The sequence below is a fragment of the Pseudomonas sp. G3-39 genome, from assembly GCF_054790485.1.
In genome coordinates this window covers 2,985,031-3,042,168 of sequence record NZ_CP186497.1, presented here as the reverse complement: position 1 = coordinate 3,042,168, position 57,138 = coordinate 2,985,031, and the positions used below count along the sequence as shown (strand labels likewise).

Sequence of the window (57,138 nt, the reverse complement as noted above, 5' to 3'; positions counted from 1 at the left end):
GCCTCAACCAAGGTGATATTCCCGCCTTTATCACCCAGGTGATACGCCAGCGAAGCGCCCACGATGCCGGCACTAATGACAACGACTCGTTTGTCCAGAGCATTTCCCATATCAACCTTCATTCTGTCGACCTGAAGGCGGTGTCAGTGTCTGCCTCTGGTCGGTTTCTGCTTGTCGTAACGGGCAGCCGTTGTCGTCCAGAAAGCAGATGTAGATTTGTCTGAAGTGGCGAAATAGCTTCCAAAATCATCGTGTTAAAGCGCCGCCTGAAATGGCAGCAAGATAAGCGCGTAAGTGTTGTTGGCACTTGAGGGTACCGAAAATTCGTTCAGCGACTACGGCAAGCGTCATCAACGACTATAGTCATTGGTGAGCCAGAGCGAATCTGACCATTCCCCTGCCAACCTGGCCTAATCCAATTCCGCGATTACACGGCGGATCTTCTTGTGTTCCTTGATGCGGAACGTGAACGTTTCGCTGCCGAAATCACTCAGGCTCAGGCTGAGATCGAGGCAGCGTTGTCTTTTTTTGAACCCCTTGATGGTGGATGGAGTTATCCCGCCGGGCACGTCGCATCCCTCTGAGCACGTCCCAACAACCCATCTATCAAGGTTCAAGCAATGAATACTTTAGAGTTCGATGATGCACAAAAAACCAATGGCGACCTGGTTCAGGGTCCGCTGCCGGCCGGCACTGTCGCGCCCGACTTCACTCTTCACGCAACCCCTGATCAACAGTTGTCGCTGCGTGAGCTAAAGGGAAATCCCGTGATATTGGCGTTTTATCCCGCTGACTGGACTTCGGTGTGTGGTGACCAACTGACCTTGTACAACCAGTTGCTACCCACATTCAGAGAATACGGTGCGGCGCTACTGGGTATCTCGGTTGACAGCGCCTGGTGTCATCAGGCCTTTGCCAAAGATCGGAATTTTCACTTCAGCCTGCTGGCCGATTTCGAGCCCAAAGGGGCGGTGGCACGACAGTATGGAGCGTACGAATCCCAGCTCGGAGTTTGTAAGAGGGCACTGTTCGTGATTGACAAGGAGGGGGTGGTCGCCTGGAGCTGTGTCTCACCAATGGCAATCAACCCTGGGGCGGACGGCATTCTGGATGCGCTGGATGCTCTGGTGAATTCGCCACAAGGCACGCCAATCAAAAATTAACAGGTGATTACATGGCCACTCTCAAAGTCCCGGTAAGTGCCAACGACCATCGTCAGGGAAGTGCGCATGCCAAGGTCACCTTGGTGGAATTTGGCGACTATGAATGTCCCTATTGCGGTGAAGCGTATTGGATGGTCAAGAATCTGCAGCAGCATTTTCGCGATGATTTGCTGTTCGTGTTCCGTAACTTTCCTCTGACCACCGCTCATCCGCATGCGCTGGGTGCAGCGGTCACCGCGGAGTATGCCGGGAGTCGAGGGTTCTTCTGGGAGGCTCACGACGAATTGTATGAAAATCAGGATCGATTGGGTCTGCCGCTGTATCGCGCCATTGTTCTCAAACACGGCCTTTCCAGGGAGGAATTCGATCTTGCAATGCAAGAGGATACTTACATTCCCAAAATACAAGCCGATTTCAATGGCGGTGTACGCAGCGGCGTGAATGGCACCCCAGCGTTTTACATTGACGGGCTTCGCTATGACGGAGTTCCAGAGTTCATCGGGATGAGTCAGATGATTGAGCTTTTGTTAGTGCGTGGACGAAATCGCTAGAGAACCAAATCGGCTTGGCATCACCCACATCGGAGCCGAGGAAAAACCAACGTTAGCTTCCTTTTACATTAAAGAGGTGGACACGGAGCCGGCAACTAATGAAATCTTTGAAGTATTATGAAGAAAATCGACACGCCACATGGTTGGAGTTGTTTTTTGACCTGACTTTCGTTGTTACGATAGGCCAGGTTACGCACACTCTCGGACATGTTCATGAAGGCCACTTTGAACATAAGCAACTATGGACATTCTTACTGCTTTTTGTACCGTTGTGGTGGATCTGGTCCAGTCACACGATTTACTCCAACAGGTTTGATACAGACAGCAATCTTCACCGTTTGGCAACATTATTCATAATGCTCCTGCTCATTGTGCTGTCGGCACGGATCGGGGAAGACCTGGAAGTGAACTACCCGCTTATTATTGCTTGCTATTTTGGTATACGTGCGATCATCAGTGTTATGTATATTTCGTCCATTAGTAAACTCGATTCTCGCGGCGAACTTTCCTCAAGGCTCGGCTTCGCCCTATTAGTTAGCGCAGTTATTAGCCTTTCATCCGTTATTTTTGACCCGCCCTTGCGTTACCTTGTTGCTTATATTGGGATTGTTCTTGATATTCTGTTTCCTGTATTTTTCTGGACTAAATTAAAACCGTTGCCAGCACACACAGAGCACTTGGTTGAGCGCATAGGCCTACTCACCCTAATCTTATTGGGGGAGTCAATTATTAGCCTTTCCGGAGGCTTATCTAACATTCAATGGGGTTATTACAATGTGATGGCGGCCATCACCGGATTCATCATGATTTGCAGTATCTGGTGGATCTATTTTGATAGTTTTTACTTATTGAACAAACATCAAAGCGGTATGAGTGGGCACGCCTTGATCTACTCGCACCTTTTTCTTTTTATGGGGCTGGCACTCCTGGCAAATTTGATCAGGCATGCGATCCTGAATGACATTGCGATGCGCGATTTCCAGATTATGTCGATCACCGGCATGGTCTTGTTTTTCCTGGGGAAGCAATATGGCTATTTCATAGCTGTGAGTCGAATAAGGAAATACATACTGCAAAACACCTTGATCGTGTTTTCTTTAGGTGGGTTAGTTATATTTCTACCGCGTGTCGAGTACATATTGGTCGGCTTGACAGTCACCATGATCTGTTATGTTCTCCTGAATTTCAGATATCGTTGAGTCTTGATTATCAGGCCACAGCTCGGGAAAAGTGATCACGCGGCTGGTATGCGGTTTGCGCGCTGCCTACTACGTCATTCTCAGTGTCCAAGCGACATGCGACGCTACCCTTGGTCTCTTTGGGTTTGTAATCCTGGTGTCGTCGACCATAGTTAATTACCGGATGCCCCTTTTAGCTATTGCGACCAGATAGCACCAGCCGCATCGTAACAACAGGAGCCACGTCATGGTCAAAGTAGCGTTGTTCGTTCGTCTGGAAGCAAAACCTGGGAAAGAGAAAGAGGTGGAGCGCTTTCTCTTGAGCGGCCTTCCTTTAGTGGAGGAGGAGCCAGCCACTACAGCCTGGTTTGGAATCCGCTTGGGGCCGTCTACCTTTGGCATCTTTGACGCATTCCCGGATGAAGCGGGCCGGCAGGCTCATCTTTCGGGCAAGGTCGCGGCGGCGCTTATGGCAAACGCTGCCGAGCTGTTTGCCGAACCGCCATCAATCGAGAAGGTTGACGTCCTTGCGGCCAAGCTGCCCGGTTAAGCAAATCCAACAGGAAGTTCCATTCAGTTCGGGGAGGCTCACGATGGCTTCGTCAAGTGAGCATCCGTCGGCGTAGCAGTGACCGATCCTCAATGCGCTGCCGGACGCGGCTGCACTCCGAACTGCGCAACGATGTGCGTACCCAATTCCTCAATAACCTCCGCCGCAGGGCGCTTGCCATATTTGAGATTGAGAATGACGTGGTCCACGCCGATTTCCTCAAGCGACTCCAGCAAAAACCGTAGATGGTAACGTCCAAGTTTGAACCCCAAATGGATACGTGTGGGTGGCGTGGACGGATTCTCATCGAGATCGATGTACAGCGACTGAGTAAAGGGCTTGTACACAGAGCCACATTGCCTGGTGACCTCAAGCCGCCAATCTTCCACGACCAGCCGCTGCATATTCGGTATGCGTGGATAGTTGATCCATCCGTTGCTCTCACGCGCGATCCAATCCAGTGACTGGCGACTGTTGCCGGTCACCAGCATTGGAATGAATTGGGTGGTGGGTTTCGGAATCAGGTCTGCGCCGTGCATTTCGCCAGTGCTCCAGTGGATGGGCTCAAAGCTGGTGCTGTGGGCTTGCCGAATCACTTCGTAGTGTTCTCGAAAGATTTCTCCACGCCTTTCGGGATCGACACCAAAAGCCGAAAACTCCACCGGCCGATCTCCCGAAGCCACCCCCAGAATCAAGCGACCTGTGCTCAACTGATCGACGCTGGCTGACGCCTTGGCCGTGTGCAGGGGATGGTGCAAAGGGATGGCAATGGAAGCGGTGCCAAGCGCAATCTCCGAGGTATGAGCAGCCATATAGCCCAGGTACACCCAGGGGTCGAAGACTTGGCCGACATCGCCGAAGCCAGGGTCGCGAAGCGGCACGTCGCGAAACCAGAGCGCGCAGAAGCCCAGCGCCTCGGCTTGTTTAGCCAGTGTGACCTGGTTGAGCATGCTCGGAGTGTCCCCGTCGAACGCCTCCATGGGAAAGAATAATCCAAGGCTCAAATGCCCCTGAGTGAAGGTTCGGCTAAACCCTAGATGCTGCTGGTAAGGAATCGTGCTCGGCCGATACATACGGATTGACCTCATGGCAGAACGTGAACAGCGCCCCCGTTTCCAGAGGTGCTGCGGCATCGGTCGCTTTTGAACGACAGGTGGGGGACTGGGTCTGGCTTTTACCCGTTGCGCCGTACTGCTGGTCGTGTGGACCGGATTCAGGGGGCAGTTGCTGGCGATAGGCGCGGGTCGGTCCGGGTGGGTGTTAAGTGGACGGTCAAAGGAAGTCAGATCTCTCGGCTCTATACCACCAGATGGGCAAGGTGTTCGAGGAATCATTCTATAAGCGTAGGCGGTTTTGCAGCTCTCCGCCATATTCTTACAATCGAGCCGCTGGCGTGCGAAAGTCGCGTATCGAAGGCAGTTATCGGTTGTGGATTCAACCGGTCGACGCAACAGATTGGCTAAATCGTTCTGCCGGTGTTTCGTAGTCTAGCGTTTTCCGAGGGCGGCTATTTAGCTGCCTTGCCACTTCATTGAGCGTGGCTTGCGAGTGCTCCGCAAGGTCGGTTCCTTTCGGGAAGTACTGCCTTAACAACCCGTTGGTGTTCTCATTTGATCCTCGTTGCCAAGGACGATGAGGATCGCAGAAGTAGACTTTGATGTCGGTAGCCACCGTAAAGCGTTTATGGTCAGCCATCTCTTTACCGCGATCCCAGGTCAGCGATTTGTAGAGTTCTTGGGGCAAGTTACGGGCGTTTTCAATTAGGGCGCTGATGACCGTCTCGCTATCCTTACCGTCCAATTTCACTAGCATTACGTAGCGGGTATGTCGCTCAACAAGAGTGGCAATTTGGCTGTTCCTGCTACCGCACAGCAGGTCGCCTTCCCAGTGACCTGGCACCGCCCGATCCTTAGCCGCGGCCGGGCGTTCACGGATCGATACAGCATCAGTGATTCGTCCGTGATTTTCTTTTTTCTGAGTGTGATGACGCGAGCGACGCATGGCCCGCGTGCGCCGTAAATGCTCAAGCAACTCCTTCTTCAGAGCCCCGCGAGCCTGTATGAAGAGCGTGCGATAGATCGTCTCGTGTGACACCTGATAGCTCGTATCGTCCGGGTACGTGCGCTTCAACCAACCGGCAATTTGTTCCGGTGACCACTGCAATTGAAGCTTGTCTGCAACAATTTGCGCCACCGTTCGGTTCTCAACAAGTTTGCAGACCTTGGGTCGATGGGCGCGATCCCAGGCAGCCTGATCAGCTTGATTAGCCCGGTAGCATCCTTGGCCACCGTTGCGTCTGATCTCACGGCTGATCGTAGAGGCTGCTCGCCCTAGCAACGCAGCCATGGAACGGATCGAGTTACCTGCCACCACGGCACGCGAAATCTCTTCACGCTCAGCCAACGTCAGCGCCAATCTGGATCTGCGGCGTACAGCGGGTCTGATACCGCCTGTTTCCGCCAAGATGCGCTGTATCGATGAATGGTTTCGATCAAATAGTTGGGCGATGTGCTGGAGAGAGTCGCCTTTCTGCCAGTGATCCCACATCAGTTTTTTCTGGCTTTCGGTGTAATAGATCCGAGGTCTCTGCTTCATCTGCAACACTCCTTCTGCTTACACAGAATTTAGTCGTGTTGCGTCGACCGGTTGAATCCACAGCCAGAAGGGGTCATTCAAAGGATGTTTGTCAGTCTCTAACTATTATTTCTGCACACTTTTTTTGCTTTATGGAGGTGCACCAAATAATTCATATGCGCTCCTTTTTGATGCTGTTGCAGCCACATCTCCACAATTAAAGGCTCCGTTGGTCGTGATTTATTTGCCAAAATGGTGCATAAAAAATAGTTTGACAGCGCAGTTTGGTTGAACATTAATTATCAGGGCGCTCAACTGGAATGTGAAACACACTCTGCTACGGTTCGTGTTTAAGGGTTGCTACTTCGTATTGAGCAGTTGTCGTCTCACGCTCTTCCCCCAAAATTGTAGATTTGACAGGGTAGCTCTCGCGGACTACTGTGATTTCGTATTTGTTCTGCTTGCCATATCTCTAGTGATCTCTTCCGAGAGTTTCCATGTTGGACCAATCCGCTTCTCGGATTGGAAGCTTCTGAAAGTAAGCGTGTTAATCACCCATCAAATACGTAGAGGCTAGCAAGAATGGAATCTCAAACGTACGAAGTTGTCATCGGCAATGAACGAAACCTGGATAAGCCAATAGTTGCTCTGACCAACTGTGAGGTTGCTTTTTCAAGCAAGGAAGAACTGGATCTATGCATTGTCGCGGTAATGGAGTCTGATGAGCGATTGGGTGCTCGACCGGTTGAGGCCGTTTTCTACGATTGGCAGCTTGCGACTGTGGTAAGGGGGTTGACCATGTTTTTCGGCGTAAGATGGTATGATCGAGAGTATTTCGAAAAGAATCGAGATATATACAAGAATAGAATGCACGGCCACCTCTTTTCTAAGTTTGGTGTGAGCGCAGAAAGCTTTAAAGTCAATCATTTTGTAGCAGGCTGATTCGTGTGAAGGGGTCGCCATGGCAGGGAGCTATAGCGGCCACCATACGAAGAAGGAAATTATGAATTGAGTACATTCCGAACGTATCTATACCTGGAGTTATTGCTCTGGATCTACCTCGGATGTTGGAACACAACGCTGCCTCTGATTATTGTACAGCGGGGCAGCCTGTTTGAACTGGCTGTCTACGAAACAGCACTCGCATTCGCAGCGATAATTTCAATGTTGTGCTTTGCACCACGCGTTGAGTCGATGCGCCGTAGTACTGCTCTTAAGGCAGGTTGTATTGTAATCTTGTTTGCCAGTGCATTGCGGTACCTATTTGCCTCTAACTGGTATTCGCTTGACGCCCTGATTCTCATCGACGTTATTGCTGTAGCAGCATTTGGATTGGTCCAGCCTCTTTTTGGCATCTATCCTGCTGAAACTGTTGATAAACATCAAACGAGTGCTGCATTTCGCATTCGGCGTATCGTTGTTACCGTGGGTAGGGTTGCGGGGCCTTTGTTAGCGGGCATTGTAATTGCGGTGTATTCATTGGACATCTCGCTACTTTTTTCTTCAATACTGGGACTGGTAGCCGTAGTAATAGCAATGGCTCTACCGATAAGTGAAGCCCCCACAAAGCCGAGATCAACATCACATCGTATTAATGAAATATTTCTTGGGCTTAAACTTAAATGCATTCTTCCGCCAGAACAATTTTTGACCTGTTCTGGGCTGCTACTTGGTTTGACCGTCACGGCGATCGTGCCGATGCTGGTTCCAACACTTACACATACTCGCAATCTTGCGGAAGGCAGTGCAGGCCTGTTGAATGCTGTCTTCGCGAGTGGAGCTATTGCAGGCTTGTTAATTTTGAGCCCAATTATTGCTAAAAGACAAAATCAGCGCAAAAAGTATCTTGGATGTTGGTCGTTGCTGACTTTTTCACTTTGCGCGACGACGCAAAGCGACGAAGTTTGGCTATTGATTCCTTGGCTATTTTTCGCGGGGGCGGCCAGTGCTTGTATTACCTTGATCGGAATGGATAAAAGAGTTATGTCTATACCTTCGGGTGCACGCGTAAGATTGATGGCGTCCACGTTGGTTATTAGTCAGTTGGGAAGCTCGGTTTCATTCGTGATAACTGGCGCAATCATGTCTAAATTCGGCACGGCGAGTCTGGTATGGCTGTATCTGGGAGTGTTTGCAGTTATCGTTTTATACTCCATGCGTTCAAAAGAGGTATGGCAATTCCTGGAGAATGATGCTGAGGTGGAGCTGTATTATCAAAATAAACATCCCAAGCTCGCGGCAGTTATGGCTACATGATATAGGCTTCAGGTAAATGGAAGGGTTTATTGTAAAATATCAAGGGATTGTGGTTGCTCGTGTGCGTCATACAAACATGACCTTACCGTGATAGGCGCTCCATCGAGTAAAGGGCGTATTGCAGGTCTAGGACAGCTCTTGTAGGGATGGGGGTGTCGACTAGGCGTCGGGCACCTCATATAGGTTGGAAGAGAGGCAGATACTACACAGATGCCAATACGTCCGCTTCTGGCCCAGAGTGTGTAAAAACGCTTGATCCCCTCTCGGTCTTCAAGGCTGACCCTGCTCTCGCGAAACGCGGGGTCGAAGTTATCTGATTTGGAACAGGCGGGAGATCGCGGTTATGGCCTTGTCTCCGTCAGTTTCATAGAGACCGAACAGGCGCGTTTGGTCGCTCAGACGATGAAGCCGAAAATGGTTATAGAACGCTTGGCCTAAGCGCTGATTATCGAATACACCGCGTTCCCAAAGAGTTAAAAACTCTTGATACGCAGCGCGCTCAATTTCCAGTCTCGGCATGCTTTCCATGTACACATCCATTTATGTCAGCGATGACCGAATCCTACTGACGCAGGACAGATGCGGCAATGCGTGTTTGGGGGCGATTTTTAATCATCCGAGCTGGCTTTGGAGTTTTTACACACTCTGGACAGGTTCCTGCCCTTCGTGACAGGCAGCAAACGACACAAAGGAGACGGTTTCCATGTGGGCTGTGGGCATGGTTTCAGCTCCAATGTGAGCAATAAGGCTAGTACGCAGGCCCTGAAAATGTGGTGTCCATCGTGTGTCGGTCGTAATCCAGCAGGTATGTATGATGGAGACGATACAGCTGTAAAAGCAGATTTTTGTTGGGGCCGACCACATCCATACCTCTGTCGTCGTAGGGGAAAACCATGACATGTTTCTTCAAATTGAAGAGGTACAAAATGCAGTTGGGTTTAGGCTGAATTGCGGAAAAGTCCCTAGCCAAGGCACACCAAAGAAATGTTTGAAGCAGGGTGGCGGGTGCTTCAAAGGCGATGTTGATCCAATACTCCGGCTCTTTTTCGCAAAACCACTCCTCCGGATCTATTTCCTCACTCCAGACTGAGCATTCCGTGGGTATGTTAATGTCTGCAGATCGAAGAGCGCGAATCAGGGGCCGATGAGCAAATCGGTTGATGCCAGAATGAACGCGCAGACAAGCAACAAGCGTCGCGTCATCAAGGAAGATATCGCTGCAGATCTTTGCTGATTTTCGTAGTGCTGTTAGAAATTGCTCAATCACTCCGCCAGTTTCAGAGAGCTCAAAACGCAGACCTCCTGGATAGGTATAGAAAAGTGGCCTGGCAAATGCTTTACCCTCGAAGATCCTTTCAATTTCAACTTGTAGATTCACTTGATCCCTTCATGGCTAATAGCCCGACTCCATAGCTTGGGCGGTGCAGACGGATATTACTGTATACGTTAGATCTGAGCTAAACCGCGATCGTCCTTTATTGGCCGATTGCTGTCTGTGCCTACGGGCAGCTTCCGGTCGGAAGACGACACTCGCGAGTGACCGCTTTCCCATAGCGGCCCTGCGCGAACGGCGGATAAAGAGGAACGTCTGTCGCTCTCGTTTAGCCCAACCTCACACCAGCGCATCATCCTGATGTGACAGCGGTTGCACCGCCAGGTGTGGCGTTTCGCCGAAGAACTCGATCAGCAGTTCAGTGAGCACACGAATTTTGCGCGCAGGGTGCGGACCCGGCGGGCGGATGATGTAGGCGCCGGCCGGAGGGGGAGGATGGTTTGTCATGATCGGCACCAGTGCGCCGGATGCCACGTGTTCATGGGTGAGGCAGTCGGGCAGGTAGGCGACACCCAGGCCTGCGGTCGCGGCGGCGACCAGGGCGATGCCGTTGTCGGCTTTGAAGCGGCCTTGCGGACGAACCGTGATGACTTTGTCGCCATCCATGAATTGCCAGGCTTCGGTGCCCTGCATGAGGGCCTGATGGGCAATCAGTTCATCCGGCGTGTGGGGTTCGCCGTGCGCGTTGATGTATGCGGGACTCGCGACGAGCTTGGCGTAGACCGGGCCAATCCGTCTGGCGATCAGATTGGAGTCGTGCATATAGCCCACCCGGATGGCGCAATCGTAGCCCTCGGCAATGAGGTCAACGAAGCGATCGCTGTAACAGGTCTGGATGTGCAGTTGCGGATGCCGACGCGCCATTTCTGCCAGCATCGGGGCGAAGTGACTCTGGCCGAACGACAGCGGCACGGCCACGCGCAAGCGGCCGCGGAGGGCGCCGGCGGGCAGGATCGTTTCCTTGGCGATGTCGATCTCGGTGCAAACCCTGGCGGCGTAGTCCCGGAACGTCGCACCGGCCTCGGTGAGCGCCGCCCCGCGCGTGGAGCGTGCCAGCAATTGCACACCCAATTCGGTTTCAAGCCGAGCCAGGCGGCGGCTGACGATCGATTTTGACACGCCAAGCCGCAGGGCAGCCTGCGAAATGCCCCCGGCATCAGCCACTTCCACGAAGGTCTGCAGTTCTTCGATGTCCACGCTTGCGTTCCTCTTTTCGCGACACAGCACGTCGCGCAATGCTACTACTGCGGCAAACATGGGAACAGCACAATGGATTTGCCGGGCATGGCGTCATTCGCACGTGTCTCGGAACCCATCACCCGCACAGGCTCCGGCCTGATTCACAAACGTGCGTCACCCATGAAAAGGATTTACCAATGGCAAGCGAGACTCTCCGCAACCCCCATACCGATCAGCTACTGACCCCGGAAAACTCGGCGTTGATCATCATCGATTATCAGCCTGTTCAGGTTTCTTCGATCCGCTCGATGCCGCGTGATGAACTCGTCTTCAACATAACCAGCGTCGCGAAGGCGGCGGTCAACTACAACCTTCCGATCATCCACTCGACAGTCAATGTCGCGACCGGCCGCAACAAGCCGCCGATCCAGGCGCTGCAACAGGTGCTCGGACATCTGCCGACCTATGACCGCACATCGATCAACAGTTGGGAGGACTCGCAATTCAAGCAGGCAGTCAAGGCGCTCGGGCGCAAGAAGCTCATCATGACTGCACTCTGGACCGAAGCGTGCCTGACATTCCCGGTGCTCGACGCGATCCAGGAAGGTTATGAGGTTTATGTGCCGGTCGATGCGGTCGGCGGCACATCGCTCGCCGCGCACGAGGCGGCGTTGCGCAGAATGGAACAGGCGGGCGCGAAGCTCATCAGTCGGGTGCAAATGTACTGCGAACTGCAGCGCGACTGGGCGCGAGAAGTGACCGTACCGGGCTTTCTGGGCGTATTCGAGAACTTCGACGGGTTCAACGCTGAAAAAGCGCTGGAAGAAGCGGACAAGAAGGCCTGATTAGCGGGCAGGGGATGAAGGTGTCGCTCGCGAAAGCGGGCGCCACCTTATTTTTTTACTGCTCCAAACGACTGCTTTTGTGCAGACCCTGCCGCCGATTCAGTACCTTGGATGCGTCATGACCCTGTCAGATATCAACATGTGGATACTGAATAGTCGTGTTGCTTACTCATGAATCAGGAAGAGGCTTCACCAAAACCAATACGGCAGAAACTTTGGCGTGGGTTCGATCAGGAGCTCCGAGTGGTAGGTGATCGGGTTGAAGAAAAACATATCCAGTATCAGAAATGCCGCTACGCCAAACGACAGCGTCATGAACTCGCGATAGGGATGCTCGGCGAAGTACTGGTGTTTGCCATGGTAGAAGCTCAGCAGCGCAGACAATCCCAAGGCTACGCCCAAGTAGTTGGGCTGTAACGGAACATCGGCGAAGTTGTTGTAGACCAGCACCGCCACCAGCATCCCCAACCCAAGCATGGGCAACTTCAGGCAGAAGTTCAGCAGGCCGTTTTTGGCGCGGATCAAGGCGGCTTCCTTGCTGACGAAAAGGTAGGCGGCCAGCAGCGAAATGGCCGGCGTGATTGCCAGGATATAGCGCGCTTTCTTCGAGCTGGGGATTGTAAACAGCACCAGCAGCACCAACAGCCACCCGGTCAGATACAGCAGCAGGTCGATGTCTTTATCGCGGGTCGAGCGGAAGAACAGTTTGTACTTCTTGAGAATTACATTAATGGCGTAAAACACCGTGATGCCGTAGGTAAACAAGCCTGCGGAGAAGTAGAAGTAATAGCGTGGCGCGTGGTCGGAACCGAAGCGTGCGATGCCTTGCATGTTCAGCACTTCGTCCAGGAACGCTTGCCCACCTTGCAAGTAGGCGGCCCATGCCAGCAGCGCAACCCCAACAGTCAGAATCACGCCCGAGAGCAATGAAAACAGCAGCAACATGCGCCACTGCCGGCTCAGCAAGTAATAAGCACCAATGACAGTCGCGGGCCCGATCAAGCCAATAGGCCCCCGAAACGCGAAACCCAGTGCCAACCCGAGGTACAGCAATGCAAGGCGACGCGGGTCCTTTTTTATATCGGCCGCATAGGCAAAGTAGAAGCACATCACCGTTAACAGCGCCGGATAGATATCCAGTGCCAGTGAGTTGACGCCGTCAAGAAAAGCCCAGGTGAGCAGGCTGAAAAGAACGCCATACGCGCCCCATTTCTTGCTGTGCAACGCGCCCAGCCGATAAATGAATACCAGCATCAGCGACGCGGCCACGCAGGATGGAAAACCCATTGAAAGAATGGACACCCGGCCGAACGGCAAGGAAACCAGATAGACCAACAGAGTATTGAGAACCGTATAGTCGGGATAAGGCTTGAGGTCGTCGGCAATCGGGAACAGTGTGATGCCGTGCAGCAACATGTACTCGGCAAAGTCGACAAAACGTGTTGTGTAGTTGAGGACCGCGGGTTTGTACTGCAACGCCATGAACACGGCCAGTGTCATGAAAAAAATGCTCAGGCATGGATTTCTTGTAATCAGTCCTTTGAACAACACTGCCCGCCAAGTGCGCTCTACAACAAGCGGGGCCTCATATCGATCCATCGGTAACCCTTTAGTGAAGTTGTTCTTTTGACCGCAATCCTGACAGTCCGGTGACGCCTGCATTGAACTTGTGTGGGGTGCGAGATTGACGTTGAGCCTGGCCCGCGGTGAGGACTATTCAACCATGACGGCCCTAAACACACCCTGAACAAAACCAATTGAAGTCAACAGGAACACCGTATTAACGAAGAGTGTCGAGCCGGGCTTTGTGCATTGCTACGATGGATTATTGCCAGCGATGCAAGGCCAGCTAAATGACGCGACCTTTCTTCGACGGCGAATGATCGGCCGGCCCGGTTCTGGCGGTTTGTAGCAACCGGGCGAACGCCGTCTTGTCGATCGGCCGACTCATGAAATAACCCTGAACCTCATTGCATTGATCCTTGCCGAGAATCTCCAGTTGCTCCTCGGTTTCCACGCCTTCGGCGGTGACGGTCAGGCCCATGGCTTTGCCCAGGCCGATGATCGCCTGAACCACGGCGCGATCGTTGGCGCCGTTGCTGATCGAGGCGATGAAGCGCTTGTCGATCTTGATCCCGTCGAACGGGTAGGCGCGCAGGTAGCCGAGGGACGAATAGCCGGTGCCGAAGTCGTCCATGTTCAGGCGCACCCCGAGTTGCTTGAGCGCATTCATCGTGGCCAGCGCACCGTCGGTGTCGACGAGCATCACGTTTTCAGTGATTTCCAGTTCCAGGCGACTGGCCGGGAAACGGGTCTGGATCAGCGCTTCGCGCACGTCTTCAACGACATCGCTAAGGGCAAATTGCGCCGGCGACAGATTGACCGAGAGCAGAATGTCTGACGGCCAGCTCAGTGCGGTTTCACAGGCTTCACGCAATACCCAGCGGCCCAGCGCCACGATCAGGTCGGTCTGTTCAGCCAGGCCTATGAACACGTCCGGCCCCAGCAGGCCCTTGGTCGGATGCTGCCAGCGCACCAATGCCTCGACCGATACGATGTGCTTGCCGTCGACGGTGTAGCGCGGCTGGTAATGCAGGATGAATTCGTCGTTCTTCAACGCACCACGCAAATCGCTTTCCATTTGCCGGCGGGTCTGGATCTGGTCGTTCATGTGCGCTTCGAAATAGCACCAGGTGTTCTTGCCCTCGGACTTGGCCTGATACAGCGCGATGTCGGCGCAACGGATCAACTCGCTGGGCACGAAGCCCTGGCGGCGGCTCAGAGCGATACCGATGCTGGCCCCGACGTGCAGCGGATGGTGCTCGAAGACCATCGGTTGATGCAGGCTCTCGACCAGCCGGGTACAAAAGCGGTCGACCTCTTGCCGAGTGTCCATGCCATTGAGCACCACGACAAATTCGTCACCGCCCAGGCGCGCGACGATGTCGTGCTCACGGGTGCATTCGCGCAGGCGACTGGCGACTTCCTGCAACACCGCATCACCGGCCGGATGGCCGAGCGAGTCGTTGATCGGCTTGAAGTTGTCCAGATCGATCACCAGCAACGACAGTGGCGGGGCATGCTCTTTGAGCAGCAGCGCGTCATCCAGATAACGCGACAACTGATTGCGATTGGGCAGGCCGGTCAAGGCGTCGTGCATCGACAGGTGCTGGATCTGCGCATGGGCAGCGACTTCGTCGGTGATGTCACTGGCGGTGCCGCGATAGCCGATCACGCTTTGTTTCTCGATGATCGGCCGCGCTGATAGCCGACAGTGGCGTTGCTGCCCGGCGTGATCGCGGTAGGTGCAGCGCAGGTCGCTGGCATTGCTGTCTTCGGTGAGTTTTTTCAGCCACAGCTCCAGCGGCGTGGTATCGCAGGACACCAGTTGCCCGATGCCTTGCCCCAGCCACTCGGTTTGCGGGTAACCGGTCACCTCGCTGAAGCGCGCCGAGAGATAGGTCAGGCGCAGCTGATTGTCGACCTCCCAGATCCAGTCCGATGCAGCTTCGGCCACGGCGCGAAAGCGTTCTTCGCTGGCTTCCAGTGCATGGTTGGCCGCCTCCAGCGCCTGATTCGAGGTCTTCAACGTGCTGAAACTCTGATCGACGTAGGTCGACGATCGCACGGCGTGACGCAGGAAATAGGCGGTCAACAGCATTAGCACGGCCAGCACGCCGCCAAGCGTTGGCAGCAATGACCACAACAATTGCTGCCCGGGGCGCTTCAGATCTGCCGTCAAGCTGAAACCGGTACTGTCCAGCGGGACGCGTGGTTGCTCCCCGCTGAGCTGTTCATCCGGAATCAGCGTCAAGTTGTTCAGGCCATAGGCCACGCCAAGCGCTTGCAGTTTGGCCGGTGTCAGCTTGTCGACGAATACCAGCACCGACGTCTGTTGCGGGTCGCCCACCGGACGCTCATCGTTGGGCAGAATGGCCGCCGCCGTGACCAGCGCCGGCCAGCCGTCGAACAGCGAGTAAGTGCTGACAGGCACAGTCAGCTCGGACTGGTTTTGTACCTGCTCAATCAGTGACGCGGCAGGCACCGCGAGCCAGCGCGCGATGTCCGCGTCTTCCTGCTGTCCCTGCACCACGGCGTATTTGGTGCGCTGCCGATCCAGCACGAACACGCCGTCATAACCGTCAGTGGTGAACAGCGTCTTGCCGATGTTCTGCTGGGTATACGCCCAGTCGGTATCGACTTGGTTGTGCAAGTGCTCGTAAGCCGTGGTCCAGTCGGCGTAACTGGTGATGTAGCTCTTTGAGGTGCTGATGCGGTTTTCCAGAGCGCGGGCCATGTAGAAACGGTTCTGCTCGACATCCTCGCGATCCAGGCGAGCGGCAATACCGAGCAGGGTGCCGATAGCGGCAATCACCCCGACGATAAACAGCGTGCCGACCGCAAACGCCAGGCGGCGGGTGATTGCACTTTGCTGAGGCGGAACCGGCGCAGCGGGAGCGAAGACATCCATATGTTCGTCCTTGATTCTCTGTCTGAATCATCTGGAACAGCGGCCCGCGTGCAATGTTCAATGTGTTTGCCGGGCTTGCACCGAGGCGGATTTCTCAAGCGTAGTGAATGCGCGGGGATTTTGCCTTGAGACTGCGACGGGCATGCGATGGCCGGGAACGATCAGTGCTCAGTGCGAAGAAACATACGGGGAGGGCGTGGCGGACTGGGGCAGGGCATACGTGGCTTTCATCCACGCAATTTCGGCCAGCGGCGTGCGCCCGAAGAAACGCTTGAACTCGCGGCTGAACTGCGAGGCGCTTTCATAACCGACGTTGAACGCCGCCGTCGCGGCCGGTATGGCGCCACGCAGCATCAGCAAACGCGCCTGATGCAGGCGCGTGGCTTTGAGGTATTGCATCGGCGATGAGTCGGTGACGTTGCGAAAATGCACATGGAAGCTCGGTACGCTCATCCCGGCTTCCTCGGCGAGGGACTCGACGTCCAGACGCTGTTCATAGCTGCTGTGAATCCGCCGGATCGCCCGGCTGACCTTGCCGAAATGCCCTTGCTGCTGGAGCGCCGCACGCATCGAACCGCCCTGGGCACCGGTCAGAATCCGGTAGTAGATCTCCCGGACCAGCGCCGGCCCGAGGATCTGCGCGTCGCCCGGATCGCTCATCGCTTCGAGAAAACGCAGGGTCGAGGCGCGCAATGGATCATCCATCGGCGAGGCGTACATGCCCTTTGGCAAAGCGTCGCTGGGGCCGAACACCTCGTCGACCTGCAGCATCAACTCGCTGGCCAATTGCAGGTCGAGGCGCATATACACCGCCAGCATCGGCTCAGCCGCACTGGCCTCGGTTTCCATGGTGAACGGCACCGGCACCGACACCACCAGATAATGCTGTGCGTCATAGACGTAGACGTCATCGCCCAGATAGCCGCGCTTGCGCCCCTGACAGAGAATCACGATGCCCGGCTCATACAGCACCGGGGTGTTGCTCAGCGGCCGATTCGAGCGCAGAAAACGCACGTCCTCCAGCGCACTGAGGTTGTAACCCTCCAGCGGCGCGAGCTGTTCAAGCAACTGCACCATGCGCGCGGTATACGGATCGGATGGACTCATGGGCATTGATCTCTGTGCCGGGACTCAGCCATCGGTGGAGCGGGTCAGGGTTTCCCATTGCTCGATGTCGCTGAGGCTGCGTTGCAGTTTATCGCGCACCAGATTCAGCGCATCGCTGCCCAATAGCAAGTGTGCGGGCGGTGCGGCGCTGGCGATCAGTTGCAGCATGGCCTGTGCAGCCTTGCGCGGATCGCCCAACTGCTTGCCGCTTTTCTCTTCGCGGGCCTTGCGCACGGGGTCGAAGCTGGCGTCATAGTCGGCAATGCTGCGCGCCGTGCGCTGCATCGAACGCCCGGCCCAATCGGTACGAAACGAGCCAGGTGCCACCGCCGTGACAAAAATGTTGAACGGCTGCAATTCCTTGCTCAGCGTATCGGAGAGCCCTTCGAGGGCAAACTTGCTCGAGCAGTAATAGGCAATACCGGGCATGGTGATGGTGCCGCCCATCGAGGTGATATTCAGAATGCGCCCGGCGCGCCGTTGCCGGAAATACGGCACGAACGCCTTGATCATCGCTGCCGCGCCAAACACGTTGACGTCGAACTGTCGCCGCATCTCTGCTAGTGGTGACTCCTCGAAAATGCCCTCATGACCGTAACCGGCGTTGTTCACCAGTACATCGACCGGACCCAGTGTGGCGTCGACGTCGGCGATCACCCCGTCGATGCGTTCGAAATCGGTGACGTCGAGCAACACCCCGTGTGCCCGATCCGCTGACAAGGCCTCGAACGACTTCAGATCGGCCTCGTTGCGCACGGTACCGATCACCCGGTGACCGGCGTTGATCGCTTCTTGCGCGAGCGCGCTGCCAAAGCCGCTGCTGACACCGGTGATGAATAAGGTTTTGCTGCTGTGCATGGCAATCTCCGACAGATAGGTGAAACGACATGGTAGGCAGCGCGGCGTGGCAGGGGTATGCCGGTTTGTCTGGGAGGATTGCCTATTTCTATAGGCAGGCCCGCAAAGGAAGTTGTCCTTCAGCCCACAAAAAAGCGTCGCTCCTGGAGCGGCGCTGCCATTCAGTTGAGTGTTACTCAGCTACCAATCTGCACCTTTGCGGTGCTCGCCATGGGCGATCGGGTAGCACCGCTCGAGTCTTGCACGGCAGGGTCTTATCGCCGTTTTGCCGCTTAAATCATGCAAATCAAAAGCTTGGGCTGCACATGTGAAATCTGGCATGCATCGTGCTTTTTTGTATCCGTGGATAATTGGATACAAAAAGACAAAAGGTGCTGCCATGCAATTCGCTCCCGCCTACGATCAGCGTCAACCGATGACCGCCGAGGAAGAGGCCTACAACTTTCTGTTGGAAGGCATCTGCGGTGGTCGTTATCGCAAGGGCGACCGGTTGATCGCCGAGGACATCGCCAGTGAAATCGGCATGAGCCGCATGCCGGTGCGCGAAGCCTTTCGCCGTCTCGATGCACAGGGCCTGGTGACGCTGCGGCCTAACCGCGGCGCGGTGGTCAGCGGTCTGGATGTCGAGCAAATGCATGAGGTGTTCGAGATGCGCAGCGCCCTGGAAGGGCTGGCGATTCGCATCGCTGTGCCCAAGATCAGCGAGCGTCAGTTGACCGCGCTGGAGCGGCTGCTCGATGAAATGGACGACTACCGCGAGGAGAGTGCGGCATGGGTCAGCCGACATCGCAAGTTCCATGAATACCTGTGCAGCCTCAGCGATCGCCCACGGCTGCTCAAGCAGATCGGCGCCCTCTACTCATTGATCGAAGCCCCCATGCGCCTTTGGCTGCAGCACATCGAAAAGCCCCTGAGTGCGCGCCAGGAACACCAGATGATCCTCGATGCGATTCGCGCCGGCGACGCCAGCAGGGCCGAAGCCGTGGTGCGCGAGCACATCGAAGGCACCGTCCCCGAACTGATCAAATTTTTGCAATCGGAAAAATAACCACAGAGCGGAACACGAGTCCGCCGATGTTTTGACTTTGAGTACTGCCCCGTTACTAACCGAACTGGAGTGTCTGGTCATGCATACGTCTCGCCTGTTACTGGCTGCAATATCCCTCGGGCTCTGTACTCAGTGGGCGCTTGCCGCACCCACGGTGCCGGAGCGTTTGGTCAAGGTCGACAAACTGACCTATTGCTCGGGCATGGATTCGCCGCCACTGGTGTCTTTTGATGAAGCGCAAAAGCCCAAAGGGCTGACCGTCGACCTCGGCCTGGAAATCGCCAAGCGTCTGGGCGACAAGAAGGTCGATTGGCGGGTGATTCCATTCTCCGGATTGCTCCCGGCCTTGCTCGCCAAACAGTGCGACATGATCGTCGACCAGTTGTTCGACAAGCCCGAGCGCCGTGAGGTGATCGACATCGTCAATTACATGTATTCCAGCCAGGCGGTGGTGGTGCCCAAGGGCAATCCGAAGGCGCTGAAAACCCTTGCGGATCTCAGCGGGCACAAGATCGCGGTGCTCAACGGTTCGACCATCAAGACCTTGCTCGACACCGAAAATGAAAGCCTGAGCAAGGCCGGCAAGCCGCCGATGAAACTGGTGGTCTACAACACCGACACCGATGCCTTCCAGGCCCTGCGCATCAATCAGGTCGACGCTTACGGCACCACCGTAGAAACCGCCGGATATTACGCGGCGATGGCCCCGGACCTGTTCGAGGAAGGTGTGCCAGCCTTCAGCCGGATCCTGACCGGGCTAGGCATTCGCAAGGATGATCCGCAACTGAGCGCCGCCGTGCAGCAGATCATCACCGACATGCGCAGCGACGGCAGCTACAACCAGCTGTTGAACAAGTGGCACGTCTCCAGCGACACACTCGATTGAGGTAAGCGTTGATGAACTTCAATTGGGATGTGTTCTGGCAGTACCTGTTGCAGCCCAGCGGCGTGTACCTCACCGGGCTCTGGCTGACGTGCCTGATCAGTGTGCTGGCGATGCTGCTGGGCTGTGTGCTGGGGCTGGCCGCCGCATTGTTGCGCTTATCGAAGAACCCTTTACTGCATCTGCCGGTGCGTTTTTATGTGTGGCTGATGCGCGGCACGCCGCTGCTGGTACAAATCGTCTTTCTCTACACCGCGCTGGCGGCGGGCGGGATTTTTCGCTTCGAAGACATCGAGCTGTTCGGGCTGGTGGTGCCCGGCAACATTCAGGCGGCAATCATTGCTCTGGGCCTCAACGAAGGCGCGTACATGGCCGAGATCATTCGCGCCGGGATCGGCGCCGTAGACAAGGGCCAGTACGAGGCCGGCCGTTCGCTGGGCATGACCTTCGCCAAACTGATGCGCCGCATCGTGCTGCCGCAGGCGTTCCGGGTAATCGTGCCGCCGCTGGGCAACGAGTTCAACGTGATGCTGAAAAACACCACACTGGTCAGCGTGATCGGCGTGCAAGAGCTGTTGCTCAGCACGCAGATGGTCACCTCGGCGACTTTTCGGGTGTTCGAGTTGTACCTGGTGGTGGCGATCTATTTCCTGTTGCTTACCACGCTGTGGGGCTTCTTTCAGCGCTGGCTGGAGAACCGTTTCGGCCAGTCCGACCGACCTTCTGCGCCACCGCCGGCCTCCAGCCGGATGTTCGGGCGCAGCACGCTGAAACTGCTGAGGGGGCGTTAATCATGGCGCAGCAAAGTGACGAGCTGATCATCGAGGCGCTGAACATTCACAAGGCCTTTGGTGACCTGCAGATTCTCAAAGGCATTTCCCTGCAAGTGCGACGCGGTGAGGTAGTGGTGCTGATCGGCGCCTCGGGTTCGGGCAAAACCACGTTTATCCGCTGCATCAATCTGCTCGAAGACATTCAGGGCGGAGAGATCCGGGTCAACGGCCGGCCCATGGGTTATCGCACCCGGGCGGACGGCAGTCTGGTGCGCGACTCGGAACGCAACATCGCTCGCCAACGCCGCGACATCGGCATGGTGTTTCAGCGCTTCAACCTGTTCCCGCACATGACCGCGCTGGAAAACATCATCGAAGCACCGATTCAGGTGTTGGGTGTGCCGCGCCAGGCTGCGCTGGATCAGGCGCACGCGTTGCTCAAGCGAGTCGGGCTGGCAGACAAGGCCAGCCATTACCCCTCGATGCTTTCCGGCGGCCAGCAGCAACGGGTGGCGATCGCCCGAGCACTGGCGATGAAACCGCAGGCGATGTTGTTCGACGAACCCACCAGCGCCCTCGACCCGGAAACTGTCGGCGAGGTTCTGCAGGTGATGAAGGAGCTGGCCGAGGAGGGCATGACCATGGTCGTGGTCACCCATGAAATGGGCTTTGCCCGCGAAGTGGCCGACCGGGTGGTGGTGCTCGATCAGGGCGAACTGATCGAACAAGGCCCGCCGGAGCAGATTTTCAGCCGGCCCACCCATCCCCGTACTCAGGCCTTTCTCAGCCGCGTGCTGTGAATTTCACAAGGATATTGACGATGCGTTTATCGAGCTTATGCGCGGAGCCGCAGCCCCGACACGTTGCAGATCTTCGAGAAGATCCCCGGAAAACATCCAGCGGCTGATCACCCGTGAATGGAACCGGATCAAGTCCGGCCAATGAATTGCTGATTTTGAAGAGCCTTTGCCATGTTGAAATTTTCTGCTCACGAATATCCCTATCCATCGCAACGCCAAAGCGTGTTCGCCCGTCGTGGCATGGTCGCGGCGTCTCAGCCACTTGCCGCGCAGGCCGGTATCGAGATGCTGCAGAAGGGCGGCAACGCGATTGACGCCGCCATCGCCACGGCGGCGGCGCTGACTGTGGTCGAACCTACGGGCTGCGGCCTGGGCGGTGATGCGTTTGCGCTGGTCTGGTTCAAGGATCAGCTGCATGGCCTCAATGCCAACGGCCATGCCCCGGCGTCGCTAAGTATCGAAGCGGTCAAGGCGACCGGCCATGAACAGATGCCGCTATATGGCTGGACGCCAGTGACGGTGCCCGGTTGCCCATCGGCCTGGGCCGAGCTGTCGCAACGCTTTGGCGTGTTGCCGTTCGCCGATTTGCTGCAACCGGCGATCAGTCTGGCCAGAGACGGTTTTCCCTTGTCGCCGGTGGTTGCCCATCAATGGCAGATCGCGTTGGATGAGTTCGGCCCGCATCGTGATGAGGTGCTGCAGGCCTGGTTCGATACGTTCCTGATTGACGGTCGCGCGCCCAAGGCTGGGGAGCTGTTCCGTAACCCGGCGCAGGCGCGAACCCTCGAAGAACTGGCCCTCACGCGTTGCGAGAGTTTGTATCGCGGCGATTTGGCGCAACGCCTGGATGCGCATTCACGAGCTACCGGCGGCTATCTGCGCGCCACGGATCTGGAGCATTACCGCGCGCAATGGGTCGAGCCGATTCACGTCAATTACCGTGGCGTGGATGTCTGGGAAATTCCACCGAGCGGGCAAGGCCTGGTTGCGCTGATGGCGCTGAAGATTCTTGAAGGCTTCGACTTCGATCACCGTGACAGCCAGCAGACCTGGCACCGGCAACTGGAGGCGATGAAGCTCGCCTACAGCGATGGCCTGCACTACATCACCGATCCGCTGCACATGCGCGTGGCCGTGGCCGATCTGTTGAGTGACGAGTACAGCGCCCGCCGCCGCGCTCAGATCGGCGAACAGGCGCAGCCGCCGAAGCCGGGTGATCCTCACGCCAGCGGCACGGTGTACCTGGCCACGGCGGACGGGCAGGGCAATATGGTGTCGTTCATCCAGAGCAATTATCACGGCTTCGGCTCAGGCGTGGTGCTGCCGGACAGCGGCATCGCCCTGCAGAACCGTGGGCAGGAATTCAGCCTGGATCCCGAGCATGCCAACGCGTTGGCGCCGGGCAAAAAGACCTTTCACACGATCATTCCCGGCTTCCTCACCAAGGACGGTCAGGCGTTGGGCCCGTTCGGTGTGATGGGCGGCTACATGCAGCCGCAGGGCCATGTGCAGATGGTCATGAACCTGGTGGATTTCGGCTTGAACCCGCAGTCGGCACTGGACGCGCCGCGCTGGCAGTGGCTCGGCGGCATGAAGGTGGGCATCGAGCAGGGCGCTTCAAGGGATCTGGCCAATGCGTTGGCGCGTCGCGGGCATGAGGTGCAGATCGCCAGTGACCTGACGGATTACGGCAGAGGACAGATTATTCTGCGTGATCCAGTGACGGGCGTACTGTGTGGCGGGACTGAGCCGAGGGCGGATTCGCATATTGCGGTTTGGTAGAGACGGCAGGCACTCGTCAAGTCGGGAGCACACACTTTTTCACAAAGACCTCCCGGGATCCAATCGGTGGCAGAATCTCCCTGACTTGAACGTTCAGGAGAACATCATGCTTCGTGTGTTTGAACGAAGACTCGACCCTTTCCCGCCTGACGAGGTGCCACCGCCACCCAACGGTCTGGCTAAATTTCTCTGGGCCTGCACTCGCGGCGCTCGCGGCTACATTCTGGCACTGGCGTTGCTCAGCGCCGCCGTATCGGTCTATGAAGCCTGGCTGTTTTCCTTCCTCGGCCAGGTCGTCGATTTGCTCTCGACGTGGCAGGCCGGCGGTGAAGCGGCGGTGCAGGAAAGCCGTGTGTTGTGGGGCATGGGCATTGTCATGGTGCTCAGTGTCGGGCTGGTGGCGTTGCGCACCATGGTTCAGCACCAGATTCTGGCGATTAACCTGCCGCTGCGCCTGCGTTGGGATTTCCATCGGCTGATGCTGCGGCAAAGCCTTTCGTTTTTCTCCGACGAGTTCTCCGGCCGGGTCACGACCAAGGTCATGCAGACGGCGCTTGCCGTGCGCGACGTGCTGTTCACCATGATCGAGATCTTGCCGGGGATTGGCGTGTACTTCATCGCGATCATTGCCCTGGCCGGCGGTTTTGCGCTGAAGCTGATGCTGCCGTTTCTCGCCTGGGTCGTGCTGTTCGGTCTGGCCATGTGGTACTTCGTGCCGCGCCTGGGCAAGGTCGGCCAGGAACAGGCCAACGCGCGGTCGATGATGACCGGGCGTATCGCCGACGCGTACACCAATATCACCACGGTGAAGCTGTTCTCCCACTCCAACCGCGAAGCACATTTTGCGCGGGCGGCGATGGAAGATTTCAAGCAGACTGGCTTTCGCCAGATGCGTCTGGTCAGCCTGTTCGAGATCGTCAATCAGGCCTTGGTGGTGGCGTTGATCATGTCTGCCGGGGGCTACGCCCTGTGGCTGTGGCACCAGGGCGACGTCGGCGCCGGTGCGGTGGCGGCGATTACCGCCATGGCGTTGCGGATCAACGGCATGTCGAACTGGATCATGTGGCAGATGACCTCGCTGTTCGAAAGCATCGGCACCGTCCAGGACGGCATGGCGACGCTGACCCAAGGTACCAAGGTTCAGGACGCGCCAGATGCCGGCGTGCTGGTCACTTCTGGCGGCGAGGTGACGTTCGACAAGGTCAAGTTCAACTACGGTGGCGAGCGTCAGGTGCTCGATGGCCTGAGCCTGAGCATTCGTCCCGGTGAAAAAATCGGTCTGGTGGGCCGCTCCGGTGCGGGCAAATCGACGCTGATCAACTTGCTGCTGCGTTTCTATGACGTCGACAGCGGCGAGATTCGTATCGACGGCCAGAACATTGCGCACGTGACCCAGGACAGCCTGCGCAGCGCGATCGGCATGGTCACCCAGGACACATCGCTGCTACACCGTTCGATTCGCGACAACATTGCCTACGGCCGGCCCGATGCCACCGACGCACAGATCCGCCGCGCCGCTGCCAACGCGCAGGCTGATGAGTTCATCAGCCAACTCAGCGACCGTCAGGGCCATACCGGCTACGACACCCTGGTGGGCGAGCGCGGGATCAAGCTGTCCGGCGGCCAGCGGCAACGGGTGGCGATCGCCCGGGTGATGCTGAAGAACGCGCCGATCCTGCTGCTGGACGAAGCCACCAGCGCGCTGGACTCGGAAGTCGAAGTGGCGATTCAGGAAAGCCTCGACGACATGATGCAGGGCAAGACCGTGATCGCGATCGCGCATCGACTGTCGACGATTGCGGCGATGGATCGGCTGATTGTCATGGATGACGGGCGCATCATTGAGCAGGGCACCCACGCCGAATTGCTGGAGAAGAACGGCGTGTATGCGCGGCTGTGGGCGCATCAGAGTGGCGGGTTTCTGGGTGAAGACAAAGGCGTGGTGGAGGCCTTGGATCAGGCGTAAGCGGGCAGGGCACATGGCCGGGTCATCTTGTGGGTCCCCGGCCAATTTGCCTTGGTGCATTCAAGCCAGATCGGCACTCGCCATCATTCGAACGCTGGCAAACGTCGATTCGTTTCTCGCCTGATCAAGCGTTGTCAGTGTGTTGATCGATGACGGCGGCGTTATCCGTTTACGACTCATTGCAGAACCAGAGCGCTCGTCGCTCGGCGGCACCCCAAAGTGCTCGCGATAGCATTTTGAGAAGTGCGGTGTGGAGGCAAATCCGCAGACATACGCCAGTTCTACGATCGACAGCGAGGTTTGCTTGAGCAGTTGTCGCGCGCGAATCAGCCGCAACCTCAAGTAGTAGCGTGACGGCGTGCATTGCAGGTATTTCTGAAACAACCGCTCCAGCTGTCGGCGTGACAGATCGACGTATTCGGCAAGGTTGTCCAGCTCGATCGGCTCCTCAAGATTGGCCTCCATCAACGCAACGACTTCTTGCAGCTTGGGCTGATGCGTTCCGACCACATGCTTGAGCGGTACGCGTTGATGGTCCTGCTCGTTGCGGATGCGCTCGTAAACAAACATCTCGGAGATGGCGGCGGACAATTCACGACCATGATCGCGGGCGATCAGGTGCAGCATCATGTCCAGCGGCGCTGTTCCTCCGGAACTGGTAAAGCGGTTGCGGTCGAGGGTGAAGAGGCTGGTGCTGACGTTGACGCGTGGGAAAGCTTCCTGCATGGCCGCCAGAAACTCCCAATGCACGCTGCACTCATAGCCGTCGAGCAACCCGGCTTTGGCGAGTGCCCAGCTACCGGTGCACACACCGCCCAAGCGTCTGGATTGCCGGGCCAGGGATTGCAGCCAGGATGTGTGCTCGCGGGTGATCACGCTCTGGATGCCGACCCCGCCGCAAACAATCACCGTGTCCGCCACGCCGGGGTTGCTCCACGAGCCATCCGGCGTGATCGGGACCCCGTCGCTGGCCCAAACAGCCGCACCATTGGCGCTGAAGGTATGCCAGCGATACAGCGTTCGCCCCGACAATTGATTGGCCATGCGCAGTGGTTCGACGGCGGATGCCAGCGACATGAGGGTGAATTTATCCAACAGCAGAAACCCGACGGATTGGGTCGTACCGTCGGCCACGGAGGGGGTCGATGACATCATGGCCTCACAGGAACCGGTCTGAGATGCAGGCGTCGGTCATTCCCTTGGTCTTCGCCAAGGGAATATCGGCTTCGGCGTGAACGCCTAGCCCACCGACGTCGCGCGTGCCGCCGGGGCAGGGTGACGCGACGTCATCAGGCCGATAAAGGAGATTGCCAGCGCCAGGCCAATGGTGGTGGTGACTTCGGTGCGGTGCTGCGGGGTGATCATCATGACCGCCAGCGCCGCGCAGATGAAGCCGATCACCAGCCACGTCAGCCATGGAAACAGCCACATGCGGAAGGTCAGCTCGACCTTGCGCTGTTGCAATATCCGCCGCATGCGCAGCTGCGACACCGCAATCGCCAGATACACCAGCAAGGCAATCGCCCCGGAACTGGCCAGCAGGAACTCGAACAGCCCGGCGGGCATGAAATAGCTCCACACGGTGATCGACGCACCCAGCACGGTGCTGGCGATCACGGCGGCGCGTGGTACACCGGCCGCGGAAGTCGCCTTCAGCGCTTTCGGTGCATCGCCGCGACGGCCCAGCGAGTACAGCATGCGCGAGGCAATGTAGATCGAGGAGTTCATGCAACTGGCCACGGCGATCAGGACGACGACGTCGACCATGAACTTGGCGTTTGGAATATTCATGATTTCCAGGGCGCGCTGATACGAGCCCACCGAGGCCAGCAACGGATCATTCCAGGGCACCACCGAGATGACCACGAAGATCGACAGCAGGTAGAACACGCCGATGCGCCAGATCACCGAGCGGGTGGCCTTGGCAATGTTCTGCGCCGGATTATTCGATTCGGCGGCCGCGATGGTCACCGCTTCCGTGCCGATGAAGCTGAACATGATCGTGATGAAAGCGCCGACCACCGCCGACAAGCCGTTGGGCGCAAATCCGCCGTGCTCGGCCATCAGGCCGCTCAACCCGCTGACTTCGCGGTCGGGCACCCAGCCCATCAACACGGCAAAACCGACCCCGATGAAGCCGATGATCGCCACAACCTTGGCCATGGCGAACCAGAATTCGAACTCACCATACTTGGACACGCTGAACAGGTTGGTCACCACCAGCGCAATGATCGATCCCAACGCGAACAGCCAGGCATCGACCTGCGGAAACCATTGGTGCAGCACATGCCCGGCCGCCAGTGCTTCGATGGGAATCACCAACACCCAGAACCACCAGTACAGCCAACCGATGGTAAAACCGGCCCAGCGGCCGATGGCCTGGTCGGCGTAGGTGGAGAACGAACCGGTGTCCGGATTGGCCACCGCCATCTCGCCGAGCATGCGCATGACCAGCACGACGAGCAAACCGGAAAACAGATAGGCGAGCAGCACCGCCGGCCCTGCTGCGGCAATCGCGTGTCCTGAACCGACGAACAAACCGGCGCCGATAATCCCGGCGATGGACAGCATTGTGACGTGACGAGGCTTGAAGCCCTGCGCCAATTGGCTACTCGAATCCATGGAGTTCGGGCTGATCATCGGTATTTTTATTCTCTGCTGATCGACATTTAAGCCATTGAACGGGCATACGATCGGTCACCATCGTTGCCTGCTGAACTCCCGAGAGAAGCCCGTCCAACCGCCGCAGTTCTTATCAACCCCATGATCTGACCGGGATTGTTTTGATAGGAAGACACGGCACCTTAGCCGGCCTTGCTGCCGATTCAATAGCCTGATTGCGCCATGATCGTGTCTGATATCGACATGTGAATACCATGAGGTCGTATTGGAGACCTGTCGGTCACGCAAGGCTCTGGCAATCAAAATCCAGATTGATCAGGTCATGTTCGTTTTTGAGATGGGGGCCTGAATTCGACGGTGAAGCCAAACTGGGCCCCACAAGCCAGGCTCTCTATACTGGCCTTCCAGGATGGTAAATAGAGCACAACCTATGCCCGTCGCACCCAATCAAAATTTCCCAGTCATTTTGGTTCCGGCTCACCCAAGCGACCTGGAAAATCTTGTAGCCATTCGAATTGAGGCCATGCGCGAAAGTCTGGAGCGTGTCGGGCGATTTGATCCGGTGCGTGCGCGAGAGCGGTTTCTTGGCGGTTTTGACGCTCGCAACACACGCTATATCGAGGTATCTGGAGAGAGGGTTGGTTTTGTAGTGGTCAAGCATCACCACAATGAACTCTTGCTCGACCACTTGTATGTGAGACCGAGCGCGCAAGGATCAGGTGTAGGGGCTGCTGTTCTCACTCAGATTTTCAAAGAGGCGGATGCGGCTGCGCTCCCTGTTAAAGTTGGCGCTCTCAAAGAAAGTGCTTCGAATCGCTTTTATACCCGCCATGGCTTCCAATTCACCGAAAGCAGTGAATTCGACAATTATTATGTGCGTCAGAGTGTTCCGGCGAATGGCCCGGCTTAGTGGGCAAAAAACAGGATCAAACCACAGTGGGCCGCAACTCCTGCGCCAGTTCAATCAATGCACGCAACCGCGCGGGCACGAAGCGATGGCCCGAGTAATAGAGCCTCAGTCCGCCAAAAGACGGGCACCACGGCATCAACACCGGCAGCAGGGCGCCGCTCGCCAGCTCTTCCTGGATGAACCACTCGGAAATGAAACCAATGCCAAGGCCTGACAAAACGGCCTGTTTGATTGCCAGCATTTCGTTGGAGGCGAAGCTCACCGGCAGATCCATCTGCAGCTTTTGGCCATCGCGCTCCAATTCCCACTGGTAGAGGCCACCATGGGCCATGCGCATGCCGATGCTCCGGTGGGTGAGCAGATCTCGCGGATGTTCGGGCACGCCGTGGCGTTCGAGGTACTCGGGCGTTGCGACCACAAGCATCCGAATGTCACCTGACAGTGCCACGGCAATCATGTCTTGCGGCACGGACTCCGCCAGGCGAATCCCGGCGTCGAAGCCACCGGCGATGATGTCGACCATGCTTGATTCGCTGACGATGTCGATACGTACGTCGGGATAGCGCTGAGCGTACTGCTTCAATAGCGGATCCAGCAGCAGGTAGGCCGCGCCATGCGGTGCATTGATGCGCAATGTGCCGCTGGGCTCATCGGGGCCGACGCTGGCTTCTTCGCCGGCACTTTTGATCTGTGCCAACGCAGGTGCGATGCGTGCCACATAGCGTTGCCCAATGTCGGTGAGAGCAACGCTGCGCGTGGAGCGATTGAACAGGCGCACTTTCAGGCGTGCTTCCAGACTGGCCACCGCGCTGCTCACAGCAGTTGTGGACATGCCCAGCTCCTGTGCGGCGCCGCGAAAACTGCTGCGCCGCGCCACGGCCAGTACCACTTCCAGCTCGGTCATTCCTGTTCTGTGCATGGATCGTCCTGAATATAAGGATGCTTCATCAGCCAAAGGATGGCTTATCGGAATAATGAACCCTTCTTAGACTTCATCACAGAGGCTCGATTCAGACGAGTCGTTTTGAGCGAGGAGTCGCCATGCAACGCATTGAACATATCTATATCAACGGCGAGTTCGTTCTTCCACACGGTCAGGAATGGTTCGACCTTCATAACCCGAGCACCGAGCAAGTCATCGGTCAGGTTCGGTTGGGCGATGCGCTGGACGCACAGCGTGCGATCGCAGCCGCCAAGGCTGCATTCCCGGCGTGGGCCCGTACTAGCCGGGAGGAGCGCGTTGCGGCTCTGCACCGAATGCACCGGGCGGTGGCGGCAAAGGAGGAAGAGCTGTTGGAAGCCATCCTCACGGAGTACGGTGCACCTGTAGCTCGCGGGCGCTGGATGGCGACTTATCCGGCCGACGTGATTGCGCAGGCAATCGATGCTCTGGAGGCGTTCGATTTCGAGGAACAGGTCGGCACGGCCAGGGTCATTCTGACGCCCGTGGGTGTGACCGGTCTGATCACGCCATGGAACAGCAATGCGGGCTTCATCTGCAACAAACTGGCCACCGCGCTGGCGACAGGCTGCACCGCCGTCATCAAGCCTAGCGAGATGAGCGCGTTGCAGACGCAGGTCGTGGTCAGTGCGTTGCACGAAGCGGGGTTGCCACCGGGTGTATTCAATGTCGTCAACGGACGGGGTGATGTGGTTGGCGAGGCGATCGCCGGTCATCCCGATGTTGCCAAAATCTCGTTCACGGGCTCATCCGCTGTCGGTAAGCATCTGGTCAGAACCGGTGCCGACACCATGAAGCGTGTGACGCTGGAACTCGGCGGCAAGTCGCCCACCGTGGTGCTTGATGATGCTGATCTGCAGGCGGTCATGCCGATGGTGCTGCAAGCCGGATTTCTCAACAGCGGTCAGGCGTGCATCGCGGGCACTCGCATTCTCGTGCCGCGCGGCCGGCTGGCAGAGTTTGAGCGGATTGCGAAGGAGGGCGTCTCACAGATCCGATCGGGCGATCCGCGTAACACCGACACCGATATCGGTCCGATGGTGAGCCAGAAACAATGGGAACGGGTGCAGCGCTACATCCGTATCGGCCAGGAAGAAGGCGCAAGGTTGCTGGCGGGTGGCGAAGGTCGCCCGCAAGGCTTGCATGCCGGTTGGTTTGTGAAGCCCACGATCTTCACTGATGCCAACAACCGGATGCGCATTGCACGTGAGGAAATCTTCGGGCCGGTGTTGACGATCATCCCCTACGAGGAGGATGCCGATGCGATCAGCATTGCCAACGATACGGACTATGGGCTGAGCGCCCTGGTACTGGGAAAAAGCGCTGAACGTTGTATGAACGTAGCCCGTCAGATCGATGCGGGACGCGTGCTCATCAACACCCTGACCCACGAACCGCGTGCCCCCTTCGGTGGATTCAAGCATTCAGGCCTTGGGCGCGAAATGGGCAAGTGGGGGATGAGCGCGTATTTGGAGCCGAAGACGTTGATCAGCCATGACACGTTAAAATGACTGGGTCAGATTCCTGTCGTCAACAGGGTCGAACAACTTGCCGCCTCATGGCGGCAAGTTGCATCAGGCCCTACAAGGTAAATGACAACGCAGAGAAGACCATCCCGCCACTGCCTGCCCAGCCCATGCAAAACTGGCCGTTTTCGGCTTCGCCTCGACTCATGGCATCGAAGATGCCGTAGGGGATGGACGCGGTAATGATGTTGCCGGTCTTATGCCCGACGTGGTGCAGCTTGTGATCAATACCGATCAGTTGCCCAATGTGCTCCCACATCTTTGGCGAACCGGTATGAATAAACACTTTATGAACATCTGCTGCAGAGATGTTTTGCAGATTGAAGACTTTTATCGCTTCATTGCGGCCGTCTTCATGCAAGGCTGCCGCGTAGGAGTTGAATTGATATTGCCCGCCGGTCGGTGAAATACGCGGAATATCCTCCTCATTGCAGAACAGTTTCCAGTCCGGCAGGGAGATGGTCGACAAGTCACTCAAGTCCGGCCGGTTGATGTACGAGAACTTGAAGTTGCCGGGGGCCTCATGACTGAGGATGGTGACCGTGACGGCTTCGCCAATGGTAAAACTCGGAAACTTGTAAGCCAGTTCCGCCGACGACTGCAAAGAGAAGTTCTTGGGCATGACCGGCCCGCCAGCAGACATGCCAAATTCCATATTGACGATCGCCGCGTAGCGAATCTCGCCGGCCTGCATCTTACTGTTGATGACATCCATGGCAGTCACCCAGCCATTGCAGGCGTCGACCACATCGAAGTTTCTGCAACTCAGGCCCAGCGCCTTGGCGATGAACGTACTGTTGGCCGGCTCGATGAAGCCTCGCGTGACGTTCGGATAGATCAACAGATCCAGGTCGGTCTTGTCGATGTTGGCCTGAGCGAGCGCCGAGTTGAATGCAGTCTCCATCAGTTCCATCGGCGTTTCGTCGGCGCCCAGCCAGTGACGCGTGCCGCTGCCGCTTTTTTCAAGCAACTTGCTGATGGTCTTCAAGGTTTTAGGCAAGTCTTCCTGGAAGGTATCTTTAGAGTGTTCCTCGACCAGGTTTATAACGTCCTGATTGCTGACGATGCGTGACGGGAGAATCCCGGACAGCCCAACTATTTTCATATGACTTCCTTGTTGAAAGTATGCATCCGTGGGCAATGGCTGCGGATGAGCAAACCCTTACTCATCCCTGTAAGGAGCCACTGGCGGCAATACTTTTAGCACAAAGAAAACGCGGATCAAGAAAGTTGTTGGTTATTTTCCTTAATCGAATTGAATCATGACCTGGGTCAATTTAACGGCTTTCAAGTTAATCGAAAAACAGTCGGGCGGACCCTCGCGACGCGGTTGGCATCTGTGTTTGATGTCGTCGGCTATCGGCGAAAAGGACACACCTGAAGGGATAAACACCCCTCAATAGCCAATTTTCGTCACGTGGTTGCATAAAAGCCCCAAGCTGGCCCTAAAATCCTCGAACACCGAGGGAACTATTAACGTCCACCAACAGACTGAGCTGCTGTTGCGACCCTCATGCAAACGTCGCACGAAACGATTTCTACAATAAATGGAGCGCACAATGGGCAGGGCAGGCGATGAATTTGATTTCTGGTGGGGTACTTGCGGGTCGTGGGTGGAACCGCCGAATGTGCGCCGCAGCGGCACCAGCGGTGTCCAGCTGATTGTTCAAGGTGACAAGACGTTTTTTGTAAAGCGCCAGACCGGCCATTTGTTCCGCAGTCTCCGTTACCCCACTGGCCGACCCACCGCACTGCGTGAAGGCGTTGCCCTTTCAAGACTCGAAGAGCTGGGCGTGAATGCGCCAAGACCGGTATTTTATGGCGCGAGAAAAGTCGACGGCGTATGGCAGGGTGTCTTGGTTACCAAAGACCTGGGCGGCTTCATCGATCTGGATACCTGGTATAGCCAGGGCGCTGCAAGCCTGTTGACCACAGAGCAACATCTGCGACTCCTTGAACGTTTGGCGCAAATGCTGGCGCGGATGCACTCGGGCAAATGGCAGCACGGTTGCATGCGCTCCAAACACATCTTTATCAAGGCGTCGATTACCGACACAGACTTCGATTTCGAACTGGCGCTGCTTGACCTGGAGAAATCTCGCGGTCGTGCTACGGCAATGGGCGCGGCGCGTCACGATATTCCGCAGCTCAGACGGCATTCCTTCTGGGATGAGTCGCAGTGGCGGCATTTCCTTTCCTGCTACGAGCAAGCCGTTGGCAGAACCCTGTAAAAAGATTGTGCGGCAGTGACACCCGCTCAATCTGCGCCTGACAATAGCACCAGCGAACGCCGTCCGGGTTGGTAATGCACACACTCAGGCGTGGGGTGGCGGGCGACCGCGACAATCGCCCGCTGGCTGCTCAGATTTGCGCCTGGCCACCGTCAACAAACAGCTCGATACCGTTAACGAAACTGGCGTCATCGGAGGCCAGGAACAACGCGGCGCTGGCAATTTCGTCAGCTTCACCGACACGCCCCATGGGGATCAGCGAGGCCATATAGTCGAGCAAGCCCTGCTGCTGAGCGGCATCGGGGCCGGCCAATTCAACCAGGCCAGGCGTGCGGGTGGCGCCGGGGCTGATGGTGTTGATGCGCACCTGGCGGTCTTTCAAGTCCAGAATCCAGTTGCGGGCAAATGAACGCACGGCGGCTTTGGACGCGGCGTAAACACTGAATGCGGCGGTGCCCGAGCTGCCCGCCGTAGAGCCGGTGAGAATCACCGAGGCTTTTTGGGCCAGCAGTGGCAGTGCCTTTTGCACAGTGAACAGCACGCCTTTTACGTTGCGATTGAAGGTGTCGTCGTACTGCTGTTCAGTGATTTCACCCAGTGGCAGCATCGATCCGCCACCCGCATTGGCGAACAGCACATCGATTCGGCCGTGGGTTGCGCCAATCTGGCGATACAACGCGTCCAACTGATCAAGGTTGGCGGAATCCACCTGAACGCCGGTGGCGTTGCCAACCGCGGCGACAGCGGCGTCCAGTTCGGCTTGACGACGGCCCGTGATATAGACGTGAGCGCCTTCCTGAGCGAAGCGTTTGGCAGTGGCCAGACCGATGCCTGAGGTGCCGCCGGTAACCAATGCAATTTTGCCTTCGAGTTTGTCAGTCATGGTGTTTCTCCCGTATTTCGATTGAGTGAGTTGCGGTGTGGGAGAAGCTTATCGACGGGAAAATACTTTCAAAATAGAATTGTCTGAAACCTATCGTTGCAGAAATGAAATGAGCAGACTTCCGGATTTTGAAGGGTTGGCGATGTTTGCCAAGGTAGCCGAAGAGGGCTCGTTCGCTGGCGCGGCACGGGTCATGAGTGTGTCGGTGCCGACGGTATCGCGAGCTGTCGCACGGTTGGAGGAGCGTCTGGGCGGGCGCTTGTTCAACCGCACCTCGCGGCAACTGGCACTCACCGAATTCGGCGCGAGCATGGCGGCCAAGGCGGGTGAGATTTATCGGCAGGCTGAAGAGGTGGAAAGCGAGGCTCAGGATTTATCGGTCCAGCCCCGCGGCCAAGTACGCTTGGCGATCCCCATGTCGTTTGGCTTGCGTTGGGTGGCACCACTGATGCCGCAGTTGCTGCGCCAGTATCCCGAGCTGTCGATTGACCTGCACCTTTCGGATGCCTCGGTTGACCTGATCGCCGAGGGCTTTGATGCGGCGTTACGCATCGCCGTATTACCGGATTCCTCGCTGGTTGCACGGCGCCTGTGTGCCGTCACTCAATACCTGGTCGCCTCACCGGCTTATCTGCAAGCTCATGGAAACCTTGTCCATCCCCGCGAACTCGCGTCCCGCACGTGCCTGAGTTATGCCTACCGGGCCCGCAGCCAGGTGTGGCGATTCACTCATCAAGACGGCAGCGAAGAAGACGTGGTGCCCAGCGGTCCATTAAGAGTGACCAACTCGGATGCGTTATTGCCGGTGTTGCTTGAGGGCCAGGCCATCGCCGAACTGCCGGAATTTATCGCCAGCGAATACTTGAAAGACGGACGCTTGGTCGTGGTGCTACCGGAATGGAGCATGGCCCGTGGCGGTTTGTATTTCGTCACCCCTTCGGCACGTACCCGGCCGGTAAAAATCAAAGCGCTGTCGGACTTCTTTGCCGAGCATCTAAGCCAGCCTGAATGGCGATGGCCGTCATGAGGCGTTGGCTTTCAATTATGAAACGATGATTTTCATTAACGTCTATTTTTGAAATCAAAGGGATCTCCTAACGTGATCAGGTCAGCACCTGCAGCGTGCCCATCCCTTATGCGTTTCGGAGAAAGTCGTCATGAAAAATGCCGTGGAATTACTTCAAAACTACCTGGATGCCATCCAGACGCCGCACCTGGCGGCAGCACTTTTCGCGGAGGATGGCGTGCTGGAGTTGCCCTACCTGGAGTCGCTGGGCATTCCCCACCGTGTGCAAGGCCCCGCCGCCATTGAGAGTTTCATCGGCTCATTGCTCGGTAAAGTGCCGGACTTCAAATTTCGCAACGTTCACTTTCTGATCGACACACCCGACCAGGCGTTTGCCGAATACAGCGTAGAGGCCTTGGTGCCTGCCACTGGGCGCATCTACCAGCAAATGTACGCCGGCCGCCTGGTGGCCAAAGACGGCAGGATTCAGCTGCTGCGCGAATCTCTGGATACCGTGGCCGCTGCCAAAGCGTTCGCGCCGGTTGATTCAGAGCGAGACCAATAAATCGCGATTATCCCGGTATGGCGGGCAGGGACTGGTGCTGGCATGGATCACTTCCCTCAGGGGGCGTTCGAGCGCAGATAATGATGCAGTTCCTCACCCACCACTTCGAACGCCTTGGCGATCCGTTTGATTTTGCGCAAGTCACTGTGCATCGCGATCCACACTTCGACCTCGAAGCCGAAGCTGTCTGGCAATACGTGAATCAGCCCATGATTTCTGGCGATAGGTATCGGGCAAAGACCGAAGCCCAATCCCGCTTTCAATGCAGCCAGTTGCGCAAGGTGGTGATCCGTGGCAATCGCGAAATGCTGATCGGCTTCACACAGCCCGGCTTCGACCAAGCGACGCAAGTCAGCTGAGCGACGGTCTGGCCCGATCAACGGCCGCTGGCGCAGCGACGTCAGGCTGACGGGCTCACCATAACGCTCCAGGCACTCGGCACTGGCATGGACGCCGATCCGCAAGCTGCCGACCCGCCGCACCACGATATCGGCCTCCATCGGACGCATCAGGCGTACGGCTATATCCGATTGCAGCCTGGCGATGTTTTCCAGTGCGTCGCCGATGCTCAGTTCGAGCTTCAGTCCAGGATGGTCGTAATGGAAGTTCCGCAGTAAAGCGGGCAATACCTCCACTCCCAGCAACTCGCCACAGGTCAGCCGCACCGTGCCGTGGTCCACCGACGTTTCAGCGCTGGCCGCCCGGTTGAAGGCTTGCGCGGCGAGATCCATGGCCTCGACATGATCGATGAGGCGCTGCGCCCCACTCGTAGGCGTCAGGCCTGAGGGCGTGCGGGTGAACAGGCTCAAGCCGAGTGTCTGCTCAAGATGATCGAGGCGTCGGCGGGCCGTGGCCTGCGCAATCCCCAACAACTTCGAAGCACCGCTCAGGCTGCCGGAACGCAGCACCGCAAGGAACACCTGCTGGCTCTCCCATTCAAGACCGCTCATACATTCTTGACCAACAGCTGCTCCTTTTTTGCTCTTCTGCTCGGGCGTGTGAAAAGGGATCATGCGCGCCGAACTTATCCGGGCGTCATTGTAAGGAGTCAACGCATGAGATTCACCGGTCAATGTCTGTGTGGGCGCGTCAGCATCGAAATCGAGGCGCAGCAACTGCCACCGCTGTATGCCTGTCATTGTCTGAACTGCCAGCGTTGGAGCGGCAGTGCATTCGGCCTGCACATGCTATGCGCGGCTTCGGCAGTGCAGGTGACGGGCGAAACGGCGACCTTTGTACACGAGCACCAAGGGCATACCTCCACGCAACATGCCTGCGGCGAGTGCCATACCCGACTGTTCAACGAGACCAGCGCCGCGCCCGGCATGCGTGTGGTGCGGGGCGGCGTGTTGGAAGGTTCGGAGCGCTTCACGCCGGTGGCGCATATCTGGACGCGACGCAAACAACCCTGGCTGGTTCTGCCGCAAGGCGTTGCACAATGGGAGGAGAGCCCGACGCCCCAGGCGTTTGCCAGCGCACTCGGGTAAAGAAGCAAGATGGTGGCTTAACAATACTCACCAACGCTTGTACGTTGCCCCTTGGATAAGGGGGCAACACACTTCATCTCTATTGATCGAATCAAATCATGCGTCCTCCAGCGCTGGTCAAAAAACGCTTGCTCTGGGCCATTACAGCTGCACGAGCACTGTGATGCCTTTCTTCCGTCGCGATCCTTATCAGATTTCTTGCCCTCAACATTGGAATGTCGGCCAAGAGCTGAGGAGCAGTTATCAGAAATGGAAATAGGATCTTAATTTTTCATACCTTTTCTGGCCGATCTCATTTCCTCTGCTAGGTTTTTCTAACGAACAATCTTCCACCAGAAGATTGATTCACCGAGAAACCGTCCCAAGCAAGGATGCCTTCCGTATGAACAAAACACCTTTATTCGCCAGCGGCCTGCTCGCTACCGCGCTATTGCTCGGCGCAGTTGCCGTGCAGGCACAGACCTCGCCCGTAGTGCAGGTATCCGGCCCCGAAGCCGATGTGAAGGTGACCGAAACCTACGTACGGATGATGGCGCGGGAGGCGTATTTCTGGGGTTGGCCGATGGCTAATATTTATAATCGCCGCCTGAAGTTCAAGGATCTGCCGCAGGCCGGGTTGATGGGGGGCATCGTGCCCGTGGCGCCGATCAACCATCTGTCGATGCTCACCGACTACATTTCACCGGGGGAACGCCTGGTGGCTTGTCCGAACCAGGATGTGGTCTACGGTGCGGGCAGCATTGCGCTGGATATCGAACCGGTGGTTTTGCAGGTCCCGGACTTTGGCGACCGGTTTTGGGTTTATCAGGTGGTGGACCTGCGCTCCGACAGCTTCGCCGAGCTAGGAAAAATGTACGCCACCAAGCCGGGCTTCTATCTGTTGGTGGGGCCGGACTGGAACGGCAAGGTGCCTGAGGGCATCACCCAGGTCTTTCGTGCAAAGACCAATACCGGTTTCGTGATTCCGCGGGTGTTCCAGGACGATACGGCCGAAGATCGCAAGGCCATCCAGCACTATTTGTCGGGCATCGACATGTACCCGCTGTCCAAATACGACGGCAAACTCAAGCAGCGTGACTGGAGCCAGTCGCCGAAATTCCCTGCCGAGGCGTCGGGTGACGAGGAAACGCGCTGGGTGCTCCCGGAAAAGTTCTTCGATGAGTTGCCGGCGATTCTCAAGGACGCCAAACCGCTGCCGGGAGAAGAGGCGCGCTATGCGCAATTGGCGGTGCTGGCACAAATCGCCCAGCGCGATCCCGAGCTGAAAAAAGCCATGATCGACGAGGCGCAAAAGTCTGATGCAGACGTGGTCAAGCCGCTGTTGCAGTTCCGCAACTACGGGAAGCAATTGCCCAATCACTGGAGCACCATCGATAACGGCGCAGCGTTTGGCACTGATTACTTCCTGCGCACGGCGGTTGCCCGGTCAAACATCTTCGTCAACAAACAGATCGAGACCAAGTACTTCTATCAGGATCTGGACGAGTCCGGCGTCCGACTCAACGGCGCCCAGCGCTACAGCGTGACCTTCCCCAAAGGCGCGCTGCCGCCGGTCAAGGGTTTCTGGTCGCTGACGCTGTACAACCAGCAGCATTTCTTCGCCGAAAACTCGTTGGGCCGCTATTCCCTCGGCACCAAGAACAAGTCGCTCAAGACCAACGCCGATGGCTCGCTGACGCTCTACGTGCAGAGCGATTCGCCGGGCGCCGACAAGGAAAGCAACTGGCTCCCGGCGCCGAAGGGCGCGGACTTCTCGCTCTATGTTCGCGCCTACTGGCCGGAAGCGGCCGCGATGAATGGCCAGTGGACGCCACCGGCGGTGGTCAAGGTCAACTGAACCGATTTCCAACTGCGTTCATAAGGACAGCCCATGAACCGTTTGCGCACCTCACTGATGGCCTTGGCCGTAAGCCTCTCCCTAAGCGGCCTCGCCGATGCCGCGACGCGTTATGAAGAACTGGCCAATCAGCCTTTTGAAAAAGGCTTCCCGACCGAAGCGACCGCACGCAGCCTCATTGACGAATTGGTGTTCCAGCGCGCCGTGCAGTCGTATCTGTGGGCTCTGCCGGCGATCAATATCTGGTCGATGAAGGAAGCGTCGGAGAAGCAGTTCGGCGCGGGCTACAACATCCTGCCGACCTGGAAAAAACGCATCAACGCCAAGACTCTGGTAACCACACCAAATTCCGACCTTGTCTACGCCATGAGCTATCTGGATCTGGCGAAGTACGGCCCGCTGGTGGTCGAAGCACCGCCCGGCGTGCAGGGCATGTTCGATGACTTCTTCCAGCGCCCGATTGTCGGGCCGACCATCGACGGCAGAACCTGGCGCGGTGACGTTGGCCTGGCGGGTCCCGACAAGGGCAAGGGCGGCACCTATGTGCTGCTCCCGCCTGATTACAAAGGGCCGGAGCCGACCGAGGGATTCGTCTATCGCTCGCGCACCAACAACGTGTTCCTGTTCTGGCGCACCTTTTTCAAGGACCCGAAAGACCTCAGCGTGCCGGTAGCCGAAGTCGAGCGCACGAAGATCTATCCGCTGGGCAAGAAGGATTCGGCGCTGCCGATGCAATTCCCCGACGCCACCGGCGCACCGATCAACATGCTGTTCCCCGAAGACGGTCGCTACTTCGGCATGCTCTCGCGTTTCATCGACGCCGAAGCCGTCGATCCGGCGGACATGGACATGCGCGGGTTCCTGCACACTTTGGGCATCGAGAAGGGCAAGCCCTTCGCCCCGGATGCCGAGCGGCGCAAGCTGCTGGATGAAGCGGCGCGCACCGCGTTCAAGATGAGCAAGGTGGTGACCAGCCACTTGTTGTACAAAGAGCCGGGCGGTCTGTACTACAAGGATCGCCAGTACGTGAACACTTTCGCCGGGGAGAACACCGAGTTCCAGTCCAGCGGCAGCTTCACCAATCTTGAGCAGCGCGTGGCGTTCTTCACCTCGGCCTATTCCGACAGCCCGGGCATGGTCATGAACATGGTCGGCGCCGGTGCCAAGTATCCCGCGACTACCCGAGACGCCGAGGGCAAGTTCCTCGACGGCGCCCAGACCTACAAGCTCAACCTCCCGGCCAATGTCCCGGCGGCATTGTTCTGGTCGGTCACCGCCTACGACAACCTCACGGCATCGGGCCTGGACAACGGCCAGCCGTTCCCGTCCCTCAATCAAATGGATAAACCGGCGCAGAACAGCGACGGCTCCACCGACATCTACTTCGGCCCGACATCGCCGGGCGAGGGCAAGAACTGGATCAAGACCGTACCGGAGAAAGGCTTCCTGGTGATCGTGCGGTTGTATGGGCCGAAGCAGGCGTTTTTTGACCAGAGCTGGAAGCCAAGTGATCTGATCAAACAATAGAAGCACTCCGGACGTGAACACTTGGACCCTGCGCCTTCAGTACGCCTGGTGAAATGGAGGGCAAATCGATGCAATCGATAAGGATGCGATTAAGTCTGACACTCTGCGGGGCGGTGCTCAGTGGCTTGGCTTGTGCCGCCAGCCCTCTGCCGAAACTGGGTTCCCCGTCAGTTGCAGGGGCCAAGGTCGATCCGGAAAAATGCCACCAGCTACAACAGGACTTCGACATTGACCTGAAAGAAGTGGTCAAGGCCGGCTGCGAACCGTCCACCGAACAGATATCCAGACTGATGGACAACCCGGTGGGCAACCTTGTCCTGCTGTTCAACCAGTACGATTACACCGCGCTCAAAGGTCCGCACAGCAACGGCACACGGATGCTCGGCAAATACAGTTTCATGCCGACTTTTCCGATCTCTCTTGGTGAAGACTGGAACCTGATCAATCGCCTGCCGATCAGCTACGTCAGCGCCCCGGTCAACCGCAAGGCCGGTAACCTGATTGGCATGGGCCCCAACGAGATTCTGCACGATCGCGGTGACTTCACCTCGGTCGTGCAGGACCCGTTCGACCGTACCAGCGGTTTCGGCGACCTGGCCTACGTTGGTGTGTTTTCGCCCAAGGAGCCGATCCGCTTTGCCGGGGGTGGCAAGATGGTCTGGGGCTTCGGCCCGACCGCGATGTTTCCGACTGCCGAAGAAGACGTGCTCGGTACGGGCAAATACTCGCTGGGCCCGGCGTTCGTCGCCGCGTACCTCGGCCCGGACTGGACCCTTGGCGTGTTCCCGCAGCACTGGTGGTCGGTTGGCGGTGATAGCAAGCGCAAGGACGTCAGCCTGACCAATGTGCAGTATTTCATTCAGCGGGCGATTCCAGGGCCGGAACAGTGGCGCATCGGCATGACCCCCAACGTCACGGTCAACTGGAAGGCCGAGGGCGGCAACAAAGTCACGTTTCCCATCGGGATCGGCGCTGGGCGAATCTTCAATTTCGGCAAGTTGCCGGTGAGGATCTCCGGGGAAATTCAGTACTCGGCGATTCATCCGGATGACCTGATCAGCAGCCGCTGGAATTTCCGGCTGTCGTTCATTCCGGTCATACCTACCTTTATGTTTTGAAGATTACCCCAAGCCGGGGGTGCATGCGGGGGTATCAGAGCGGAGGGAGCGTGGGGCAGGGCGGAGTCGCGGTTGCGGCATTGGCTCAATCGCCGAGAGTAAGGACTGTCGTTTGGCTACAACAGGCGCTGGTGCGTGCTCAGCACATAAGTCACGCACCAGACTCGTTTGAATAATTACCACTGACCGCTTCCGAGGCAGGCGATTATTTCCCAGCCACTGAATTCCCACCAGGAATAGCGCTCATCAGAGCAGCTTCTGGCCAGGCTGGCCGTCTGGATTTCTCCGGCTTTTCGCTGGGTTGCGAAAGGCGTGTCAATCGAGGCGGTCGCCTGCTTGACCGTCTGTGGAGCACTGATGGTCGTTGGATGAACGGCAGCGTTTGTGACCGTTGCGGCGAGAGCGAGTGTCGCGGCGATGGCCAGGGTAGTCATGGACTTTTTCATGTTCGAATCCTTTCAGTTAGCTGACAGCGGGCTTAAACATTGGCCCCGACCTGCCTTCTGAACAGATCGGGCATTCGCGTAATGTGACGCCAGAAAAGCCTATCACTGCGCTATCTGCGGAACAGTCGCACAACTGTGCTATTGACAGTTTTGAACCGTTGGTATTTACAGCGCCGCAACTGATGCAGCGCTCCATTCCATGATGTTATTGCTGCAAATCATGCATTAATGTCTTGCAGTCAGCCCGTCTTGTTCGTCGGTAAGTCAGTTCTCACACTAGCGGCATCTGTTTGGAAGACTTCTGACCTTAGAGGAAACGACCATGGTATCCGCTATCCGCTTTAATCAGTTCGGCGCGCCTGATGTGTTGAGTCTGGAAACGTTGAGCGAACAATTGCCCGGGCCAGGTGAGGTCTGGATTGAACAGGACGCCATCGGGGTCAACTTCCTCGATGTGACTCAACGCAAGGGTGCGGTGCCTGTTGCGCTGCCATCCGGACTCGGATTGGAGGGGGCCGGGCGAGTCGTCACCGTGGGTGAGGGCGTCAGCAATGTGCACGTTGGTGATAGGGTCGCTTATGCTACTGGGCCCATTGGCTCATATGCTTCGGCCCGACTTTATCCAGCCGAGCGACTGGTGAAGATACCCGACGCCTTGTCGTTCGATGATGCCGCAGCTGTCATGTTCAAAGGCATCACTGCGCAGTACCTGTTAAAAACCACCTATCCAGTGGCACAGGGCACCACAGTTCTCATCTATGGCGTGGCTGGAGGATTGGGGGAAATCATGGTGCCATGGGCCAAGCACTTGGGGGCGACAGTGATTGGTGTGGTTTCAAAACTGGCCAGCGTCGAAAAAGCGCTGAGATCCGGTTGTGATGAGGTGTTGGTATTCAATGCCGACAACCTGGCGTCTGAGGTCAGCCGTCTTACCCAGGGCAGAAAGGTTGACGTGGTCTACGACCCTATTGGCCGTGCGTCTTTCCAGGCGTCTTTGGATAGTCTCCGGCCACGCGGGCTGATGGTTTCGTTCGGGGCCTCGTCAGGTGCGCCCTCGGCTGTAGAACTGTCGACGCTCAATGCTAAAGGCTCGCTGTTCCTCACACGTCCTTCACTGGCAGCACACACCGCCAGTGCCTGTGAGTACCAGGAACGGGCGCAGGATGTGCTGGCCGCCATAGGCGCAGGTATTATCAAGCCCAGGATTTGGGCCAGCTACGCTCTGAAAGATGCATCGCAGGCGCATACGGCATTGGAGTCAGGGCAGTCATCGGGGGCGATCATTCTAAAACCATGAATCTTGATGTTCTGAATAGTCAGCACAGTGACGAAATCGCTGCGTTTCTGGCCGTTGCCTCCCAAGGCTCGTTTGTCGCTGCAGGTCGGCTCCTGCAGCGACACCCAACCGTCGTATCGAAACGACTGGCCGCCATGGAAAAGCGCCTCGGTGTGCGTCTCGTCGAGCGTTCAACCCGTCAGGTTCGAATTACGCCAGTAGGTGCCAAGCTTGAGCAGCATCTGCGCTCGGCCATCAACCTGATGAATGAAGCGCAACAGCAGGCGACGCAAGGTGCCAGCGAAGTTCGAGGAACGTTGCGGCTTGCACTGCCGGCAGCCATGGGACGGCGCTGGCTTGGTCCGATGTTGCCGGAGTTTCTCAAGGAACATCCGCACGTTTCGATCCTCGCAGACTATAGCGAACGCCTGGTGGACATCATTGACGAAGGATTCGACGCTGCGATCCGAATCGGAGAACTGGAAGACAACCGACTGATCGCCAAACGGTTAAGTGACCACCGCCGGATCCTCGGCGCTTCGCCCGCTTACATAGAAAAGCATGGCATGCCCGACCATCCACACGACCTGATCAAGCACAATTGCCTTCGCTTTAGTGGCCTTGCGTCTTTTCCGCAATGGAGGCTTTTTCGCGGCAGCGAGTTGCAAACAGTCGCGCCAAAAGGAAACCTCACGGCCAACGACAGCGAATCGTTACTTGCCGCCGCTTGCGCTGATTCAGGGATACTCGGCGCAGGCGAATGGCTGATGCGCCATGACATTGCTGCAGGAAAATTGCTTCACGTTCTTCCGGACTGGCAACTCGACACCGCTGGTGGGGTTTACCTGGTCAGGCCGTCAGCCAAGTTTCCGAGCGCCGTGGTAATAGCTTTCAAACAGTGGATCGAGTCAAAGTTTACCCCTGCGCCTCCATGGGCTATTTGCCGGCCTGATTGAAATCCACTTCAAAAATTGCTGGCCTCTTGGTTAAACGCTCTCCAACTCTAAATAATCTGAACCCCGTCCGAACGCCCACGCCTAACGATCAGCTTGTGTTCATTCGCACAGGCCCGGTGCCAATACCGGCACATTCCGAGAGGTGGTCAACGTGGCTAAAGACGAGAAGAAAAGCAAAAAAGACGACGCTTCGAAAGCCAGCAAGGACTTGAAAGACAAAAAGTCTTCGCCGGAAAAGAAATCAGCGGCAGCTTCGGCGCTTTCCAAGTCCTCCGACAAGAAAGACAAGAAGAAAGACGCCGAACCTAAAAAGTCGGCGAAAAAAGCCGATAGCAAGCCGGAAAAGGCCAAGGATGCAAAGAAGGCTGACAAGCCGGCGAAAAAGAAGAAGTAATACCTGTGACTCGCCAGGGCTTCACGCCCTGGCGTAGCTCAGATCGTTCCTCAAGCCGTTTCTTCAACCCTGTGCACATCCCCCAACGAATCACGCTGCATCGACTGCAGGTTTTTCTCGATGGTTTCGCACAGGGCTTCCATCTGGATCTGGTGCTCGCTATGGCGAAACGGGCTTTGCAGGTCGGTGCCGATGCGTTCGATGGCCAGCAGCATGAAGCCCACCACCGTCGAGGCCAGCGGGGTGAACCAACCCAGCGATTCCACCAGCCCCACCGGCACAATCAGGCAGAACAGCGAGATAAACAGGCGCGGGAAATACACGTAGGGGTAGGGCAGCGGAGTATTGGCGATCCGTTCCATCCCGCCCTGGCTGTTGGACAGATCGACCATCGTCGATTCCAGCCGTGCCAGCCGAATGCTGTCCAGGCGCCCGGCCTTGTATTCCCTGGCCAGCAACGCCGCGGAACCGGTGAGGATGTCGTTGGCAAAGTTGTTGGTGGTGCCGCTGCGGGCGAACTCATCCGCCGGGATGAACGCGCGGACTTCCTCCGGGCAAGGCTGACCCTGCAGATGCGCCGCGAGGCAATTGACGTACGCCACATGGCGGCGCAACAGCGTCGCCTTCACCGGGTTCACTTCGTTGTCGGGATCATCCAGCAGCGTCAGCACCTGCCGGGCGAAGCTGCGCGAGCTGTTGATCATCATGCCCCACAGCGTGCGCGCCTCCCACCAACGGTTGTAGGCGCTGCTGTTGCGGAAACTGATCAGCACCACCAGCGCTGAACCGAGCAGCGTCAGCGGCATCAGCGGCAGGTTGATCTTGGCGTTCAGGAACAACATGAAGTCGACGGTGACGGCGATGTCCCAGAGCAACAACCAGAACAGCGACCAGCCCACGTAGCCCATGGTCTTGATGATCAAACGGTATTTTTTGACGATGGCTGCTTTCAAACGGAAACCTCGTGGCGAGCGGTAAGCGTTAACGCCCTAGCTCCGACGCTGGTTCGGGGGTAAAGGTTCGGTGTCGAGTGAGCTTCTTGGTTACGACAATTTTCAGGCAATAAAAAACCCGGTCATTACGCCGGGTTTTTTATTGCCTGCAGTTCTGCCAGAAGTCAGAGCGAGGCTTTCACCTGCAAGCCAAACACCAATGCATTGTCGATGTCCTGCCCGGAAAACGCGCCCGGTTCGATGATGTATTGCATGTTCGGACGCAGTGTCAACCAAGGCGTGGCCTGGTAGCCGTAGCCGAGTTCGATCAACTGCTCGCCACTGTCCAGGTTCGGGAACTGCGTGCCATTGGCCATGGCGGCGTCCTGCTGTACGTCGCGGCTGCGCGGGTTAGGCACGGCGCGGCCATAGCCCAGAGCGACGGTGTCACGCGGGCGACCTTCGAACGGTTTGTACAGCACCAGACCGGTGCCGTACCACTTGCTGAATGGCGAAGCCGCTTCGCTGGCCGCCGAGTATTGGCCGAACGCATGCAGGCTGCGGCCCTCGGACGTTGGCGAACTCCATACGGCCTGATCGATCAGCAGGTAGTGACCGCCACGGCCGGAGACTTCCTTGTCGCTGCCGATGCGTTTCACGTCGGAGCTGTCGTAGTAGTAACCGAGCTTGTATTCGCCAGGCAATTGGCCCGCGTGCTTGTAAACCAGTTCGATCGGCACCACGGTGCCGGTGGTGTGTTTCGGGCCCAGATGCCAGGCGCGGCTGGAGTTGCCGTTGCTTTCCGGATCGACGTTGAACGCCGCTACGCGCAGTTGCCAGGACGGCGACAAGTCGTATTTCACCCGCACGCCCAGGTGTGCGTTCGGGTAGTTGGTCCAGCCGCTGCCGCCGGACATGTTCAGCGGATGGCCGCAGAAACCGGCGTTCATGAAGTTGCACAGAATGCCGCTGTCGAGGCCGCCGAGGTCGTTGCCCATGGCCATGTAGCCCAGCTTCACGTTAAGCGCCGGGGTGAACAGACTGCGCTCATAGCTCAGTTCGGTCAGGCGGGTGTAGAGGCCGCCGTAGTTTTCCTGGATCGGCAGACGGTTGCCAACCAGATCTTCGGAGGCGCTGTTGCCGCGGCGGTCGTTGATGGTCAGCTGAACCTTGCCGGCGTTCTCTACGCCATACAACTTGCTCAGGTCGAACTGCGCGCCGAGCTTGATGTTCTGCGAATAACGACCGGAGCGGTGCAGGCCGCCGTCGGCGTTGTAAGCCATTTCGCCGGTGTAATCGCCGGTGAACTTGATCCCGTCTTCGTCCATCTGGTGGCGCAGGCCACCCCAGTCACCGGTCAGGGTGTTGCGGGTCAACAGGTTCGAATCGGTATCGGCGAAGGCGGGCAGGGTGGTGCAGGTCAGGCCCAACAGCACGCCGTTGACCCAGCCGTTACGAGTAAAACCAAACATGGAGATCTTCCTGCTCAAAGCTGTAGCGATATCGGAAAGCGGCGCGGCACCCTCAGGTGCCGCGCGCAAAAAGAAAGCGCCCGTGTTCAGCACGGGCGCTGCGGTTTACGGCAAGGCGTAAGCCATCACGTAGTCGCCGCGATCGGTCGACTGACGAGCACCACCGGCGGTGATGACGATGTACTGCTTGCCGGTCTTCGGCGAAACGTAGGTCATCGGGCCGCCCTGACTGCCAACCGGCAGGCGCGCTTTCCACACCTCTTCACCGTTGCCGCTGTTGAAGGCGCGCAGGTAGAAGTCCTGGGTACCGGCGATGAAGATCAGGCCACCTTGGGTCGACAGGGTGCCGCCGAGGGTCGGCAGACCGATCTTGATCGGCAGGTGCATGCGGATGCCCAGCGGACCGGTGTCTTCAACGGTACCGACCGGAACCTGCCAGGCAACTTTCTGGGTTTTCATGTCGATCGCGGTCAGGGTGCCGAACGGCGGTGCCTGGCAAGGAATGCCGGCCACCGACAGGAAGCGGTTTTTGTTGACCGCGTAAGGCGTTCCTTTGAGCGGTACCGCGCCCATGCCGGTGTTCAACGCTTCGCCACCGGAGGAGGCTTGAGCCTTGTTCTGCGACGGGATCATCTGAATCCACAGACCCAGGCGCATGTCGTTGACGAAGATGAAGCCGTGCACCGGGTCAGTGGAGATGCTGCCCCAGTTCATGCCGCCCAGCGAACCCGGGAAGCTCAGCGATTTATCAGTACCCGGCGCGGTGTACAGGCCGTCGTAACGCATCGATTTGAAATCGATCCGGCACAGCAACTGGTCGTACGGGGTGGCGCCCCACATGTCCGATTCAGTCAGATGCTGCGCACCGATCTGCGGCATGCCCACCGATTTCGGCTGGGTTGGCGAGTACGGTTCGTTCGGGATGTTCGCGGCTTTGACCGGGACTTCTTTAACCTCGGTCAACGGTTTGCCGGTGGCACGATCGAGCACGTAGATCTGCCCGGCCTTGGTGCCGATGACCAGCGCCGGAACGCTTTTGCCGTCCTTGGTGAAGTCGATCAGGCTCGGCTGCATCGGCAGGTCGAAGTCCCAGAGATCGTTGTGCACGGTCTGGAATACCCAGCGTTCATCACCGGTGGTAGCGTCCAGCGCGAGGATCGAGGCGCCGTAGGTGTGATCGAGTTTGCTGCGCTCGACACCATAGATGTCGGTGGACGAGCTGCCCATTGGCAGGAACACGGTGTTGGTTGCCGGATCGTAGGACATCGGCGCCCAGCTGTTCGGCGTGCTGCGTACATACGTGCTGCCGTCGGCCGGTGCCTGTTTGTCCTGCGGATTGCCCGGGTCGAAGGCCCAACGCATGGCGCCGGTGATCACGTCGAAACCACGGATCACGCCGCCCGGCATGTCGGTCTGTACGTTGTCGGCTACACGACCACCGACCACCACAGTGGTGCCGGCCATCAGCGGAGCGGAGGAGAGCTGGTAGTAGCTGTCCGGTACATCACCGAGACCGGCCTTCAGGTCAACCTGACCGTTGTTGCCGAAACCCTGGCAGAACTCGCCGGTGTCGGCATCGACCGCGATCAGGCGGGCGTCGATGGTGTTGGTCAGCAGACGGCGCTGGCAATTGGCGGCCGGTGCCGGTTTGGCTTCGATGATGCTCGAGTTGCTTGGCTGAGCGATGGCCTTGGTGGCATCGAAATAAGCCATGCCACGGCAACGCTGCCAGACTTTCGACTTAGCGTTGATCGCGTTCTTCCACAGCTCTTTGCCGGTGTCGGCATCCAGCGCGATCAGGTTGTTGTGCGGGGTGCAGATGAACACTTTGTTGCCGATCTGCAGCGGAGTGAGCTGGTCTTCGGCACCGTTGCCATCGCTTTCGGCGACGTCACCGGTGTGGTAGGTCCACGCCACTTTCAGCTTGTCGACGTTATTGCGGTTGATCTGATCCAGCGCGGCAAAGCGGCTGCCGCCCTCGGTGTTGCCATAGTGCGCCCAGTCTTTTTGCGCCTTGTCTGGCTCAACCGGGGTCAGGCCCGGGCCAGTGCCGGTCGCGGCGACAGTCGGGTGCGCAACGAACATGTTGCCGGCAGCCACCGCCAGGGCGATTGCCAACACTGCCGCGAGGCCGTAGGCACCGCGACCTGGAACACCACCGTTGGCACGTTTGAGCAGCGGGTAGACCAGCGTCACCGCCAGCCCCACGGCGCTGAACATGAACAGACGCGAGAACACCGGCCAGAACACCAGCCCGGCATCGCTCACGGCCCAGATCGCTGTCCCGACCAGAAACGCCGCGAACAACCAGGCGCCGGCCGTCTTGAAGCGAGCGATCAGCAGACCGGAAACGGCCATCACCAGACCACCCACGAGGAAGTACCACGACCCTCCCAGGCTGACCAGCTTCACTCCGCCAGCCGCAAGTGCCAGGCCGAGCAGGGCGATGATCACCCCCAGCCCGACCAGAATGAATTTTGATATGCCCGAGAGGCGTTGACTCTGCTTCACGTTGAATGTCCCGTTGAAATGAGGCGTGCATTATATAGATAGGTAACTACCTAGTTAAATCACTAATTCAGTAATGAACTGTTGTTCATTGCGAAATCCCCGTCCTGAGCGGGGACCTGCGCTTTCAAGGGCCTGGAAAGATATTTTGAATGCCTGAAAAACCGCCTTTTTGTCAGAAAAAATGCGAGTTATGACAGCTGCCGTCATCAACCACGGTTATTGCGCAGAATCGAGAAGTTCAACGCCGCCGCCACACACAACCAGGCCAGATAAGGAAACAGGATCAACCCGGTGATCAAATCCAGGCGCAACGCCATAAACACCATCACCGCGACCACCAGCCACAACAGCAGCAGAATCACCATGGCGGCGGCCACCTGATGCGCGCCGAAGAACACCGGCGTCCACAACGTGTTCAAGGCAATTTGCGCGGCCCACAGCGCCAACACTGTCTGACTGCCAGGAATCAGGCTCAAGCGATAACCGGCCCAGGCCAGCAATAGATAGATAATGGTCCAGGCCACCGGAAACGCCCAATTGGGTGGAGTAAATCCGGGTTTATTGAGCCCTTCGTACCATGGCCCGGGCTTGAAAATCACCCCGGTAGTCGCCGCAGCGCCGCACGCGATCAGAAAAATCAGAAACGTCACCATTTTTCACTCCTTGGCCGCAGCCACTCTCTCTGGGATTACAGCGCCGCAACGGTCGCTCATTCGGATTTCATCGCCATCAGGTCGCTGACCCGCGCCACCAGCGTGTCGACAGCAAACGGCTTGGTCAGCACCTGCATGTCCGGGCCCAATTGACCGGCACCAATCACCGCGTTTTCTGCGTACCCGGTAATGAACAGGGTCTTCAGATTCTGGCGGATTTCCCGGCCGGCATCGGCCAGTTGCCGACCGTTCATGCCGCCCGGCAAGCCGACGTCGGTGATCAGCAAGTCGATGTGGATGTCCGAGCGCAACATCTTCAGCCCGACCACACTGTCAGCGGCCTCTATCAAGGTGTAGCCGAGATCGCCGAGCACGTCAGTCAGCAGCGCACGCACCGTAGGCTCGTCGTCCACCACCAGAATTGTCTCGCCAGACTTGGGCAAGGCTGCCGGCGTGTTGTCCTTGTGATCCTGATTCGGCACGGGCTCGCCATGGTAGCGCGGCAGGTAAATGCACATCTCTGTGCCCTGGCCGACCTGCGAATGCACACGCACCTGGCCGCCGGACTGCTTGGCGAAACCGTAGATCATCGACAGCCCCAACCCCGTGCCCTGGCCCAGCGGTTTGGTGGTGAAGAACGGGTCGAAGGCCTTGGCGATTACATCGGCGGTCATGCCGGTGCCGGTATCGGTCACGCACAGGCACAGGTATTCGCCCTCGGGCATGTCCAGCGTGCGCGCCGTCTCGCAGTCCAGCGCACGGTTGGCCGTTTCGATGGTGATGCGCCCGCCATCGGGCATCGCATCGCGCGCGTTGATGCACAGGTTGAGCAGGGCATTCTCCAATTGGCTGGCGTCCACCAGCGTTGGCCAGAGCCCCGGTGCGGCGCGGGTTTCCAGAACGATGCTGGGGCCGACCGTACGCTGGATCAGTTCGGTCATGCCGGTCATCAACGTGTTGACGTCGGTCGGCCGCGGATCGAGGGTCTGGCGTCTGGAAAACGCCAGCAGACGGTGGGTCAGGGCGGCGGCTCGCTTGACCGCGCCCTGGGCGGTTACCATGTATTTGTCGACCTCATTCAGCCGGCCCTGGCTGATCCGCGCGCCCATCAACTCCAGCGCGCCGGAAATGCCGGCCAGCAAATTGTTGAAGTCATGCGCCAGGCCCCCGGTCAGTTGGCCGACGGCTTCCATTTTCTGCGACTGACGCAGTTTCTCTTCGGCTTGCATCAGCTCTGAAGTGCGCGATGACACGCGCTGCTCCAGCGTATCGTTGAGCGCGCGCAACGCGGCGATGGCGCGGTCGCGCTCCGCTTCGACATTGCGCCGTTCCTCGACATCGATCAGCACGCCGGGAAAGCGCAGCGGCGTTCCATCATCGGCACACTCAACACGGCCGTTGGCCTCGATCCACTGATATTTGCCGTCTGTGCGGCGCACACGGTACTGGTGGGAGTAGGCGCCACCACGGCCGATGGCTTCGTTGATCGCGGTGGTCAGTCCATCCTGGTCTTCGGGATGCACGGTCACCATGACTTGTTCGAGGCTCAGCCCTTCGCGGCCCAGCGCCGGGTCGAGATCAAACACCCGGGCGAACGCTTCGTCCACGGCAAAACGATCGGTGAGCAGGTCCCAGTGCCAGGTGCCGATGATCGCACCAGCGGCGAGCGCCAGTTGCACACGCTCGACGTTCTCCCGCGCCAGCGCTTCACTGGCACGCAAACGCTCCTCGGCGTCGCGCCGCTGGGTGACGTCGTTGAACAGGATCGCGATCTGCCGGTCGGCCGGATCGCCGACCCGTACCGCGCGCACGTCGAACCAGCGTTCGAAGGTGTTGGCGTAATTTTCGAAGTTCGCCGGCTCTCCGGTTTTGGCCACATGGCCGTAGGTTTCGAACCAGAAGCTTTCCAGATTCGGCGCGAACTCGGTCACCCATTTGCCGCGCAGGTTGACCCCGCACTGGTGTTCGAACGCCGGGTTGGCTTCGACGAAGTAGTAATCGACGGGTTTATCCTCGGCGTCGAATTTGACCTTGACGATGGCGAACGCCGACTCGATGGTTTCCAGAATGGTGATGAAGCGTGCCTCGCTGCGGGCGAGCGCATCCCGACTGGCTTGCAGTTGCGCCGCCATGTCGCGATCGAGGTCAACGTCCTGCGTGTCGACCAGGGTGCTCTGAAGCGCCGCGCGCAATCGCCTTACCTCTGACTCAAGCGCTTCGCGACTAAGGTGTTCAAGGGTATCCATGTGACCTGCTTTATTGAATGTTCAGGGGCTGGCTTCATAGAGCGCGTAGGCACAACGCGAGCAGTGAACGTCGCGCTCGCAGGGGACTTGAGCGCCGATCATCCGTTGACCGGGCGCGCTGTGCTTAAGTTTCACCATCCGCGCAAGCGAGCGCTCATTTCAGATCGATTCGCCGTTATCCAGGCGCGCCAACAGGTTCTGCCCGCGTTGCCACAGCGCCTCCTGTCTGGCTGGCGGCATGCGGTCGAGGTTCTTGTACATCATCGCCATGCGTTGATTGCCGCGCAGTTGTTCACCGTGGCGCATCAGAAAATGCCAGTACAACGCATTGAACGGGCAGGCATTGTGCGCGGTACTTTCGCTGACCTTGTAGGCGCAGCTTCGGCAGTAGTCGGACATGCGATTGATGTATTGGCCACTGGCGCAATAGGGTTTGGAACCGAGGTAACCGCCATCGGCATGCATGACCATGCCCAAGGTGTTGGGCAGCTCGACCCAGTCGAAGGCGTCCATATAGATCGCCAGGTACCACTCACAGATCTGGCTCGGCGCGATGCCGGCGAGCAGGGCAAAATTGCCGGTGACCATCAGCCGCTGAATGTGGTGCGCGTAGGCGTGCTGCAGACTCTGGCCAATGGCCTGGCGCATGCAGTTCATCTGCGTCGCACCGGTCCAGTAGAACTCGGGCAGTGGCCGGTCGTTGCCGAATGCGTTGCCCAGTGCGTAGTCCGGCATTTTCAGCCAGTACACGCCGCGCACATATTCCCGCCAGCCGATCAATTGCCGAATGAAGCCTTCGGCAGCATTCAGGGCAATCCTGCCGGCCCAATAGGCCGACTCGACGTCACTGCACAACTGCCGCAAATCCAGCAGGCCGATATTGAGCGCGGCACTGATGCGCGCATGAAACAGGAACGGTTCGTCACTGGCCATGGCGTCCTGATAGTCGCCGAATCCTGCCAGGCCAAAATCCAGAAAATACTCCCACAGCGCCTGCGCGTCGGCGTGGGTGACCGGGTAGTTGAAGTCGTCGAGTGCACCGTAATGCTGACTGAAGCGCGCCTTCACCAGATCCAGCACTTCGCCAGTGATGACGTCGTTGCCGAAACGGATCGGGTAGGGGGCTTTCACGCCTTTGGGCAGGGCCTTGCGATTCTCCGCATCGAAATTCCACGCACCACCCACCGGCGTGCCGTCGCCATTGAGCAGCAAGCGACTCTTGCGGCGCATCTCGCGATAGAAGAACTCCATTCGCAACTGCTTTTTGCCGGCGGCCCAGGCGGCGAACTCGGCGCGACTGCACAGAAAACGCGTATCCGCGTGCCAATGGATGGGCAAGCCAGAGTCCCTGATCGATTGCTCCAGGCGCCAGTCCCCGCATTCGGTGACGTGCACTTCTTCGACCTGCAACCGCTGTTGCCAGCGGCGTAATTCCCCCGGCACCGAGCCGCTGTTGTGCGGATCATCCAGGGTCACGTATTCGACACGAACGCCCTGATCTCGCAGGGCCTGGGCGAAATGGCGCATGGCACTGAAGATCAGGGCAATCTTTTGCGGGTGGTGCGGCACATGGCTGGCTTCTTCCATGACCTCGACCAGCAGCACAGTGTCGCGCTCGCTATCGAGCGTCTGCAAGGAAGCCAAGTCGAAGGACAACTGATCGCCCAGTACCAGGCACAACCGACGGTTCTGGTTCATTCACAGCATCCGTTTCATAGCGATGTGGCCAGCGAAAACGGAATCCGCAGCTCTTCGACGGGCCCGCTATCACGCCCGCACATTTCGTCGTGCACGCATTGCTGCACCAGCACGCAGGGGAATGCCGGCACGGTCTGCAGCAAGTCACGCAGATGGGTGATTGAACGCAGATGCATCGGTTTGGCTGCATCGTCGAGCAAGGTGAACTGGCCGTGATCCAGACGGACGCGGGCCAGATAAAAACCACCTTCAAGCGACAGCAACTCCAGCTCGCGAATTTCGCTGTTGGCCGCACGTTCGGTCAGGGTTTGCAGATTCATGCTTCACTCCTTGCCTATCAATTCAGCACTGTTCATTGATTTTCTCCCGCGCCCTGGCGACGGAAGAACAAGGTCACCTGGCCGACTTCAACCCCGAGTTTGGACATGCTGGTGCGGTTGATCAGCGTGTCCTCGTCCATCTGGTACATCCAGTCGTCCATGCTCATTTCATAGGTCGAGCCATCAACTGGCAGATTCAGGCGATAACGCCAGTGCAGCGCATTACCGGCGACCTGACCTGTAGCGACGCCCACCACATCACCCGCACGCCCACTCCAGCGTCCCTGGCCCTCGGGCGTCAGGGTCCAGACGCGGCGTTGGCGCGTGCCGTCGCTGTACAGGAAGCGCTCATCGAGAATCAGGTTGTCGCCTTCACGATGGCTGACGATGTCGACCTCAAAGCGCTTGACCACTTCCCCGGAGCGCTTCTGAAACATCCCCCAGGCTTTCACGGGTTTGCTGAAAAAGCGTTGCAGATCCAGCGCCGGTTGCTGATCGGCATAGTGGCTGACATCCACGCTGCCGCAGCTTGCAACGCCGAGTGCCAGAGCCAGTAAGAGCACAAGTCGGGCCATTGCCGTTCTCCCTGAGTGCACAGGTATAGGGGTGAAAATAGGAATATCGTGCTTGTACAGTGGGGTTGCTGTGTACAGGTTTATCGCGCCTGTCGAAGGTCGGAAATCAACTTCGCCGCCCGATCAATTGCAGGAACTCCTGACGCGTCGTGGAGCTGTCGCGAAAGGCACCGAGCATCACCGAAGAGGTCATGATCGAATTCTGCTTTTCGACGCCGCGCATCATCATGCACATGTGCCTGGCTTCAATGACCACGGCCACGCCGGCGGCATCGGTGATCTGCTGGATCGCCTCGGCGATTTGCCGGGTGAGGTTTTCCTGGATCTGCAGACGGCGGGCGAACATGTCCACCACGCGCGCTACTTTCGACAATCCCAGCACCCTGCCGGTGGGGATGTACGCCACGTGTGCCTTGCCGATGAAAGGCAGCATGTGGTGCTCGCACAAGGAATAGAGCTCGATGTCACTGACGATCACCATCTCATCGCTCTGCGATTCGAACAGGGCACCGTTGGTGACATCTTCCAGACTCATTGAATAGCCGTTGCACAGATACTGCATCGCTTTGGCCGCACGTTGGGGTGTGTCGAGCAGACCTTCGCGCTCGGGATTCTCACCGACGCCGACGAGGATTTCGCGGTAATGGCTGGCTAGTAGTGGGTTCATTCAGAGTGCTCGCGGCAGTGCTGTGCGTGGGGGCCAATCCGTAGCGGAATAGTTGTACGTAAAGAAGTGCTTTGTATAGGTTTTATTCAAGATAGGCTGAAAAAATAAACCTGACAATCAATCGGCAATCTTTTTTGTGCAGATGCGAAAACCTCGCAGCGCAGCGCGCGAGGTTGCGGGTATAGCGGGGGAGAAGAGGAAGCGCTCCCGGTGAGTGGGAGCGCTGTGCGAATTCGCGGAATTATTCGCTGTAGGTCGGGTAATCCACATAGCCTTCGGCATTGCCGCCGTAGACCGTCACAGGATTCAGTGGATTGAGCGGCCAGTCATTGGCGATGCGCGCCGGCAGATCCGGGTTGGCCATGAACGGACGGCCGAAAGCCACCAGATCAGCCAGTCCCGATTCAAGCAACTGCGCACCGGATTCAGCGTTGTAACGCCCGGCGTAGATGATCGCACCACTGAAGGTATCGCGCACCGCACGGCGGAAGGTTTGCGGCATCGCGGGCGCGTCGTCCCAGTCCGCTTCGGCGATGGACAGGTAGGCGATGCCCACATCCTCAAGTACTTTGATCGCTTCGATGTAAGTGGTGTGCGGGTCCTCTTCGACCATGCCCAGATAGGTGCGCGCTTCATCGGTGGTGGTGAACAGCGGCGCGAAACGTACGCCGACTTTCTCTTTACCGATGCACTCGGCGACACCCGACACCACTTCGCGCAGAAAGCGCAGGCGGTTGTGCAGCGAGCCACCGTACTGATCGGTGCGCGCATTGCTGTGGGCAGAAATGAACTGGTTCACCAGATAGCCGTTGGCGCAGTGCAGTTCGATTCCGTCGAAGCCGGCGTCCATCGCATTGCGCGCCGCCTGTATATAGAGCTGAACCAGTTCCTGGACCTCATCGGTGCTCAGCGCTCGCGGCGCGGATGGCGTAACCAGTTCGCCGGCGCCCGGCGCAGTTTCGATGAACACGCTGACTCGCTCGGTGGCGATGGCGGACGCTG

Annotated in this window: 51 protein-coding genes and 1 pseudogene (2 of these 52 cut by a window edge); 25 read left to right on the top strand and 27 right to left on the bottom strand. The window is 57.8% G+C overall.

Translation table 11 applies throughout. The features are described 5' to 3' along the window. Positions 1 to 110: pseudogene (locus ACOYXG_RS13450) on the bottom strand (FAD-dependent oxidoreductase) (its annotated part extends 4 nt beyond the left edge of the window); the annotation flags it as partial. 510 nt (positions 111 to 620) lie between these two features. On the opposite strand from ACOYXG_RS13450, the gene ACOYXG_RS13445 reads away from it, so the two are divergent. The 4 genes from ACOYXG_RS13445 to ACOYXG_RS13430 all read left to right on the top strand — a co-directional run bounded on the left by ACOYXG_RS13445 (position 621) and on the right by ACOYXG_RS13430 (position 3,442). After that, a complete protein-coding gene (locus tag ACOYXG_RS13445; RefSeq protein WP_460358344.1) occupies positions 621 to 1,163 on the top strand; it encodes a redoxin domain-containing protein in 543 nt (180 codons plus the stop codon). An 11-nt stretch (positions 1,164 to 1,174) separates the two neighbouring features. Beyond that, on the top strand, positions 1,175 to 1,714 hold the full coding sequence (locus tag ACOYXG_RS13440; protein ID WP_070086726.1) for a DsbA family protein: 540 nt from the start codon (positions 1,175 to 1,177) through the stop codon (positions 1,712 to 1,714). A gap of 98 nt (positions 1,715 to 1,812) precedes the next feature. After that, entirely contained in the window at positions 1,813 to 2,913 is a 1,101-nt protein-coding gene (locus ACOYXG_RS13435) for a low temperature requirement protein A (protein ID WP_460358341.1), read from the top strand. 226 nt (positions 2,914 to 3,139) lie between these two features. Next, positions 3,140 to 3,442 (top strand): putative quinol monooxygenase, encoded by a 303-nt coding sequence (locus tag ACOYXG_RS13430; protein ID WP_025569629.1) that lies wholly within the window; start codon positions 3,140 to 3,142, stop codon positions 3,440 to 3,442. 89 nt (positions 3,443 to 3,531) lie between these two features. Here ACOYXG_RS13430 and ACOYXG_RS13425 read toward each other — a convergent pair whose 3' ends face one another. Then, positions 3,532 to 4,515 carry an LLM class oxidoreductase gene (locus ACOYXG_RS13425; protein ID WP_096795983.1) on the bottom strand — a complete coding sequence of 328 codons (984 nt, stop codon included), beginning with the start codon at positions 4,513 to 4,515 and terminating at the stop codon, positions 3,532 to 3,534. Between the two features lie 361 nt (positions 4,516 to 4,876). Then, positions 4,877 to 6,037, bottom strand: coding sequence for an IS30 family transposase (locus tag ACOYXG_RS13420; protein ID WP_096795984.1), 1,161 nt, complete (start codon positions 6,035 to 6,037; stop codon positions 4,877 to 4,879). Positions 6,038 to 6,598: 561 nt separating this feature from the next. Here ACOYXG_RS13420 and ACOYXG_RS13415 point away from each other — a divergent pair. Further along, positions 6,599 to 6,958 (top strand): hypothetical protein, encoded by a 360-nt coding sequence (locus ACOYXG_RS13415; RefSeq protein WP_027611746.1) that lies wholly within the window; start codon positions 6,599 to 6,601, stop codon positions 6,956 to 6,958. A gap of 66 nt (positions 6,959 to 7,024) precedes the next feature. Continuing rightward, complete coding sequence (locus tag ACOYXG_RS13410) at positions 7,025 to 8,272, top strand: MFS transporter (RefSeq protein ID WP_460358336.1); 1,248 nt, start codon at positions 7,025 to 7,027, stop codon at positions 8,270 to 8,272. Positions 8,273 to 8,581: 309 nt separating this feature from the next. Here ACOYXG_RS13410 and ACOYXG_RS13405 read toward each other — a convergent pair whose 3' ends face one another. The 3 genes from ACOYXG_RS13405 to ACOYXG_RS13395 form a co-directional block, all read right to left on the bottom strand. Beyond that, positions 8,582 to 8,800: a hypothetical protein gene (locus ACOYXG_RS13405; RefSeq protein ID WP_027611748.1), complete on the bottom strand. Its 219-nt coding sequence runs from the start codon at positions 8,798 to 8,800 to the stop codon at positions 8,582 to 8,584. A gap of 220 nt (positions 8,801 to 9,020) precedes the next feature. Beyond that, entirely contained in the window at positions 9,021 to 9,650 is a 630-nt protein-coding gene (locus tag ACOYXG_RS13400) for a DUF3885 domain-containing protein (protein ID WP_027611749.1), read from the bottom strand. Between the two features lie 234 nt (positions 9,651 to 9,884). Beyond that, the gene (locus ACOYXG_RS13395; protein WP_460358333.1) at positions 9,885 to 10,802 is read right to left on the bottom strand and encodes a LysR family transcriptional regulator; all 918 of its coding nucleotides are present in this window, start codon (positions 10,800 to 10,802) and stop codon (positions 9,885 to 9,887) included. 179 nt (positions 10,803 to 10,981) lie between these two features. Here ACOYXG_RS13395 and ACOYXG_RS13390 point away from each other — a divergent pair, with 179 nt between their 5' ends. Beyond that, positions 10,982 to 11,629: a hydrolase gene (locus ACOYXG_RS13390; protein WP_460358331.1), complete on the top strand. Its 648-nt coding sequence runs from the start codon at positions 10,982 to 10,984 to the stop codon at positions 11,627 to 11,629. 189 nt (positions 11,630 to 11,818) lie between these two features. Here ACOYXG_RS13390 and ACOYXG_RS13385 read toward each other — a convergent pair whose 3' ends face one another. The 4 genes from ACOYXG_RS13385 to ACOYXG_RS13370 form a co-directional block, all read right to left on the bottom strand. Then, on the bottom strand, positions 11,819 to 13,129 hold the full coding sequence (locus ACOYXG_RS13385; protein ID WP_460358328.1) for an ArnT family glycosyltransferase: 1,311 nt from the start codon (positions 13,127 to 13,129) through the stop codon (positions 11,819 to 11,821). Between the two features lie 349 nt (positions 13,130 to 13,478). Then, a complete protein-coding gene (locus ACOYXG_RS13380; RefSeq protein WP_460358326.1) occupies positions 13,479 to 16,100 on the bottom strand; it encodes a bifunctional diguanylate cyclase/phosphodiesterase in 2,622 nt (873 codons plus the stop codon). 168 nt (positions 16,101 to 16,268) lie between these two features. Further along, positions 16,269 to 17,207 carry an AraC family transcriptional regulator gene (locus ACOYXG_RS13375; protein ID WP_460358323.1) on the bottom strand — a complete coding sequence of 313 codons (939 nt, stop codon included), beginning with the start codon at positions 17,205 to 17,207 and terminating at the stop codon, positions 16,269 to 16,271. 24 nt (positions 17,208 to 17,231) lie between these two features. Beyond that, positions 17,232 to 18,065 (bottom strand): oxidoreductase, encoded by an 834-nt coding sequence (locus ACOYXG_RS13370; protein WP_027611754.1) that lies wholly within the window; start codon positions 18,063 to 18,065, stop codon positions 17,232 to 17,234. A gap of 379 nt (positions 18,066 to 18,444) precedes the next feature. Between ACOYXG_RS13370 and ACOYXG_RS13365 the strand changes: the two genes are divergently transcribed. The 6 genes from ACOYXG_RS13365 to ACOYXG_RS13340 all read left to right on the top strand — a co-directional run bounded on the left by ACOYXG_RS13365 (position 18,445) and on the right by ACOYXG_RS13340 (position 25,317). Continuing rightward, positions 18,445 to 19,113, top strand: coding sequence for a GntR family transcriptional regulator (locus ACOYXG_RS13365; protein ID WP_096795990.1), 669 nt, complete (start codon positions 18,445 to 18,447; stop codon positions 19,111 to 19,113). Between the two features lie 79 nt (positions 19,114 to 19,192). After that, positions 19,193 to 19,999, top strand: a complete 807-nt coding sequence (locus ACOYXG_RS13360; RefSeq protein ID WP_460358320.1) for an ABC transporter substrate-binding protein — start codon at positions 19,193 to 19,195, stop codon at positions 19,997 to 19,999. A gap of 11 nt (positions 20,000 to 20,010) precedes the next feature. After that, complete coding sequence (locus ACOYXG_RS13355; protein ID WP_007967116.1) at positions 20,011 to 20,787, top strand: amino acid ABC transporter permease; 777 nt, start codon at positions 20,011 to 20,013, stop codon at positions 20,785 to 20,787. 2 nt (positions 20,788 to 20,789) lie between these two features. Beyond that, a complete protein-coding gene (locus ACOYXG_RS13350) occupies positions 20,790 to 21,569 on the top strand; it encodes an amino acid ABC transporter ATP-binding protein (protein ID WP_097089824.1) in 780 nt (259 codons plus the stop codon). A 171-nt stretch (positions 21,570 to 21,740) separates the two neighbouring features. Next, complete coding sequence (locus ACOYXG_RS13345; RefSeq protein WP_460358316.1) at positions 21,741 to 23,351, top strand: gamma-glutamyltransferase family protein; 1,611 nt, start codon at positions 21,741 to 21,743, stop codon at positions 23,349 to 23,351. A gap of 106 nt (positions 23,352 to 23,457) precedes the next feature. After that, positions 23,458 to 25,317: an ABC transporter ATP-binding protein gene (locus ACOYXG_RS13340; protein WP_330205968.1), complete on the top strand. Its 1,860-nt coding sequence runs from the start codon at positions 23,458 to 23,460 to the stop codon at positions 25,315 to 25,317. A gap of 60 nt (positions 25,318 to 25,377) precedes the next feature. Here the strand turns inward: ACOYXG_RS13340 and gbdR are convergent, their stop codons facing one another. Together gbdR and gabP are read right to left on the bottom strand one after the other, a co-directional pair. After that, entirely contained in the window at positions 25,378 to 26,469 is a 1,092-nt protein-coding gene (gene gbdR, locus ACOYXG_RS13335) for a choline metabolism transcriptional regulator GbdR (RefSeq protein WP_460358449.1), read from the bottom strand. Between the two features lie 87 nt (positions 26,470 to 26,556). Beyond that, positions 26,557 to 27,957, bottom strand: a complete 1,401-nt coding sequence (gene gabP / locus ACOYXG_RS13330; RefSeq protein WP_047597273.1) for a GABA permease — start codon at positions 27,955 to 27,957, stop codon at positions 26,557 to 26,559. A 412-nt stretch (positions 27,958 to 28,369) separates the two neighbouring features. Here gabP and ACOYXG_RS13325 point away from each other — a divergent pair, with 412 nt between their 5' ends. After that, positions 28,370 to 28,849 carry a GNAT family N-acetyltransferase gene (locus ACOYXG_RS13325; protein ID WP_460358312.1) on the top strand — a complete coding sequence of 160 codons (480 nt, stop codon included), beginning with the start codon at positions 28,370 to 28,372 and terminating at the stop codon, positions 28,847 to 28,849. A gap of 16 nt (positions 28,850 to 28,865) precedes the next feature. On the opposite strand, the gene ACOYXG_RS13320 is transcribed toward ACOYXG_RS13325, so the two are convergent. After that, a complete protein-coding gene (locus ACOYXG_RS13320) occupies positions 28,866 to 29,768 on the bottom strand; it encodes a LysR family transcriptional regulator (RefSeq protein ID WP_460358309.1) in 903 nt (300 codons plus the stop codon). A gap of 122 nt (positions 29,769 to 29,890) precedes the next feature. On the opposite strand from ACOYXG_RS13320, the gene ACOYXG_RS13315 reads away from it, so the two are divergent. Beyond that, positions 29,891 to 31,321 carry an aldehyde dehydrogenase family protein gene (locus ACOYXG_RS13315; protein ID WP_460358307.1) on the top strand — a complete coding sequence of 477 codons (1,431 nt, stop codon included), beginning with the start codon at positions 29,891 to 29,893 and terminating at the stop codon, positions 31,319 to 31,321. A gap of 70 nt (positions 31,322 to 31,391) precedes the next feature. Here the strand turns inward: ACOYXG_RS13315 and ACOYXG_RS13310 are convergent, their stop codons facing one another. Next, positions 31,392 to 32,441 carry a 3-oxoacyl-[acyl-carrier-protein] synthase III C-terminal domain-containing protein gene (locus tag ACOYXG_RS13310; RefSeq protein WP_460358304.1) on the bottom strand — a complete coding sequence of 350 codons (1,050 nt, stop codon included), beginning with the start codon at positions 32,439 to 32,441 and terminating at the stop codon, positions 31,392 to 31,394. Between the two features lie 454 nt (positions 32,442 to 32,895). On the opposite strand from ACOYXG_RS13310, the gene ACOYXG_RS13305 reads away from it, so the two are divergent. Continuing rightward, positions 32,896 to 33,567 carry a lipopolysaccharide kinase InaA family protein gene (locus ACOYXG_RS13305; RefSeq protein ID WP_097089816.1) on the top strand — a complete coding sequence of 224 codons (672 nt, stop codon included), beginning with the start codon at positions 32,896 to 32,898 and terminating at the stop codon, positions 33,565 to 33,567. Positions 33,568 to 33,697: 130 nt separating this feature from the next. Here the strand turns inward: ACOYXG_RS13305 and ACOYXG_RS13300 are convergent, their stop codons facing one another. Further along, positions 33,698 to 34,450, bottom strand: a complete 753-nt coding sequence (locus ACOYXG_RS13300) for an SDR family oxidoreductase (protein ID WP_115989771.1) — start codon at positions 34,448 to 34,450, stop codon at positions 33,698 to 33,700. Positions 34,451 to 34,559: 109 nt separating this feature from the next. Here ACOYXG_RS13300 and ACOYXG_RS13295 point away from each other — a divergent pair, with 109 nt between their 5' ends. Together ACOYXG_RS13295 and ACOYXG_RS13290 are read left to right on the top strand one after the other, a co-directional pair. Next, the gene (locus ACOYXG_RS13295; RefSeq protein WP_460358446.1) at positions 34,560 to 35,477 is read left to right on the top strand and encodes a LysR family transcriptional regulator; all 918 of its coding nucleotides are present in this window, start codon (positions 34,560 to 34,562) and stop codon (positions 35,475 to 35,477) included. A 130-nt stretch (positions 35,478 to 35,607) separates the two neighbouring features. Continuing rightward, positions 35,608 to 36,021, top strand: a complete 414-nt coding sequence (locus tag ACOYXG_RS13290) for a nuclear transport factor 2 family protein (protein WP_096796003.1) — start codon at positions 35,608 to 35,610, stop codon at positions 36,019 to 36,021. A 56-nt stretch (positions 36,022 to 36,077) separates the two neighbouring features. On the opposite strand, the gene ACOYXG_RS13285 is transcribed toward ACOYXG_RS13290, so the two are convergent. Further along, a complete protein-coding gene (locus ACOYXG_RS13285; RefSeq protein ID WP_096796004.1) occupies positions 36,078 to 37,034 on the bottom strand; it encodes a LysR family transcriptional regulator in 957 nt (318 codons plus the stop codon). Between the two features lie 42 nt (positions 37,035 to 37,076). Between ACOYXG_RS13285 and ACOYXG_RS13280 the strand changes: the two genes are divergently transcribed. The 4 genes from ACOYXG_RS13280 to ACOYXG_RS13265 all read left to right on the top strand — a co-directional run bounded on the left by ACOYXG_RS13280 (position 37,077) and on the right by ACOYXG_RS13265 (position 41,990). Then, positions 37,077 to 37,508 (top strand): GFA family protein, encoded by a 432-nt coding sequence (locus tag ACOYXG_RS13280; protein WP_460358299.1) that lies wholly within the window; start codon positions 37,077 to 37,079, stop codon positions 37,506 to 37,508. A gap of 382 nt (positions 37,509 to 37,890) precedes the next feature. Next, a complete protein-coding gene (locus ACOYXG_RS13275; protein WP_460358296.1) occupies positions 37,891 to 39,345 on the top strand; it encodes a DUF1254 domain-containing protein in 1,455 nt (484 codons plus the stop codon). A gap of 33 nt (positions 39,346 to 39,378) precedes the next feature. Next, positions 39,379 to 40,872 carry a DUF1254 domain-containing protein gene (locus tag ACOYXG_RS13270; RefSeq protein WP_460358293.1) on the top strand — a complete coding sequence of 498 codons (1,494 nt, stop codon included), beginning with the start codon at positions 39,379 to 39,381 and terminating at the stop codon, positions 40,870 to 40,872. Positions 40,873 to 40,955: 83 nt separating this feature from the next. Next, a complete protein-coding gene (locus ACOYXG_RS13265; protein WP_460358291.1) occupies positions 40,956 to 41,990 on the top strand; it encodes a hypothetical protein in 1,035 nt (344 codons plus the stop codon). A gap of 176 nt (positions 41,991 to 42,166) precedes the next feature. On the opposite strand, the gene ACOYXG_RS13260 is transcribed toward ACOYXG_RS13265, so the two are convergent. After that, positions 42,167 to 42,436, bottom strand: a complete 270-nt coding sequence (locus ACOYXG_RS13260; protein WP_096796008.1) for a hypothetical protein — start codon at positions 42,434 to 42,436, stop codon at positions 42,167 to 42,169. Positions 42,437 to 42,758: 322 nt separating this feature from the next. Between ACOYXG_RS13260 and ACOYXG_RS13255 the strand changes: the two genes are divergently transcribed. From ACOYXG_RS13255 to ACOYXG_RS13245, 3 genes are all read left to right on the top strand, one after another. Further along, positions 42,759 to 43,733, top strand: coding sequence for a quinone oxidoreductase family protein (locus tag ACOYXG_RS13255; protein WP_027611777.1), 975 nt, complete (start codon positions 42,759 to 42,761; stop codon positions 43,731 to 43,733). Then, positions 43,730 to 44,668: a LysR family transcriptional regulator gene (locus ACOYXG_RS13250; protein ID WP_027611778.1), complete on the top strand. Its 939-nt coding sequence runs from the start codon at positions 43,730 to 43,732 to the stop codon at positions 44,666 to 44,668. Before ACOYXG_RS13255 ends, ACOYXG_RS13250 begins: the two co-directional genes overlap by 4 nt. 151 nt (positions 44,669 to 44,819) lie before the next feature. Beyond that, on the top strand, positions 44,820 to 45,062 hold the full coding sequence (locus ACOYXG_RS13245; protein WP_103367089.1) for a hypothetical protein: 243 nt from the start codon (positions 44,820 to 44,822) through the stop codon (positions 45,060 to 45,062). 50 nt (positions 45,063 to 45,112) lie between these two features. Here the strand turns inward: ACOYXG_RS13245 and ACOYXG_RS13240 are convergent, their stop codons facing one another. The 10 genes from ACOYXG_RS13240 to ACOYXG_RS13195 all read right to left on the bottom strand — a co-directional run. Beyond that, on the bottom strand, positions 45,113 to 46,015 hold the full coding sequence (locus ACOYXG_RS13240) for a bestrophin family protein (protein ID WP_135295812.1): 903 nt from the start codon (positions 46,013 to 46,015) through the stop codon (positions 45,113 to 45,115). A 164-nt stretch (positions 46,016 to 46,179) separates the two neighbouring features. Continuing rightward, positions 46,180 to 47,466 (bottom strand): carbohydrate porin, encoded by a 1,287-nt coding sequence (locus tag ACOYXG_RS13235; protein WP_027611780.1) that lies wholly within the window; start codon positions 47,464 to 47,466, stop codon positions 46,180 to 46,182. A 105-nt stretch (positions 47,467 to 47,571) separates the two neighbouring features. Beyond that, a complete protein-coding gene (locus ACOYXG_RS13230) occupies positions 47,572 to 49,977 on the bottom strand; it encodes a glucose/quinate/shikimate family membrane-bound PQQ-dependent dehydrogenase (protein ID WP_460358285.1) in 2,406 nt (801 codons plus the stop codon). A 206-nt stretch (positions 49,978 to 50,183) separates the two neighbouring features. Beyond that, positions 50,184 to 50,627 carry a tryptophan-rich sensory protein TspO gene (tspO, locus tag ACOYXG_RS13225; protein WP_027611782.1) on the bottom strand — a complete coding sequence of 148 codons (444 nt, stop codon included), beginning with the start codon at positions 50,625 to 50,627 and terminating at the stop codon, positions 50,184 to 50,186. Positions 50,628 to 50,686: 59 nt separating this feature from the next. After that, a complete protein-coding gene (locus ACOYXG_RS13220; protein WP_460358282.1) occupies positions 50,687 to 52,876 on the bottom strand; it encodes an ATP-binding protein in 2,190 nt (729 codons plus the stop codon). Between the two features lie 159 nt (positions 52,877 to 53,035). Next, positions 53,036 to 54,574 carry a cryptochrome/photolyase family protein gene (locus ACOYXG_RS13215; protein WP_460358279.1) on the bottom strand — a complete coding sequence of 513 codons (1,539 nt, stop codon included), beginning with the start codon at positions 54,572 to 54,574 and terminating at the stop codon, positions 53,036 to 53,038. Positions 54,575 to 54,588: 14 nt separating this feature from the next. Next, the gene (locus ACOYXG_RS13210) at positions 54,589 to 54,894 is read right to left on the bottom strand and encodes a DUF6482 family protein (protein WP_115989781.1); all 306 of its coding nucleotides are present in this window, start codon (positions 54,892 to 54,894) and stop codon (positions 54,589 to 54,591) included. A gap of 32 nt (positions 54,895 to 54,926) precedes the next feature. Further along, positions 54,927 to 55,469 (bottom strand): DUF3833 domain-containing protein, encoded by a 543-nt coding sequence (locus ACOYXG_RS13205; RefSeq protein WP_460358276.1) that lies wholly within the window; start codon positions 55,467 to 55,469, stop codon positions 54,927 to 54,929. Positions 55,470 to 55,575: 106 nt separating this feature from the next. Then, a complete protein-coding gene (gene folE / locus ACOYXG_RS13200; RefSeq protein WP_097089804.1) occupies positions 55,576 to 56,136 on the bottom strand; it encodes a GTP cyclohydrolase I FolE in 561 nt (186 codons plus the stop codon). A 241-nt stretch (positions 56,137 to 56,377) separates the two neighbouring features. Continuing rightward, on the bottom strand, positions 56,378 to 57,138 hold the 3' portion of the coding sequence (locus tag ACOYXG_RS13195) for an alkene reductase (protein ID WP_460358274.1). It continues 364 nt past the right edge of the window; only the last 761 of its 1,125 coding nucleotides appear in the window; its start codon lies beyond the right edge, outside the window; it ends in the stop codon at positions 56,378 to 56,380.

Excerpts from the sequence above, each read along its gene's own strand:
- ACOYXG_RS13360 (WP_460358320.1), top strand. The coding sequence starts at position 19,193 with ATGCATACGTCTCGCCTGTTACTGGCTGCAATATCCCTCGGGCTCTGT.
- ACOYXG_RS13350 (WP_097089824.1), top strand. The coding sequence starts at position 20,790 with ATGGCGCAGCAAAGTGACGAGCTGATCATCGAGGCGCTGAACATTCAC.
- ACOYXG_RS13405 (WP_027611748.1), bottom strand. The coding sequence starts at position 8,800 with ATGGAAAGCATGCCGAGACTGGAAATTGAGCGCGCTGCGTATCAAGAG.
- ACOYXG_RS13325 (WP_460358312.1), top strand. The coding sequence starts at position 28,370 with ATGCCCGTCGCACCCAATCAAAATTTCCCAGTCATTTTGGTTCCGGCT.
- ACOYXG_RS13270 (WP_460358293.1), top strand. The coding sequence starts at position 39,379 with ATGAACCGTTTGCGCACCTCACTGATGGCCTTGGCCGTAAGCCTCTCC.
- ACOYXG_RS13215 (WP_460358279.1), bottom strand. The coding sequence starts at position 54,574 with ATGAACCAGAACCGTCGGTTGTGCCTGGTACTGGGCGATCAGTTGTCC.
- gabP (WP_047597273.1), bottom strand. The coding sequence starts at position 27,957 with ATGATCAGCCCGAACTCCATGGATTCGAGTAGCCAATTGGCGCAGGGC.
- ACOYXG_RS13385 (WP_460358328.1), bottom strand. The coding sequence starts at position 13,129 with ATGACACTGGCCGTGTTCATGGCGTTGCAGTACAAACCCGCGGTCCTC.
- ACOYXG_RS13260 (WP_096796008.1), bottom strand. The coding sequence starts at position 42,436 with ATGAAAAAGTCCATGACTACCCTGGCCATCGCCGCGACACTCGCTCTC.
- ACOYXG_RS13220 (WP_460358282.1), bottom strand. The coding sequence starts at position 52,876 with ATGGATACCCTTGAACACCTTAGTCGCGAAGCGCTTGAGTCAGAGGTA.
- ACOYXG_RS13275 (WP_460358296.1), top strand. The coding sequence starts at position 37,891 with ATGAACAAAACACCTTTATTCGCCAGCGGCCTGCTCGCTACCGCGCTA.
- ACOYXG_RS13290 (WP_096796003.1), top strand. The coding sequence starts at position 35,608 with ATGAAAAATGCCGTGGAATTACTTCAAAACTACCTGGATGCCATCCAG.
- ACOYXG_RS13380 (WP_460358326.1), bottom strand. The coding sequence starts at position 16,100 with ATGGATGTCTTCGCTCCCGCTGCGCCGGTTCCGCCTCAGCAAAGTGCA.
- ACOYXG_RS13285 (WP_096796004.1), bottom strand. The coding sequence starts at position 37,034 with ATGATCCCTTTTCACACGCCCGAGCAGAAGAGCAAAAAAGGAGCAGCT.
- ACOYXG_RS13445 (WP_460358344.1), top strand. The coding sequence starts at position 621 with ATGAATACTTTAGAGTTCGATGATGCACAAAAAACCAATGGCGACCTG.
- ACOYXG_RS13420 (WP_096795984.1), bottom strand. The coding sequence starts at position 6,037 with ATGAAGCAGAGACCTCGGATCTATTACACCGAAAGCCAGAAAAAACTG.
- ACOYXG_RS13305 (WP_097089816.1), top strand. The coding sequence starts at position 32,896 with ATGGGCAGGGCAGGCGATGAATTTGATTTCTGGTGGGGTACTTGCGGG.
- ACOYXG_RS13315 (WP_460358307.1), top strand. The coding sequence starts at position 29,891 with ATGCAACGCATTGAACATATCTATATCAACGGCGAGTTCGTTCTTCCA.
- ACOYXG_RS13250 (WP_027611778.1), top strand. The coding sequence starts at position 43,730 with ATGAATCTTGATGTTCTGAATAGTCAGCACAGTGACGAAATCGCTGCG.
- ACOYXG_RS13235 (WP_027611780.1), bottom strand. The coding sequence starts at position 47,466 with ATGTTTGGTTTTACTCGTAACGGCTGGGTCAACGGCGTGCTGTTGGGC.
- ACOYXG_RS13355 (WP_007967116.1), top strand. The coding sequence starts at position 20,011 with ATGAACTTCAATTGGGATGTGTTCTGGCAGTACCTGTTGCAGCCCAGC.
- ACOYXG_RS13415 (WP_027611746.1), top strand. The coding sequence starts at position 6,599 with ATGGAATCTCAAACGTACGAAGTTGTCATCGGCAATGAACGAAACCTG.
- ACOYXG_RS13345 (WP_460358316.1), top strand. The coding sequence starts at position 21,741 with ATGTTGAAATTTTCTGCTCACGAATATCCCTATCCATCGCAACGCCAA.
- ACOYXG_RS13255 (WP_027611777.1), top strand. The coding sequence starts at position 42,759 with ATGGTATCCGCTATCCGCTTTAATCAGTTCGGCGCGCCTGATGTGTTG.
- ACOYXG_RS13425 (WP_096795983.1), bottom strand. The coding sequence starts at position 4,515 with ATGTATCGGCCGAGCACGATTCCTTACCAGCAGCATCTAGGGTTTAGC.
- ACOYXG_RS13340 (WP_330205968.1), top strand. The coding sequence starts at position 23,458 with ATGCTTCGTGTGTTTGAACGAAGACTCGACCCTTTCCCGCCTGACGAG.
- ACOYXG_RS13210 (WP_115989781.1), bottom strand. The coding sequence starts at position 54,894 with ATGAATCTGCAAACCCTGACCGAACGTGCGGCCAACAGCGAAATTCGC.
- ACOYXG_RS13320 (WP_460358309.1), bottom strand. The coding sequence starts at position 29,768 with ATGCACAGAACAGGAATGACCGAGCTGGAAGTGGTACTGGCCGTGGCG.
- ACOYXG_RS13390 (WP_460358331.1), top strand. The coding sequence starts at position 10,982 with ATGGCAAGCGAGACTCTCCGCAACCCCCATACCGATCAGCTACTGACC.
- ACOYXG_RS13370 (WP_027611754.1), bottom strand. The coding sequence starts at position 18,065 with ATGCACAGCAGCAAAACCTTATTCATCACCGGTGTCAGCAGCGGCTTT.
- ACOYXG_RS13435 (WP_460358341.1), top strand. The coding sequence starts at position 1,813 with ATGAAATCTTTGAAGTATTATGAAGAAAATCGACACGCCACATGGTTG.
- ACOYXG_RS13365 (WP_096795990.1), top strand. The coding sequence starts at position 18,445 with ATGCAATTCGCTCCCGCCTACGATCAGCGTCAACCGATGACCGCCGAG.
- ACOYXG_RS13375 (WP_460358323.1), bottom strand. The coding sequence starts at position 17,207 with ATGAGTCCATCCGATCCGTATACCGCGCGCATGGTGCAGTTGCTTGAA.
- ACOYXG_RS13430 (WP_025569629.1), top strand. The coding sequence starts at position 3,140 with ATGGTCAAAGTAGCGTTGTTCGTTCGTCTGGAAGCAAAACCTGGGAAA.
- folE (WP_097089804.1), bottom strand. The coding sequence starts at position 56,136 with ATGAACCCACTACTAGCCAGCCATTACCGCGAAATCCTCGTCGGCGTC.
- ACOYXG_RS13295 (WP_460358446.1), top strand. The coding sequence starts at position 34,560 with ATGAGCAGACTTCCGGATTTTGAAGGGTTGGCGATGTTTGCCAAGGTA.
- ACOYXG_RS13205 (WP_460358276.1), bottom strand. The coding sequence starts at position 55,469 with ATGGCCCGACTTGTGCTCTTACTGGCTCTGGCACTCGGCGTTGCAAGC.
- ACOYXG_RS13300 (WP_115989771.1), bottom strand. The coding sequence starts at position 34,450 with ATGACTGACAAACTCGAAGGCAAAATTGCATTGGTTACCGGCGGCACC.
- ACOYXG_RS13280 (WP_460358299.1), top strand. The coding sequence starts at position 37,077 with ATGAGATTCACCGGTCAATGTCTGTGTGGGCGCGTCAGCATCGAAATC.
- ACOYXG_RS13310 (WP_460358304.1), bottom strand. The coding sequence starts at position 32,441 with ATGAAAATAGTTGGGCTGTCCGGGATTCTCCCGTCACGCATCGTCAGC.
- ACOYXG_RS13265 (WP_460358291.1), top strand. The coding sequence starts at position 40,956 with ATGCGATTAAGTCTGACACTCTGCGGGGCGGTGCTCAGTGGCTTGGCT.
- ACOYXG_RS13440 (WP_070086726.1), top strand. The coding sequence starts at position 1,175 with ATGGCCACTCTCAAAGTCCCGGTAAGTGCCAACGACCATCGTCAGGGA.
- gbdR (WP_460358449.1), bottom strand. The coding sequence starts at position 26,469 with ATGTCATCGACCCCCTCCGTGGCCGACGGTACGACCCAATCCGTCGGG.